The organism is Micromonospora sp. NPDC005298, assembly GCF_040607375.1.
In the GTDB taxonomy this organism is placed as follows: Bacteria; Actinomycetota; Actinomycetes; order Mycobacteriales; family Micromonosporaceae; genus Micromonospora.
In genome coordinates this window covers 1-42162 of record NZ_JBEXGP010000036.1, presented here as the reverse complement: position 1 = coordinate 42162, position 42162 = coordinate 1, and the positions used below count along the sequence as shown (strand labels likewise).

The following is a 42162-nucleotide window of genomic DNA, read 5'->3' as shown; positions in this document are numbered from 1 at the left end:
CCGGAAGCTAAGCCCTCCAGCGCCGATGGTACTGCACTCGTGAGGGTGTGGGAGAGTAGGACGCCGCCGGACAATCTTTCCAGAAAGGGTCACCCATCAGGGTGACCCTTTCTGCGTTTCCCGACCCATCAGGGGCCGGAAATGTGGTGCCGACCGATCCGCCCTCAGCCGCGGGCCTGCATGCCGTCCCGCAGGTCGCGCATGAGGGTGCCGGCGTCGGCGACCGAACGCCCGGGGAACATCGCCATGACCACGCTGCCGTGGTCGGCCCAGCCACACACGGCGAAGTCACCGCCCTCCCCACTTGTGTTGCCGCACTTGAGCACACCGCCCAGGTCACCCGCGGGCATGTCGCGCAGGCCAGTCACCGCGCCGGTCTCGTCCGACATCAGGCCGAACAGGCTGTCCAGGTCCCGCTCCGGCTGCCACAGCAGGGTCGTGCCCCCGAAGATCAGGACGGACCGCTTCTCGTCGGCGGGGTCGCGGTAGACCGTGCCGAAGCTGCGGTCCAGCTCGATGTCGGCCGCCAGGCCGCTGCGCAGGTAGTCGGCCGTGCTCTTCGCCCGTTCGCTGTCGTCCCGGGTGAGGCCCGCCACCCGGTCCGGCGAGGTCATCTCGGTGTCCTTCTGCTGCGCCACCCGCCACCCGGCGACGCCCAGCACACCGGCGCCGACCAGACCGACCGCCAGGGCCGCCGACCACACGATCTTGCGACGCCGGGACCAGCCCCCGGGCTGGTCGTCGGGATCGCCCCCGTTGTCGCGGGTGCTCAGTCGGATCGGCTCGTCGGTCAACTCGAGCGGCTCGCGGTCGCCGTCGAGCGACCGTTCGGTGAGATGTGCGTCGGACATAGCCGACACCGTACGCGAATGGCAGGTGGCGCACGCCAGGTCCGCCGAAGCCCTCCGTAGACTTTCACGAGTGACCGACAGACTCGATGCCCAACGCCCCGATGCCCCCACCCTGGCCGGCCAGTACCAGCCCGGCGAGGTAGAGCAGCGACGGTACGAGCAGTGGGTAGCCGCCGGACACTTCCGGGCCTCCGCCGACAGCGACAAGCCGCCCTTCGCCATCGTCATCCCGCCGCCGAACGTCACCGGCTCCCTGCACATGGGCCACGCGTTCGAGCACACGCTGATGGACGCCCTGACCCGGCGCAAGCGGATGCAGGGCTTCGAGGCGCTGTGGCTGCCCGGCATGGACCACGCCGGCATCGCCACCCAGAACCTGGTGGAGCGGCAGCTCGCCACCGAGGGGCTGTCCCGGCACGATCTCGGTCGGGAGAAGTTCGTCGAGCGGGTCTGGCAGTGGAAGGCCGAGTCCGGTGGCGCCATCCTCGGCCAGATGCGACGCCTCGGCGACTCGGTCGACTGGGACCGTGAGCGCTTCACCATGGACGAGGGGCTGAGCAGGGCCGTCCAGACGATCTTCAAGAAGCTCTTCGACGAGGGTCTGATCTACCGGGCCAACCGGATCATCAACTGGTGCCCGCGCTGCCTCACCGCGCTCTCCGACATCGAGGTCGAGCACACCGACGACGACGGTGAGCTGATCTCCATCCGTTACAGCGACGAGGTCGTGGTGGCCACCACCCGGGCCGAGACGATGCTCGGCGACACCGCCGTGGCCGTGCACCCGGACGACGAGCGCTACCAGCACCTGATTGGCACCGAGGTCGAGCTGCCGCTCACCGGCCGCCGGATCCCGATCGTCGCCGACGCGCACGTCGACCCGTCGTTCGGGACCGGCATGGTCAAGGTGACCCCGGCGCACGACCCGAACGACTTCGAGATCGGCCAGCGCCACGACCTGCCCGCGCTCACCGTGATGGACGAGCGTGGGGTGATCACCGTGCCCGGCCCGTTCGAGGGGCTCGACCGGTTCGAGGCGCGGCCCGCGATCGTTGCCGCACTGCGGGAGCAGGGCCGGATCGTGGCCGAGAAGCGGCCGTACGTGCACGCCGTCGGGCACTGCTCGCGGTGCAAGACGACGGTCGAGCCGCGGCTGTCGTTGCAGTGGTTCGTCAACACCGCCCCGCTGGCGCAGGCCGCCGGCGACGCGGTGCGCGACGGCCGGGTCCGCATCGAGCCCGCCGAGTTGGCCAAGCGCTACTTCGCCTGGGTCGACAACATGCACGACTGGTGCATCTCCCGCCAGCTCTGGTGGGGGCACCGCATCCCGGTCTGGTACGGCCCGCAGGGCGAGATCGTCTGCGTCGGCCCCGACGAGGCGCCGCCGACCGGCGACGGCTGGCACCAGGACGAGGACGTCCTGGACACCTGGTTCTCCAGCGCGCTCTGGCCGTTCTCCACCCTCGGCTGGCCGGAGCAGACCCCCGACCTGGCCAAGTTCTACCCGACGAGCGTCCTGGTCACCGGCTACGACATCCTCTTCTTCTGGGTCGCCCGGATGATGATGTTCGGCCTGTACGCGATGGACGGCAAGCAGCCGTTCGACGTGGTGGCCCTGCACGGCATGGTCCGCGACGAGCACGGCAAGAAGATGTCCAAGTCGTTCGGCAACGTCGTCGACCCGCTGGACTGGATCGACCGGTTCGGTGCCGACGCCACCCGGTTCACGCTGGCCCGGGGGGCCAACCCCGGCCAGGACGTCCCGGTCAGCGAGGAGTGGTGCCAGGGCTCGCGCAACTTCTGCAACAAGCTCTGGAACGCCACCCGCTTCGCCCTGATGAACGGCGCGCACACCACCGGTGACCTGCCGCCGGCCGACCAGCTCTCCACCGTCGACCGGTGGATCCTGTCCCGGCTGGCGCACGTCACCGCCGAGGTCGACGAGCAGTTCGAGGCGTACGAGTTCGCCAAGGTGTGCGACCTGCTGTACCACTTCGCCTGGGACGACGTCTGTGACTGGTACGTCGAGCTGAGCAAGCCGGTGCTCGCCGAGGGCGGCGAGCGGGCCGAGGCCAGCCGCCGGGTGCTCGGGCACGTGCTGGACCAGCTGCTGCGACTGCTGCACCCGGTCATCCCGTTCGTCACCGAGGAGCTGTGGGTGGCGCTGACCGGCGGCGAGACGGTGCAGACCGCCGCCTGGCCGGTGGCCGACCGTGCCTTGATCGACGACGCCGCCGAGACCGAGATGGTCGGTGTGCAGCGGGTGGTCACCGAGATCCGCCGGTTCCGCTCCGACCAGGGGCTGCGCCCGACGCAGCGGGTGGCCGCCCGCCTCGACGGGCTGTCCGGCGCGGGCATCGCTGCCCACGAGCCGCTGATCCGTTCGCTGGTCCGGTTGGACCCGGCCGGTGCCGACTTCCAGGCCAGCGCCACGCTCGCCATGCCCGGCGCGGTCGGTGTCGCGTTGGACACCCGGGGGTCGATCGACGTGGCCGCCGAGCGGGCCCGGCTGACCAAGGACCGCGCGGCAGCCGAGAAGGAGGTCGCGCAGGCCCGGGCGAAACTCGACAACCCGGCCTTCCTCGGCAAGGCCCCCGAGCCGGTGGTCGCGAAGATCCGCGACCGGCTCGCCACCGCCGAGGCCGACCTGGTCCGGATCGACGCTGCCCTGGAGACACTGCCCTCGTGACCGACCGTACCGATTTCGCCGCCGTCGAGGCCGAGCTGAACGCCCGCGGCTTCACCCGCATGGTCTTCGAGCTGGACCGGATCGAGTCGCTGCTCGACCTGCTCGGCAGCCCGCAGCGGGCGTACCCCTCGATCCACCTGACCGGCACCAACGGCAAGACCTCCACCGCGCGGATGATCGACTCGCTGCTGCGGTCGTTCGGGCTGCACACCGGCCGGTACACCAGCCCGCACCTGGAGACCGTCCGGGAACGGATCAGCCTGGACGGCGAGCCGGTCAGCGAGGATCGGTTCGCGGCGGTGTATCGGGAGATCAAGCCGCTGGCGGAACTCGTCGACGCGCGGTCCGACGAGCCGCTGACGTACTTCGACATGACCACCGCGCTGGCGTTCGCCACGTTCGCCGACGCGCCGGTCGACATCGCGGTGGTCGAGGTGGGTCTCGGCGGCGCCGAGGACGCCACGAACGTCATCCAGGCCGGGGTCTGCGTCATCACCCCGATCGGTCTGGACCACACCGAGTGGCTCGGCGACACCCTCCAGGACATCGCACTGGCCAAGGCCGGCATCATCCATCCGGGCGCCACCGTCATCGCGGCGGCGCAGGAGGAGGAGGCCGCGCGTCCGTTGCTCGAACGCTGCGCCGAGGTGGGGGCCACCATCGCCCGGGAGGGCGCCGAGTTCGGCGTACTGCGCCGGGCGGTCGCCGTCGGCGGGCAGGTGCTCACCCTCCAGGGCCTCGGCGGTGTCTACGAGGACGTGTTCGTCCCGTTGCACGGCGCGCACCAGGCGCAGAACGCGGCGGTCGCCCTGGCGGCGGTGGAGGCCTTCCTGGGCGCCGGCACGACGCGGCAGCTGGACGTCGAGGCGGTCCGCGAGGGCTTCGCCACGGCCAGCTCACCGGGCCGGCTGGAGCGGGTCCGCAACGCCCCGACCGTCCTGCTCGACGGCGCGCACAACCCGCACGGGATGGCGGCCACCGTCACCGCCCTGCAGGAGGAGTTCGCGTTCAGCAAGCTCGTCGCCGTGGTCGGTGTGCTCGCCGACAAGGACGCGGCCGGCCTGCTGGAGCTGCTGGAGCCGGTCGTCGACGTGGTGGTGGTGACCCGCAACAGTTCGCCGCGGGCCATGCCGACGGCGGAACTCGCCGCGCTGGCCGGGGAGATCTTCGGCGAGGAGCGGGTGGAGTCGGCCGACGAGATGCCCGACGCGATCGAGTTGGCGGTGGCGCTGGCCGAGGAGGACGTCCCCGGTGAGCTGAGCGGCGTCGGGGTGCTGGTCACCGGATCGGTGGTGACGGTGGCCGACGCCCGTCGGCTGCTGAAGCGATGACCGGCCCGGAGCAGCCACGCCGGTCCGGTCTGCGCGACCCGCAGCGGGCGGTACGCGGGCTGGGCGCCGGGACGCTCGCCCTGGAGGCGCTGGTGCTGCTGCTGGCGATCCAGCCGATCCGGGTGGTCGGTGGCGACCTGAGTGGCGGCGCGATCGGTGCCGTGGTGGCCCTGGCGGTGGCCGCCATCCTGATCGCCGGCATGATGCGCCGCCCGTGGGCGTGGCACGCCGGCACAGTGCTGCAGGGACTGCTCCTGCTGTCCGGGCTGCTGCACTGGTCGCTGTTCGCGTTGGGGGTCATCTTCGCCCTGGTGTGGGCGTACGCGGTGCACGTCCGCCGGGTCATCCTCGGCTGACCCGCGTCAGGCGTCGGCCCGTTCGCGCCACTGGGTGAGGGCGATGCCGTGGCCGTCCGGGTCACGGAAGGCCGCCGCCCACACCTCCAGTTTGCTGCCCCGGTTGACCACGCGGGGGGCGTACGTGAAGCGGACGCCGGACCCGCGCAGCCGCCCGTACGCCGCCTCGATGTCGTCCACCTCGAGGTTGACGTGGACGAGCCGACGGCTGATCGGGGCCGCCCCGGTGACCTCGCGCAGCACCAGCCGGGTCGTGCCGGAGGCGAGCACGGCGTTGCCCGTACCCTGGTCGACCTCGGTGAAGCCGAGCATGTCGCGGTAGAAGCCCATCGACCGGGACAGGTCGGTGACCAGCAGGGTCAGGCCCACCCCGCTGATCGGGCCGGCCGGGTCCGCCGTGGCGCCCCCGTCGAATCCGAAGATCGCCTCGTCGAGTTCCTCGGCGGTGACGGTCCCGGTGGTCGACGTGCTGGAAGCGGGATCGTCCAGGGGCAGGTCGAGCGGGTCCAGTGGATCGGACGCGGCGGCGCCGGACCGCTGGGTGGGGGCCGGGTCGAAGCGCTGCGTAGTGGGTGGGTCGAGGTGGGTCTCGGCCGGTGGTACGCGGTGTTCGGCCTCCGCCGGGTCGAAACGCTCCTCGGCGGGCGGACGCGGCGCCGGGGTGGCCCGCCGGGGCAGTCCGCTGCCGGACGGCTGGCCGGCGGCCGGTTGTTCCACGACGACGCCCTCCAGCACCACCGGCCCGCCGGGGCTCTGGTGCATCACCACGTGCTCGCGTTCCTCCGGGGCGACGCCCGGATCGTCGCGCAGAGGATCGGATCCGTGCGGGTCACGGAAGGGATCGGGGCTGTGCGGGTCACGGAAGGGATCGGAGCCGTGCGGGTCACCGAAGGGATCGGGGCTGTGCTGGTCAGGGAAGTCGTCGTCGGGCGCGCGGTCGGCCCACGGCGGGGCATCCTGCTGGATCAGCATCTCGTCCAGGGGCTCGGCGTCGGCGAACTCCGGGGGCAGGTCGGCGACGGCCGCGGCGGTCTCGGCGTGGGTCGGCACCTCTTCCCAGAGGACCTTGACGTGCCGTTGGTCGTCCAGGGCGACCCGGATCGGCAGGGTCTGGCCCAGCGACGGCCACTTGGAGACCGGCACCCTCGGCTCGATGATCTTCTTCGAGCGGGGTGGCAGGCCGGGGGCGTCGATCACCAGTTGCAGCTCGCAGCGGCCGAACGCGTACTGGGTGGGCGGCTCGGAGGCACTGTGCACGTGCCCCACGCCGACCACCCAGGTGCGCCCACCGCCGCGTACGGTGGCCAGCGCGATCGCCAGCACCAGCAGGGCGACCCCGATCGCCACGATCGGCCAGCTCGTCATGCCGAGGCCGAAGAGGACCACGAAGGTGGCCACGGTGCCGAGCACCGTGCCGATCAACTTGCGTACCGGCGCGATGGGTCGGTTTCCGCCATTCGCCACAGTGGACCTCCCGGGGGTCAGGGCCAGGCTAGGCCGGAACGGCCACCGGGGGAAAGACCGGCCGCCGCGCCGGCGCCGGGACCGGGTCGCTAGGCTGACCGTACCGATCCCAGGCGTTCAGCGCGTACAGGAGGAACCCAGCGTGTCCAGCAACAGCCCGGATGAGCGCAGCCTCGTTCTGATCAAGCCCGACGCGGTCCGCCGCGGCCTGGTCGGCGAGGTCCTCTCCCGCTTCGAGCGCAAGGGGCTGCGGATCGACGCGATGACGCACCGGACGATGGACGCCGCGCTCGCCGACCAGCACTACGCGGAGCACGTCGACAAGGCGTTCTACCCGCCGCTGAAGGACTTCATGACCAGCGGCCCACTGGTCGCCCTGGTGCTCTCCGGCGACCAGGTCATCGACGTCGTCCGCGGGCTGGTCGGCGCGACCGACGGCCGCAGGGCCGCCGCCGGCACCATCCGGGGTGACCTGTCGCTGTCCAACCGGGAGAACCTGGTGCACGCCTCCGACTCGACGGACAGCGCGAAGCGCGAGATCGCGCTCTGGTTCCCCGAGCTGGGCTGACCCGGCCGGGTCAACTGACCGGGGGCACCTTCGTCGGATTGCCGACCACGTAGACCCCGGTGATCCGACCGTCCGCCGCGGCGATGGTGAGGGTGTACCGGCTGCCGTCCTGACTCGTCATCAGGGCGGCCGGTTCGCCGTTCAGCTCCACCCGGCGCATCGTCCAGCGGCGGTTCGGCCCGTAGATCCCGGCGAAGAAGCGGGCGACCCGGTCCCCACCGAAGACCGGGTTGCGGGCCGCGCGTACCCGACCACCACCGTCGTTCCAGGCGGTGGCGTCCGAGGCGACCAGACCGGTGAGCGTCGCCAGGTCACCGTCGCGGGCAGCGGCGAGGAACGCGTCGAGCAGCCGCTCCCGTTCCGAGCGGCTGGCGGTGAACCTCCGCTGCTCCTGTCGGACCCGGGTCACCGCGCGGTGGTGCAGCTGCCGGCAGTCCTGCGGGGTCCGGTCCAGGATCTCCGCGATCTCCGCGTACGGCAGCTCGAAGGCGGTGTGCAGGACGTACACGGCACGCTCCGGCGGGGTGAGCCGCTCCAGGACGTGCAGCAGCGCGGTGGAGAGCGAGTCGCGCAGCTCGACGCGGTCCAGCGGCCCGAACGGCGACGGCTCGGTCGGCACCGGCTCGGGCAGCCACGTGCCGACGTACGTCTCGCGGGCCGCCTGTCGTGCCCGCAGCCGGTCCAGGGCCAGCCGGGTGACCACCCGGGACAGGTACCGGCGTGGCTCGTCGACAGTCGAGCGGTCCACCCGTAGCCAGCGCAGGTACGCCTCCTGGAGCACGTCCTCGGCGTCGTGGCGGCTGCCCAGCAGGCGGTAGGCGAGCCCGAGCAGCATCGGCCGGTGCGCTTCGAGCGCACCGGCCGCCTCTGCCGCCTCGGTCGTCACGCCTGTGCCGGAGGCTCCAGGCGCATGGTCACCCCGATCCGGTTCCACACGTTGATTGTGGCAATGGCGATGACCAGGTCGGCCAGTTCCTTCTCCGACCAGACCTTCGCGGCGTTGTCCCACACCTCGTCGGGCACCCCGTGCTCGCCGAGCCGGGTGACCGCGTCGGTGAGCGCGAGCGCGGCACGCTCCCGCTCGTCGAAGAACGGCGCCTCCTCCCAGGCGGCGACCGCGAACAGCCGGCGGCTCGACTCGCCGTTGGCGAGCGCGTCGCGGCTGTGCATGTCCACGCAGAACGCACACCCGTTGATCATCGACGCCCGCAGCTTGACCAGTTCCAGCACGGTGTGGTCGACGTTCGCCCGGACGTACTTCTCCATCCCCATGACTGCCTGGTACGCCTGCGGCACCACCTGGGCCGGGTTCATCCTCTGCACGACTACCTCCCTGATCGGTCCGACACCGGTACGACGGACCGGCCGGGACAGGGTGTGACAGTCCGGGCTGTGACCCCGGTCATGTCGATCGGACAACGGGCGCCCCGTGTCACCCGGCCGCGGCGTCGCGCCGCCCTTCCGGCCCCACCCTCGGCTGACCATGAGGTTGTCGCCACGACACGGCGACAACCTCATGGTCAACGGGGTCGGAGCGGCGGACGGGCGGTCGGGAGGGGCAGCGGCTCGGCAGGTGGTGGTCGTGGTCGGTCAGCGCCGTTCGGCAGGCGGGCCGGCCAGCTCCCCGTTGTCAACCGCCAGGTTGACGCCGCGGACCGCCTGGACCTCCCGACGCTGGGGGCCGTGACCATTCCCGCGGCTGCGGTACGCCGCTCACCCCCGACCGCCTCGATCGCGTGTTCGCTCGCGACCCGCAGGCTAGGAGCGACCGGGACGGGTGGGAAACGAATTCGGATCGAGCCGAATGCTCAGGCCGACGCGCTCGCCGGCTCATCACCGATGAGCTGCACCAGTGCCAGACCGGCCGGTTCCAGGCCGTACAACACCCGCCGGCCCACCCGACGGCGGTGCACCACGCCGGCGGCCAGCAGCGCGGAGAGCTGCTCCGACACGGTGCTCGGCGCGAGCCCCAGGGTGGCGGCTAGGCCGGCGGTGGTGGCCGGCCTCGTCAGCGCCCGCAGCACCTGGGCACGGCCCCGGCCGACCAGCACCGCGAGCCGATCCGTGGCCGGTGCCGTCCGGGGCGCCGAGTCGGGCCCACCCTCGGCGAGCACCACCGCCCCGCGCGCCTGGTAGGAGACGGCGATGATCTCCGGATGGTCGGTGGCGCAGACGAGTGATCCCTCCGAGAAGATCAGGGGAATCAGCAGCAGTCGCTGGTCCACCGCGGTGATCTGCTGCTCCGTCGGCTTCACGAGCGTCAGCACCGGCTTCTCCCAGCGCACCCGCTCGTGCAGGTCGTCCAGCAGCGCGTCCGGGCCGTACGCGGCGAGGGCCCGCGCCCGGTGCAGCACCTCCTCGTCGAGGGCCGCCCGCATCGCCGGCCACCACGGCGCGATCGCCGCGTCCCAGTACGCCTCGATGCCGTCGGCGAGCCGGTCCAGGGCCGCCTGGCGGTCCGTGACGAACGGGACGATCCACGCCGGCACGTCGTCCGGGTCGTAGTAGTGGGGGATCTGCTCGGCGATCACCTCGGCCGGCGTCGCCCGTATCTCGGCGAGTTGCTCGGCCAGGGTCGGCGCGGCCGACGTGGGGATCGGACTGAGGAAGTCCGGTGCGGGCAGGCCGGCGACCAGCAGCCGGGCCGGGGCGGCCGCCGGCACCTCGTCGAGCACCCGCTGCGCGTGCCGCGCCCAGGCGGTGTACGGCCAGGGCGCCTCTTTCGGATGGCGCTTCAGCACGAACAGACTGGTCAGAACCTCCCAGAGCGGGCTGGTGGCGATCCGGGTGCGGGCCAGCGTCGGCTCGTCCAACTCGATCCGGATCACCCCGTCAGCCTAGGGTGCCGGCGCGCGTTTACTCGGCGGCGGGGCGGCGGGTGGGTCGAGTATCGTTGACTGTCGTAAGGCGATGACCCGGCCATCACCGGTGAGCCTCCGGAAGAACAGCCGGGCAACCGGCCCAGTAGAACCGGACGGGTCCGGCCCGTCACAGCCGGCAATGAGCGGGCGGTCGATCCTGACCGTCAAGCGGGGTGGTACCGCGGACCACCCGGGAGCGCCGTTCCAGGCGTACCCCGGACTGGTTCGTCCTCGCAGACCCACGTTGAGTGAGCTGCATGAGGAGAGCGACCCCCGATGGCCTATCCGTTGCACGACCCGACCACCGCCGGTGTCCCGGCGAGCCCGGACCTGCCCGCGGTCGAGCGCCGGGTGCTTGAGCACTGGACGGCCGACAAGACCTTCGAGGCCAGCGTCGAGGCGAGGCCGACCGGCGATAACGGCAAGAACGAGTACGTCTTCTACGACGGCCCGCCGTTCGCCAACGGTCTGCCGCACTACGGCCACCTGTTCACCGGGTACGTCAAGGACGTGGTGCCGCGCTACCAGACCATGCGCGGGCGGCACGTCGAGCGGCGTTTCGGCTGGGACTGCCACGGCCTGCCCGCCGAGGTGGTGGCCGAGAAGCAGCTCGGCATCACCAGCAAGGCGGAGATCCTCGACCTGGGCGTGGCCCGCTTCAACGAGGCGTGCCGCACGTCGGTGCTGGAGTTCACCCAGGACTGGGAGCGGTACATCAACCGGCAGGCCCGCTGGGTCGACTTCGCCAACGACTACAAGACCCTCGACCTGGACTACATGGAAAGCGTCATGTGGGCCTTCAAGACCCTGCACGACAAGGGTCTGATCTACGAGGGCTTCCGGGTGCTGGCGTACTGCTGGCGCTGCGAGACGCCGCTGTCGAACACCGAGACCCGGATGGACGACGTCTACCGGGACCGGCACGACCCGACGCTGACGGTGTGGTTCGGGCTGAGCGGCGACGAGTCCGCGCCGGAGCTGGTGCGCGGGCCCGTCAAGCTCGGCGTCTGGACGACCACGCCGTGGACCCTGCCGTCGAACCTGGCGCTCGCCGTCGGCCCCGACATCGAGTACGCGGTGCTGGAGCGCGACGGTGAGCGGTACGTCGTCGGCGCCGCGCGGCTCGGCGCGTACGCCAAGGAGCTGGAGGGGTACGAGCAGGTCGGCACGGTGTACGGCCGGGACCTGGTCGGACGCCGCTACACGCCGCTGTTCGACTTCCTCGTCGAGCAGGCCGGCGAGAACGCCTACCAGGTGCTCGGCGCGGAGTTCGTCACCACCGAGGACGGCACCGGGATCGTGCACCTCGCCCCGGCCTTCGGTGAGGACGACCAGAACGTCTGCAATGCCGCCGGCATCCCCACCATCGTCACCGTGGACGACCACACCCGGTTCACCGCGCTGGTCCCGCCGTACCAGGGTGAGCAGGTCTTCGACGTCAACAAGCCGGTGATCCGGGAGCTGAAGAAGCGGGGGGTGGTGCTCCGGCAGGACAACCACACCCACTCGTACCCGCACTGCTGGCGCTGCGACACCCCGCTCGTCTACAAGGCGGTGTCGTCGTGGTTCGTCGCCGTGACGACGTTCCGGGACCGGATGGTCGAGCTGAACCAGGAGATCAACTGGACGCCCGGCCACATCAAGGACGGCTCGTTCGGCAAGTGGCTGGCCAACGCCCGGGACTGGTCGATCAGCCGGAACCGGTTCTGGGGCTCGCCCATCCCGGTGTGGAAGTCCGACGACCCGAACTACCCGCGCCTGGACGTGTACGGCTCGCTCGCCGACATCGAACGGGACTTCGGCGTACGCCTGACCGACCTGCACCGGCCGGCGGTGGACGACCTGGTCCGCCCCAACCCGGACGACCCCACCGGACAGTCGATGATGCGCCGGGTGCCGGAGGTGCTGGACTGCTGGTTCGAGTCCGGGTCGATGCCGTTCGCCCAGGTGCACTACCCGTTCGAGAACGCGGACTGGTTCGAGCACCACTACCCGGGTGACTTCATCGTCGAGTACATCGGGCAGACCCGCGGCTGGTTCTACACCATGCACGTGCTGGCCACCGCGCTGTTCGACAGGCCGGCGTTCCGCAACTGCCTGAGCCACGGCATCCTGCTCGGCTCCGACGGGCGCAAGATGTCCAAGAGCCTGCGCAACTATCCGGACGTCTACCACGTGTTCGACTCGTACGGGTCGGACGCGATGCGCTGGATGCTGATGTCCTCGCCGGTGCTGCGCGGCGGCGACATGGCGGTCACCGAGACGCTCATCCGGGACTCCGTCCGGCAGGTGCTGCTGCCGCTGTGGAACGTCTGGTACTTCTTCACGCTCTACGCCAACGCTGACGGCTACCAGGCGCGGCGCCGGACCGACTCGACGCACCTGCTCGACAGGTACATCCTGGCCAAGACCAACGAGCTGGTGTCGACTGTCGGCGCGCAGATGGACGCGTACGACATCTCCGGCGCGTGCGCCACCGTCCGGTCCTACCTGGACGCGCTGACCAACTGGTACGTGCGCCGCTCCCGGGACCGGTTCTGGTCCGGTGACGCCGACGCGTTCGACACCCTGTCGACCGTGCTGGAGACGCTCTGCCGGGTGGTGGCGCCCCTCGCGCCGCTGACCGCCGAGGAGATCTGGCGCGGACTGACCGGGGAGCGGTCGGTGCACCTGACGGACTGGCCGTCGGCGCAGGAGTTCCCGGCCGACCACGACCTCGTGGCGGCGATGGACAACGTACGGGCGGTCGCCTCGGCGGCGCTGTCACTGCGCAAGGCCAAGGGGCTGCGGGTGCGGCTGCCGCTGTCGAAGCTCACCGTGGCCTCGCCGGTGGCGGAGCAGTTGCGCCCGTTCGCCGACCTGGTCGCCGACGAGGTCAACGTGAAGGCCGTCGAGTTCAGCGCGGAGCTGTCCGCCTACTGCCGGCAGGTGCTGACCGTGGTGCCCCGGGCGCTCGGCCCGCGGGTCGGCAAGCAGGTGCAGCAGGTGATCAAGGCGGTCAAGGCGGGCGACTGGGAACTGGTCGACGGCGCCCCGGTGGCCGCCGGCGTCACCCTCGCCGAGGGCGAGTACGAGCTGCGCCTGGTCGCCGCCGACGCCGAGCACTCCGCGCCGCTGCCCGGCGGCGAGGGCGTGGTCGTGCTGGACACCGAGGTCACCCCGGAACTGGCCGCCGAGGGGCTGGCCCGCGACGTGGTGCGGGTCGTGCAGCAGGCCCGCCGCGACGCCGACCTGGACGTGTCGGACCGGATCGTGGTGTCGGTGTCGGCGTCCGAGGAGGTGCGCGCGGCAGTGGCGGCGTACGTCGACTTCGTCTCTCGCGAGGTGCTGGCCGACTCCGTGGACTTCGCCGAGGGCATCGACGGCTTCGCCGGCGAGGTGGGCGAGGGTGAGCGGGTGACGGTAACCGTCCGCCGGGCGTAAGGAAGGGCACCTTTCTAACGCCTGGTGTATAGGAAGGTGCCCTTCCTTACGGGAAAATCGTCTGGGCGCGGACGCCTCCACCTCCGTCGGCGGAGTGTGGAGGCGTCCGCTACGGTGACACCGCCTGCTCGCACCTCACTCGCCGGAGGACCAGTGCCCCTGCTCTACACCATCGGCAAGCTCACCGTGGCGCCCACGCTGCGGTTGGCGTTCCGCCCGACCGTGGAGGGTCTGGAACACGTGCCGGAGACCGGCGGCGCGATCTTCGCCGGCAATCATCTCTCGGTGGCCGACGAACTGTTCCTCGGCACGGTGGTGCCCCGGCACCTGGCGTTCTGGGCGAAGTCGGAGTACTTCAAGGGCTCCGGCGTGAAGGGCGCGATCTCCAAGTTCGTCCTCACCGGCCTGGGCGCGATCCCGGTCGAGCGGGCGGGCGGGCGGGCGGCGCTGTCGGCGTTCGACGCGGCCATCCCGGCGCTCAAGGGCGGTGACCTGGTGGTCGTCTACCCGGAGGGCACCCGATCCCCGGACGGCAAGCTCTACCGGGGGCGCACCGGAGCGGCCCGGCTGGCGATCGCGGCCGGTGTGCCGATCATCCCGGTGGGCATGATCGGTACGGACAAGGCGCAACCGATCGGCGCCCGGGTGCCCCGCCCCGGCACCGCCAAGATCACCGTCCGGTTCGGCAAACCGCTGGACTTCAGCGGCCGGCCGGACGACCGGGCCTCGCTGCGGCAAATGACCGACGAGCTGATGAGCGAGATCCAGAAGCTCACCGGCCAGGAGTACGTGCCCCGCTACGCCCCGCCGCGCGCCCACCCGGACCCCACCCGCGACGCCTGACCCCCAGCCGCTCAGCCCCGCTCGGGCCTGACGATCTGGGCGCGCAGGGTGTCCAGCAGGTCGGCGCTGTCGGAGACGGACAGCCGGGTGAACACGCCGGTGGCGATGCTGCCGTGGTCGACCGACGTGCAGACCACCACGTCGCTGCCGTCCGCGCGGCCGACCGCGCACCGCTCGTGCCTGCCCCGCACACCCGTGTCCACGGTTTCGGGGGCGTCCAGCGCGTACCGCTCGGTGAGGCGGCTGATCTCCGCCTCCGCGTCCGACTCCGGGCTGAACCGGAAGCCGGTGCCGCCGAAGACGGTCACCCGCTTGCCGCCCGTCGTGGAGTAGACGCCGGCGAACGTGTCCTCGGCCAGCCAGTGCTCGCTGCGTACCTCGCTCTCCAACTGCCGGGCGGTCGCCGCGCTGCGGTCGTCCTGCCGCAGGCTGAGGTCCTCCACCTGGTCGGGCAGGGCCGCGCGGGCCGGGTACTGGTTGGAGATCGGGAACCCGTAGTAGGCGGGGCAGCCGCAGCAGCAGGCGAGCGTGAGCAGCAGCAGCCACGGCCAGCGGCGTCGACGCCGGACCGGGACCGGCACGTACCCCTTGGGGGCCTGCCAGCCGGGCGGCGCCGGTGGTGGCGGCGGCGTGCGCCGGCCTCGACGCTGCTTCGGCACGGGGGCCGGCGCGGGCGGTGACATCGGTCGTGGCGGCGCGGGTGACATCGGCCGGGTCTGCGGGACGGGCTGCGCGGCGTGCGGTGGCGCGACCGGCGGTGACACCGGGTGCGGACCGACCGGGGGAGCCGGCGGACCGGACCACTGCCGGGTCGCCGGCGGCGTGGGGTACGGCAGCGTCGGAGGCAGCGGAGGTAGCTCGGCGGACGGGAGGTCCCAGCCGCCGGTGTCCACGCCGGCCCACGGGTCGACAGGGGTGCGGTGCTCCGGTGGCTCGTGGGGCACCGGCGGTGGCGGGGTCGGCTCGGTCGACGCGCCCCAGCCCTGCCGACGCGGCAGCGGGGGAGGCACGGGCGCCGACCCGCTCCACCGGGGCGCGGGCGCCTCGGCGGTGGCGGCCGTACCCGGCTCGGCGGCGGGCGCCTCGGCGCCCTTGTCGGCGGGGGGGTCCGCGGCGGCGGCCGGCGAATCCGCCGGGTCGGGCTGGTCCGAGGGTCGAGGCTGGTCCGAGGGGTCCGGCTGGTCCGGGGGTACGGGTGGGGAGGTCGACTCGTCGGCGACCGCCGTGTCCCGTTCCGGTTCCGCGCCCGGGGTGCTCCCGTCGGCCGACCGTGCTCCCGGCTGGGGCTCCGGCATCGCGGCAATCTCCTCTCGCGCCGGTCCGAGGTTAGTACCGCGCCGCCACCACCGCGATCGGGCGTGCGCGCGGTCACCGCCGGACGGGCGCGTACCCTTGGGCATCATGAGTGCCCCGTCCACGACGCCGCGCCCGGCAGCGACCAATTCGGTCTGGCCCCGGCTGGAGCCGCTGCTCCCTCAGGTTTCCAAGCCCATCCAGTACGTCGGTGGCGAGTTGGGCGCGGTGGTCAAGGACTGGGACGCCGCGACCGTGCGCTGGGCGCTGATGTATCCCGACGCGTACGAGGTGGGCCTGCCCAACCAGGGCGTGCAGATCCTGTACGAGGTGCTCAACGAGCTGCCCGACACCCTCGCCGAGCGGACGTACGCGGTCTGGCCGGACCTGGAGAGCCTGATGCGCACGCACGGCGTGCCGCAGTTCACCGTCGACGCGCACCGGTCGGTCCGCGAGTTCGACGTGTTCGGCATCTCGTTCTCCACCGAGCTGGGTTACACGAACATGCTGACCGCGATCGACCTGGCCGGCATCCCGATGCTTGCCGCCGACCGCACCGACGCCGACCCGGTGATCGTGGCCGGTGGGCACGCCGCGTTCAACCCGGAGCCGATCGCCGACTTCGTCGACGCCGCCGTGCTCGGTGACGGCGAGGAGGCGGTCCTGGAGATCACCGCGATCGTCCGGGACTGGAAGGCCGAGGGCTGCCCGGGTGGCCGCGACGAGCTGCTGCTGCGCCTGGCCCGTACCGAGAGCGTGTACGTGCCGCGCTTCTACGACGTCGACTACCTGCCCGACGGGCGCATCCAGCGGGTCGTGCCGAACCGGGCGGACGTGCCGTTCCGGGTGCACAAGCGCACGACGATGGACCTGGACGCCTGGCCGTACCCGAAGAAGCCCCTCGTGCCGCTGGCCGAGACGGTGCACGAGCGGTACGCGGTGGAGATCTTCCGGGGCTGCACCCGGGGGTGCCGGTTCTGCCAGGCCGGCATGATCACCCGGCCGGTGCGGGAGCGGTCGATCACCACGGTCGGGCAGATGGTGCGCGAGGGCCTGGAGTTCTCCGGGTTCAACGAGGTTGGCCTGCTGTCGCTCTCCTCGGCGGACCACTCCGAGATCGGCGACATGTGCTCGGGCCTGGCCCAGCAGTACGAGGGCACGAACGTCTCGCTGTCGCTGCCGTCGACCCGGGTGGACGCCTTCAACATCGACCTCGCCCAGGAGCTGTCCCGCAACGGGCGGCGTACCGGCCTGACGTTCGCCCCGGAGGGCGGGTCGGAGCGGATCCGCAAGGTCATCAACAAGATGGTGTCGAAGGAAGACCTCATCCGCACCGTGGTCACCGCGTACAGCAACGGCTGGCGGCAGGTGAAGCTGTACTTCATGTGCGGCCTGCCCACCGAGACCGACGAGGACGTCCTCGAGATCGCCGACATGGCCCACGAGGTGATCAAGGCGGGTCGGGCCGCGACCGGTTCCAAGGACATCCGCTGCACCGTGTCCATCGGCGGGTTCGTGCCGAAGCCGCACACCCCGTTCCAGTGGGCGCCGATGGAGCGCCCGGAGGTCATCGACCACCGGCTCAAGATCCTCAAGCAGGCGATCAACTCGGACCGCTCGCTGGGCCGCGCCATCGGTTACCGCTACCACGACGGCGAGCCGTCGCTGATCGAGGGACTGCTCTCCCGGGGTGACCGCCGGGTCGGCTCGGTGATCCGCAAGGTGTGGGAGAACGGCGGCCGGTTCGACGGCTGGAGCGAGCACTTCTCGTACCAGCGCTGGGTCGACGCGGCGGCCGAGACGCTGCCCGCGTACGGGGTGGACCTCGACTGGTACACCACCCGCCGGCGTGACGAGCTGGAGGTCCTGCCCTGGGACCACCTCGACTCGGGCCTCGACAAGGACTGGCTCTGGCAGGACTGGCAGGACTCGCTCAGCGAGTTCGAGCAGGACGACTGCCGGTGGACGCCGTGCTTCGACTGCGGCGTCTGCCCCTCGATGGACACCGAGATCCAGATCGGCCCGACCGGCCGCAAGCTGCTCCCGCTCACCCCGCTGGGCGGCAGCGGCATGAAGGTGCCGGCGGCCGGCAACCCCGCCTGACCGCCGTCACAGGGCAGCGCCGGGTGCGCTGAGCCGCTAGCCTCCATACCCGACACGTCACCCACCGGGTCCCGACCCGGTGGGTGACCGGCGTTGACGGAGGGAGGCGTGGTGTCCGGAGTTTCCATGAACACCGGCAAGCTCGGCGAACTCGCCTCGGAGATGTCGGGGACGGCGGAGTCGCTGCGCTCCGGTGTGCTCCCCAAGATCGAATACCTGCGGCTGCCCTCCGGGGCCGCGCCGGCGTTCGACGCCGGCTTCTCCGCCGCGTACGACGAGATGCACGAGACGACGACCCAGGCTGTGTCGGCGCTCGCCGCCGCGCTCGGCGAGGTCGCGCAGGGGCTCGGCCGGGTCGTCCAGCACTACCAGACGATGGAGCAGCGGCACGGCCAGTCGTTCGACACCGCTCTGGACTGACCACAGGCGCGGTTCTTTCTACTTTCGACGGCACACGGGGGTGAGCTGTGGCGGACAACGTGGTGTCCGGCGCTGACACGGCAGGCACGATCGGCCTGGAGGCGGTCATCATCGGCTTGGGCGGGACGCTCGCCGTGGCCGCCGAGCCGTCCGGCGCGGGGGCCCTGGCGATGGCCTTCGTCAGCCCGGTCGCCGTCATGAACATCCGCAGCTGGGCCCCGTTCCAGGAGGCCGACGACAAGTGGACGGGCCTCGCCGAGGAGTTCTCCGCCCTGGCCGGCCGGCTGTCCCGACTCCACGGCGAGGTCGACGGGCTGTGGAAGGGCGGCGGCGCCGAGGTCTTCAAGAACTTCCTGACCACCAAGGTCGTCGAGCCGCTGGACGCACTGAAGGAACTGGCCATCACGACCTCGTCGGGCTGCAACACCGTCGCCGACGGGCTCGAGACGCTCTTCTGGGCCTGGTCGGTGGGCACCGGCCTCGCGATCGTCGGCTGCATCGCCGCCAACACCGCAGGCCCGGCCGGCCCCGCCTTCAAGTGGGCGGTCATCGGCAGTTGGGCCGCGTTCGTGACCGCCATCATCACCGCCATCGTCGGGCTCATGCAGGCCATGCGCGGCGCGAACAGCGCGATCGGCACGGCCGTGGCCCAGCTCAAGCGGGGGTTCGAGCTGACCGGGGACAAGGTCGACGCCGAGAGCGCCCGGATCGGGGACCGCTACCGGGAGATCGTCAGCGACCCGGAGAGCTGGAACAAGGAGATCGTGGTACCGGGCACCTGAGTCCGACGAACGGAGCAGTGATGAGTGATGCCTACCGCAGGGCCGTCGACTCCGTCCGGGAGGTGACCCGCACCGAGGCGTACGAGCCCGCTCTGCGTCGCGCCGAGGAGGCCACCCGGGACCTCGTGGCGATGGTCGCCGAGACCCGCGACCGGACGTACGAGGGGACCGATGAGACAGGGACGATAGTCGCGGTCGTCGACGGGGCGGGCGAGGTGACCGACGTACGGATCAGCGCGCGGGCGGTGCGGGACCTGCCCGCCAACCTCCTGGGCCCGCACTGCCGCCAGGCGGTGACCGCCGCCCGGCTCGCCATGGCGCAGACCATCCGGGCCGGTCTCGACGACGTCGTGCCGGACCCGGTCGACTGGGAAGCCGGCGCGCGGGATCCGCTTACCGTGTGGCGCGACGCGACGAGGGGGCTCCGATGAGGAGGGTCGACATCGCACAGTTGGTCACGGAGGTGGCCGCGCTGCTGGAGACGGCCACCAGTGAGACCGGGCAACTGGCCCGGGAGGAGTTCGTCGGCACCGCCGCGGACGGCATGGTCACCGCCACCGTGTCCGGTGCGAAGGAGCTGCTGGACGTCTCCGTCGCCGCGCGGGCTCCCCGTACGGTGGACAACATCACGCTCGGCGAGGCGGTGGTGGAGGCCGTCCGCGCCGCCGAGGCGCTCGCCGACGAGCGTCGGTCGGAGATCATGTCCGGCCTGCGGCTGGGAGGTGTCGACGTCGACACATTCCTCGCCGATCCGATGTCGCTGGTGCCCCGTGGGAGGGACGGACGATGAGCCCTGACAAGGCCCGTGTGCTGGTGGTGATGCTCTCGGTGATCGCCGTGATCCTCGTGGGTCTGGTGGTCCTGATGGTCGTCCAGGTGATGCGGGACGAGGCCGCCTGGAGTGGCGTGGCCGTCCTGCTGGCTCCGTTGGCCCTGGTGGGGCTCGCTATCGCACTGCTGGTCCCGCAACTGCGTCGCTGAGATAGACAGCGGTGGTTACGATTAGCGATGGCTGGGGCTGCCTCGACGTGGCCGCACTCGATACGCTGCGTCTGACATGGACCGACCGGGTGGGTCGGCAACGGGGAGGAATCGCATGGGGGACATTCCGCCGCCGAACACCGGCGATCTGCACGTCAGCGTCGAGGACCTGGACGCGGCGGCCACGTACATCGAGCGCCTGAAGCAGTACGTCGACGACACCATCAAGTACGAGATGGAGCGCGTCAAGGAGCGGATGAAGGGCGACAGCAGCAGCGCCCAGACCGTTCCGAACGGCACCCCCTTCGGTGCCTTCGAGGATGCCCGCATGCAGTGGCAGGCGCTGACGAAGTCCACCGCCAACATGGAGGCGCACCTGACGACGCTGTCGCAGAAGCTCGAGGCGCTGAAGAAGGGCACCGAGGACATCGCCAAGGCGTTCCGCGACACGGAGGCCCGCAACGCCGCCAACGGCAAGGAGATCGAACGCCTCCTGGACTCCGCGGCGCCGCCGCCCACGGCCAGCGGCGCACCCACCTACCCGTACACGGCCTGAGGGGGACGACATGGCTGGAGGAACCTGGGAGCGGTGCGTCCGCGAGGTGACGCTCTCCTCCGACCCGGACACGGTCGGTTCGGTCGGGGTGGGCTGGAACAACCTCTCCACCGGTCTGGGCTACCTGCGCGACGCGCTTGTCGGCCGGTCGTTCGTCGGCCCGATCGCGACCGGTCAGGAGCGCCCGCACGTCGGCGGGCTGCCCGCCATGCTCGCCGGTTGGAAGGGCAGCGGCGGTGACGCGTACCGCGAGCACCTGGGCGAGATCGGCAAGCAGCTCGAGGAGCTGATCACCGACGCGAGCAACGTCAGTGGGGCGTTGACGCGGATCGAGGGGGACATCCGCAAGGCGGTCTCCACGATCCCGATCCCGCTGATGGACGACTTCGGCTGGAACGAGTGGAGCCTGCCCAACGGCACCGAGCTCGACGGCGCCCGCGACGGCGAGAGCACGACGGGGTTCCTGGCAGCACTCCGGCAGGACTACCAGAGCAACCCGGCGTCGTACGCCGACGGCGCGTTCCGCGACAAGGCCGACGACCTGGAAGCGACGATGAAGGTCGACGGCCAGGCCGGTGACCAGAAGCGCGGCGGCTGGTGGGACACCAAGTCCCACCTGGACAACTGGTACCGGGACAACCAGCAGGCCGCGAACACGGCGATGTCCCCGCTGCCCAAGGCGGTGTACACGGAGCGCCCCAAGCTGGTCGTGCAGGATCCGACGGGTAAGCAGGACACCTACCGACCCGACGACCGGGTGCCGCCGACGGGCCGCCCCGACACCGGCAACCCCGACATCGGCAGTCCCGACATCGGCAATCGTCCGGACATCGGCAGCAGGCCGCCCGGCATCGGCGACACCGGCGGCCCCAAGTCCGGCGTGGGTCCGTTCTCCCCGCCCACGACCGGCGGTCCCGGCGAGGGCCCCCCGTCGACCGGGGCGGGCCCGTTCGACCCGCCGTCCACCGGCTCGGGCTACCCGGGAGGCGACGAGGACTACACAAGTGGCCTGGCCGGTGCCGGGCCCGGTGGGGTCGGCAGCGGCTTCGGCGGCGGCCTGGGCGGCTCCGGCGTCGGCAGCGCCGGGCTGGGTGGCGCTGGCGGTGGCTTCGGAGGCGGTGGTGTCGGTTCGGCCGGCGGGATCGGGGCCGGTGGTGGTGGCCTGGGCGCGGCCGGCGGGATCGGTGTGGGCGGAATCCCCGGCATGGTCGGCGGTGGCAACGGCAAGGTGCCGCCGATGACGAGCGCGGCGAACGCGCTGCGTACCGCGGCGGGCGGCGCCGGCGCGGCGGGCGGCGCGCGTGGCGGTGCCGGGATGATGGGCGGCGGCATGATGGGCGGCGCCGGAGGCGCCGGACACGGCGCCGGTGGTACGGGCTCCGAGCACTCGTCGTGGTTGACTGAGGACGACGATCCGTGGGGCCCCGGTGACGGTGCGTCCCCGGGTGTCCTGCGATGAGGATGGACGGATGAGGGTGGACGTCGGAGCACTCAGGCCGGTCGCGGCTGGCCTGCTGGCGGGGCTCCTGGTGCTGGGGGCCGCTCAACCGGCGGCCGCGGCGCCCCGGCGAGCCGAACAGTGGTATCTGGACGAGCTCCGGATCGAGCAGGCACAGAAGCTCTCGACCGGGCGTGGCGTGGTCGTGGCCGTGATCGACAGCGGCGTCGACGCCGGCCACCCGGACCTGAAGGGTCGGGTCCTCGCCGGTGGCCGCAGCTACGGCGCCGGCGGCGACGGGCGGGCCGACGAGGACGGGCACGGCACCCACCTGTCCGGCATCATCGCGGCGACGAACGCCGGCAGCGACGGTGTCGACGGCATCGCCCCCGACGCGCGGATCCTGCCCATCAAGCTGTACCCGGGCAAGGACAAGCCGTATGACGACAGCGCGGTCTCCCGCGGCATCCGGATGGCCGTGGACGGCGGCGCCAAAGTGATCAACCTGTCCCAGGGCAAGCCCTCGGCGGTCACTCCGGGGGAGGAGAGCGCCATCAGGTACGCCCTGGACCGGGACGTCGTCGTGGTGGTCTCCGCCGGCAACCTCGCCGCGGGCCTCGTGCAGGTGGCCGCTCCCGCCACCGTTCCCGGCGTGCTCGCCGTCACCGGCACCACCCGGGGTGGCGCCTTCTGGTCCGGGTCGGCCAACGGGCCGGAGGCGGTGATCGCCGCGCCCGGCGACGACGTCTACAACGTGGGGCCCGGCAGGGGCTACGGGTGGGGTGACGGCACCTCCGACTCGGCCGCGATCGTGTCGGGTGTGGCCGCGTTGATCAGGGCGAAGTATCCGAACCTCGACGCCGCCAACGTGATCAACCGGATCATCCGGACCGCCCGGGACGCCGGTCCGGCCGGACGGGACCCGCAGTACGGCTTCGGCCTGATCGACCCGGTGACCGCGTTGAGCGCGAACGTGCCGCAGGTCGCCGCCAACCCACTGCTGGATCCGTCCGCCGTGACCAACCCGACGCCGCCCCGCGCGGACGCCTCGGAGGAGGAGTTCGACGTCACCCAGCACGGCGACCGCGGCGGCCCCACCGACCAGCAGGTCATGGTGATCGGCATCGGAATCGCCGTGGTGCTGGTGCTGCTGGTGGCGTTGGTGGTCTTCCTGATCTGGAACCGCCGTCGGTACCGCCGCGAGGCGGCCCTGCCGGCCGACCTCCCGGAGGATCTGCTCGACCCCGCGCCTCCCGCCGGGTACGCCCCACCGGAGGGCTACGCCCCGCCACCCGGGTACGCGCCGCCGTCGGGTTACGCCCCGCCTGGTGGGACGCCGCCCGCGCCGCCGAGGGAGCGCTGACCCGTTCTGTTCGTCGACGGGCCGGCCGGTGACCTGCGGGTCGTCGGCCGGCTCTCGGCGTCGCGGGGCGTGCCGATTCGACCCCGTTGACCGGTTTGCGCCGGTGAACCGGGACGATCCGGCCGCCCCCGGTTGCGTACGGTCACGAGCCCTGCGCCAGGATGGGCGGACACGCAGGTACACCCGAGGAGCCCACGATCGCCAGAAAGCCTCAACCCGAGGGCGGCCAGGCGCCGGTCGTCCAGCGCGTCCGCATCCGGTACGCCAAGCGCGGCCCTCTGCGGTTCACCTCGCACCGGGACTTCGCCCGGGCCTTCGAGCGCGCGCTGCGTCGGGCCGCCGTGCCGATCGCCTTCTCCCAGGGGTTCACTCCGCACCCGAAGATCTCGTACGCCAGCGCCGCGCCCACCGGCGTGGCGAGTGAGGCCGAGTACCTGGAGATCGGCCTCCAGGCGCCGGTCGACCCGGAGGCGCTGCGGGCGGCGCTTGACGCCGCGCTCTCGCCCGGGCTGGACGTGCTGGACGCCGTGATCGCCGACGGGGGCAGCCTGCCGGACCGGATCGAGGCCTCGCACTGGCACATCGAGTTGCCCGAGGTCGACACGGCTGTGCTGCGCGCCGCCGTGGACGCGTTCACCGCCGCCGACGAGGTGCTGGTCGAGCGGATGACCAAGCAGGGCCGACGGACGTTCGACGCCCGCTCGGCGGTGATGTCGATCGATGTCCTCGCCCCGACGCCGACGCCTTCCGGGGCACCGGCCGTCCCGTGTGCGATACTCGAACTGGTCGTGCGGCAGGTCACCCCGTCCGTACGGCCCGATGACGTCCTTTCCGGCCTCCGCGTGGTGGCCGACCTGGAGCCGCCGGTCTCGCCGAGGGTGACCCGGCTGGCTCAGGGCACGCTGACCGCGCAGGGTGCGATCGTGGATCCGTTGGATGCGGACCGCGACGGGGCAGCCATCGTTGGGCACTGACCGACGGTCAGTGCTCTGGCAGGCAGACTTCGGCGGTCGCGCACCACGCGCGCCCGGCGGAAACACTTTTGCGGCGACCCTGCGTGGCAGCGCTCACCCGCGCCCGGGCTAGCCAGAACTGGAGAACGTCCATGCTCGAGAACGAGCCCGAGGGCGGCGAACGGACCGGTTCACAGCCGGCCGGTGACACCGCCGACCAGAGCGCCACCACCGGCGGTGGCACCGTCGCGACCCCCGGCGCCCAGCCGTCCGGGGCGGAGAACGGCGAGTCCGCCCCGAACGCCGAGCCCGCCCCGCCGGCACGGCGTGCCCGGGCGACCCGGCGTCGGGCCGCCCCGCTCAACCAGCCGGAGCAGGCCGAGGCGCCCGTCGAGGCGTCCACCGCTGGCGCCGGCGCTGTCGAGTCGCCGCAGGCCGAGGTCTTCGCCCCGGTCTCCGGTGACCTGGACGTCGCCCCGAAGACCCCCCGGCGCCGCCGCAAGGCGACCCCCGTCGAGACGACCGCCGACGAGCCGCTGGTCGCGGCCGGTGCGGAGGTGGCCCCGACCGACGTCGTCCCCCCGGTCAAGGTGACCCGCACCCGGCGCAAGAAGGCAACGACCGCCGCCGTCGAGGAGCCTCCCGCCGCCGTCGAGGAGCCGCCGGCCGTCGACGAGGTGCCCGCCGTCGAGGACGAGGACGCCCAGGCGGCGGAGTCCGACCTGCGCGAGGCCGAGGCCGAGCTGAACGAGGCCACCCCGGGCATCGGGGCCGAGGCGACCCGGACCAGCGGCGCGCAGGAGCGCTCCGGTGAGGTGCCGCCGGGCGTGGCCGTGCCCGCCGTACCCGACGAGCCGGCCGAGGTGGTCGAGCCGGAGCAGCCGCGTACCCGCCGTCGCCGGGCCGCGCTCACCGCGCCCACCGTGCTGTTCATGGCGCCGCAGCCGGACGCCGTACCGGTGACCCGGCCGGCGGAGCCCGCCCCGGTCGCCGAGGAGCCGGCCGTCGAGGCCGAGCCGTCCCGCCGTCGCCGGCGTGGCCGCCGCGACGTCGAGCCGGTGGAGCCGGTCGAGGCGATCGAGGCCGAGGAGGAGCCCACCGAGGAGGCCGAGGAGGCCACCGAGGCGGATGAGGACGACGAGGACAGCGCCGCCGCGCGCCGCCGCCGCCGGCGTGGTCGCCGTGGCCGGGGCCGGGGCAAGGGCGGCGCCGACGACGCAGAGGACGACGACTCCGAGGAGGCCGCACAGGCCGAGGAGGAGGAGACCGCCGAGGTTGAGGGCGACGAGGACGAGGAGTCCGAGGGCGCCGACGGGATGACCCGCCGCCGTCGCCGTCGCCGCCGTCGCGGCGCGGGCGACACGGAGGGTGCCGCCGCCGACGACGGTGTACCGACCGTGGTCAAGATCCGCGAGCCGCGCAAGACCGTCGACGAGGTGCAGGGCGTGTCCGGCTCGACCCGGCTGGAGGCCAAGCGCCAGCGCCGCCGGGACGGCCGGGAGCAGCGGCGTACGCGCCCGCCGATCCTCAGCGAGTCGGAGTTCCTGGCGCGCCGGGAGGCGGTCGACCGGGTGATGGCGGTCCGCCAGCGGGGTGACCGCACCCAGATCGCCGTCCTGGAGGACGGGGTGCTGGTCGAGCACTACGTCACCCGCAACTCCTCCGGCACCATGGCCGGCAACGTGTACCTGGGCAAGGTCCAGAACGTGCTGCCGAGCATGGAGGCGGCGTTCGTCGACGTCGGCCGGGGCCGCAACGCGGTGCTGTACGCCGGCGAGGTCAACTGGGACACCTCCGGCCTGGAGGGGCGCGCCCGCTCGATCGAGCAGGCGCTGCGCTCCGGCGACTCGGTGCTGGTCCAGGTCACCAAGGACCCGATCGGGCACAAGGGCGCCCGGCTGACCAGCCACATCGCGCTGTCCGGCCGGCACCTGGTGTACGTGCCCAACGGCAACGCGTCCGGGATCAGCCGCAAGCTGCCGGACAACGAGCGCAAGCGGCTGCGTGACGCGCTCAAGAAGCTGGTCCCGGACGGCGCGGGCGTGATCGTCCGTACGGCCGCCGAGGGCGCCAGCGAGGACGAGCTGGCCCGGGACGTCAAGCGGCTCCAGGCGCAGTGGGAGGACATCCAGGCCAAGGCCGCCGAGGGTGGCGCCCCGGCGCTGCTCTACGGGGAGCCGGACCTGGTCATCCGCGTGGTCCGTGACCTGTTCAACGAGGACTTCCGCGAGCTGGTGATCGAGGGCGAGCAGTCGTACGACATGGTCGAGTCGTACCTGTCGCACGTCTCCCCGGACCTGGTGGACCGGGTGCGCCGGCATGTCGGCACGAGCGACGTCTTCGCCGAGTACCGGATCGACGAGCAGATCATCAAGGGTCTGGACCGCAAGGTCTTCCTGCCCTCCGGTGGCTCGCTGGTGATCGACAAGACCGAGGCCATGACTGTGGTCGACGTCAACACCGGCAAGTACACGGGCTCCGGGGGCAACCTGGAGGAGACGGTCACCCGCAACAACCTGGAGGCGGCCGAGGAGATCGTCCGTCAGCTCCGGCTGCGGGACATCGGTGGCATCGTGGTGATCGACTTCATCGACATGGTGCTGGAGTCGAACCGTGAGCTGGTGCTGCGCCGGCTGACCGAGTGCCTGGGCCGGGACCGGACCAAGCACCAGGTCACCGAGATCACCTCGCTCGGTCTGGTGCAGATGACCCGTAAGCGGATCGGCGCGGGCCTGCTGGAGGCGTTCAGCGAGACCTGCGAGTGCTGCAAGGGCCGGGGCGTCATCATGCACACCGAGCCGGTGCCGGAGAAGCCGCGCCCCGCCGGTGCGGGGGAGAAGGTCAAGGCGGTCGCCTCGTCGGTCGCCGCCGCCCCGCCCGCCGAGCAGGGCACCGCGTCGTCCCGGCGCCGGGCGCGCAAGAGCGCGTCGGCCGAGAAGGCGGTGGTCGAGGTCACCGAGACCGACAACGCCGCCGAACCGGACGTCGACTACGTCGACACCATGGGCTACGACCTGTCCCGCTACGAGTCGGACACCGCCGCCGCGCCGGCCGTGTCGGACAGCCAGCAGGGCGAGTCGGCCCGGCTGGCCGCCGCGGACGACCCGGATGCGCTCGCCGACGGTGACTCCGACGAGGAGAGCACCGAGGGCGGCGCCGGCCGTCGCCGTTCCCGTCGGGGTGGCGCCCGCCGGCGGACCCGCCCCTGACTCGCCTGACCGGCCCGATGTTTGACGAGGTCCCTTCCCCGGCATAGTGACGGGGGAGGGACCTCGCCGGTCCGGCCACTTCCGGTCAGGAGAAGAAGATGCGCCGTCTGCTCGCCGTCACCGTGCTGGTCGCCGCGCTCTCCGCCGGGGGCGGCTGCGCCACCGACGGGAGCCCGTCTGGGTCGCCCACCGGGGGCGTCCCCGCCGCTCCGGCGAGCACGGCCGCCGGTGGCGGTGCGGCGGCCGGTGACGCCGCCCAGGTCTGCGCCGCCGCACGGCAGGTCGGCACCAGCGCCGTCCAGACGTACGTGGCGGAGTTGGGTCGGATGATGGCGGCACTGGGTGAGGGGGACGGCGCCACCGCCGAGGCCGCCCGTGAACGGGCCGAGGCGGCGCTGACGGGCTGGCGGACGGCGTTGCGGGAACAGTCCGCGCGGACGGCCGATCCGCAGCTCAAGACGCTGCTCACCGACATCGGGACCGAGGTCGCCGCGCTCGGTGTCGACGTCGAGTCGATCGACGAGACCGAACTCGACAGGCTCCAGCAGCGTCTCGACCAGCTCTGCCCCCGCTGAGCAGGGCGGGCCGGTTTGGGGTCCGGGCCGGCGATGGCGTACTCTTGCCTGCGGCGCACTTTTGGTGTGCCGTGTTCCCGTGTGCCCGCGCCGCCGTGCACTGCTACCCGGCGAGCCGCCACGGGGACGACCGCCAGCAGCCTCAACGACAGGGAGTCCGCCTCCGATGTACGCGATCGTCAAGACCGGCGGCAAGCAGTACAAGGTCGCCGAGGGCGACGTGATCGAGGTCGAGAAGCTCACCGGTGCTCCCGGTGACGCGGTGAAGCTCACCGCGGTGCTCCTCGTCGACGGTGACGACCTGGTGACCGACGCGGCGAAGCTTGCCGAGGTCGCGGTGTCCGGCGAAATCGCCGCGCACACCAAGGGCCCGAAGATCCGGATCCACAAGTTCAAGAACAAGACCGGCTACCACAAGCGCCAGGGTCACCGCCAGCCGTTGACCCAGGTCAAGGTGACCGGCATCTCCAGCGGGAAGTAGGTCGTCCTCCAATGGCTCACAAAAAGGGTGCGTCCAGCTCGCGTAACGGTCGTGACTCCGCGGCCCAGCGACTCGGCGTGAAGCGCTTCGGTGGTCAGGTCGTCAGCGCCGGTGAGATCCTCATCCGGCAGCGTGGCACCAAGTTCCACCCCGGTGACCTGGTCGGCCGTGGCGGCGACGACACGCTGTTCGCGCTGTCGGCCGGTGCGGTCCTGTTCGGCACCAAGCGCGGTCGCAAGACCGTCAGCATCGTTCCGCAGCAGTAGCTCTCAGGCTGAGCGGGCCGCGGACCTCCGGGTCCCGGCCCGCTTCGCTTTTTCGAAGTGCGGGGTCGACCCTCGCTGGAAGGATTGACGCCGTGGCGACGTTCGTTGACCGGGTCGTTCTGCATCTGCAGGCCGGTGATGGCGGGCACGGTTGTGTCTCGATCCACCGCGAGAAGTTCAAGCCCTTCGGCGGGCCGGACGGCGGGAACGGCGGGCACGGCGGCAGCGTGTCGCTGGTGGTCGACCCGCAGGTGACCACGCTGCTCGACTTCCACTTCCACCCGCACGTCAAGGCCGACAACGGCAAGGGTGGCGCCGGGTCGAACCGGGACGGCGCCAACGGCCACAACCTGGTGCTCAAGGTCCCCAACGGCACCGTGGTGCAGTCCACCGACGGCACAGTGCTGGCCGACATGGTCGGCGCTGGCACCACCTTCGAGGTGGCCCGCGGTGGGCGGGGCGGGCGGGGCAACGCCTCGCTTGCAAACGCCAAGCGCAAGGCTCCGGGCTTCGCCGAGCTGGGGGAGCCCGGCGACCAGTTGGACATCGTCCTGGAGCTCAAGAGCGTCGCCGACGTGGGCCTGGTGGGCTTCCCGTCGGCCGGCAAGTCGTCGCTGATCTCGGTGATCTCCGCCGCGAAGCCGAAGATCGCCGACTACCCGTTCACCACCCTCGTGCCCAACCTGGGTGTGGTCCGGATGGACAACCACACGTTCACCGTCGCCGACGTGCCGGGGCTGATCCCGGGCGCGGCCAACGGCAAGGGCCTGGGCCTGGAGTTCCTGCGACACATCGAGCGGTGCGCCGTGCTGGTGCACGTCATCGACTCGGCGACGCTGGAGCCCGGCCGTGACCCGGTCGCCGACATCGACGCCATCGAGGCCGAGCTGAGCCAGTACGGCGGCCTGACCGAGCGCCCGCGGCTGGTGGCCGTGAACAAGGTCGACGTACCGGACGGCCGGGATCTCGCCGAGATCGTCCGACCGGACCTGGAGGAGCGCGGTTACCGGGTGTTCGAGGTCTCCGCGGCCACCCGGGAGGGGCTCAAGGAGCTGACGTACGCGATGGCCGAGCTGGTCGAGGCGGAGCGCAAGGCGGCGCCTCCGGCCGAGCCGACCCGGATCGTGATCCGTCCGCTGGCCGTGGACGACGCTGGCTTCACCATCACGGCCGAGTCGGACGGCTCCTTCACCGTGCGTGGTGTCCGGCCGGAGCGGTGGGTCAAGCAGACGAACTTCGACAACGACGAGGCGGTCGGGTACCTGGCGGACCGGCTGGCCCGGCTGGGTGTCGAGGACAAGCTGGCCAAGGCCGGCGCGCAGCCCGGCGACCTGGTCCGTATCGGTGAGCGCGAGTTCGACTGGCAGCCGACGCTCTTCGCCGGTGTGGAGTTCGTGCCCGGCAACCGGGGCACCGACATCCGGCTGGAGGAGAAGTCGAACCGGGCGTCGGCGGCCGAGCGGCTCGCCGCGCGCAAGGCCCGCCGGGTGCGTTCGGCCGACGAGGTCGGCGCGGACTCGTCCGACGACGACGTCATCGACGACGAGGACGACGCCGAGTAGCCGGTTGCGCTCCGTGGTCGGGTCGACTGCCGGAAACCTGCCCGAAATCCACCGCGCCTAACGTCGGGTGATGTTGATCGAAGCGCGGCCCGCCACCGATCCGGAGATCGCCGCACTGGTCGTCGCCCAGCAGCGTGAGCTGCGCGACGCCGACGGCGGCCTGGACGGGCAGGTCACCCTCACCCACGACGACATCCGCTACCTGGCGGCGGTGGTGAACGGGCGGGCGGTCGCCTGCGGTGGTCTCCAGTCGCTCGACGCCGCGACCGCCGAGCTCAAGCGGATGTACGTCCGGCCGGCGTACCGGGGGCGGGGTGTCGCCCGCCAGCTGCTCGCCGCGTTGGAGGAGTGCGCGTTCCGGCAGGGCCACACGGTGGTCTGTCTGGAGACCGGCACGTACCTCCCGGCCGCCATCGGGTTGTACACCTCGTGCGGTTACGAACCGATCCCGGTCTACGGCGAGTACGTCGGCAACCCGTACAGCGTCTGTTTCGCCAAGCGGCTCCCGGTCGCGGCCTGACGCCGGCTAGGCGCCGGTGGTGGCGTGGGCGACGGTGACCGGCTTCGACTCCGGCGAGGCGTGCTGACGCAGGACGATGCTCAGCAGGATCAGGGCGCCGACTGCGAGGAACTCGCTCTGCCAGTTCTGCATGGACTGGAACCAGAAGTCGCTGGTGCGCAGGAAGTCCCACGCCCCGATCGGTGGTGCGCCGCTCTGCAACGCCTGCTCCTGGTTGTAGGCGGCGGTGCCGCCGAGCAGGTGTCCGACGAACGAGCCGGCGAAGATCAGCAGCAGTGCGATGGAGAGGCTGTTGCGGTAGACCACGAGCGGTAGGCCACCGGCGCGGACCGGCCAGGGTGAGCGGGCGGTGGCGTGGTCCTCGCCGTCCTCCGGCCGGTCGGTCTGGTCCACCGGCTTCGACTCGGCCGACCCGCGCTGCACCAGGTACGCGGTGAGCAGCACGTACCCGCCCATCTGGAGGAACTCCGACTCCCAGTTCTCGAAGACGGCCTCGGCGAAGTGACCGGTGGTCAGGTACGCCGGCCAGCTCAGCGGTGCGGCACCGAACTCGGTCAGCTCCTCGTTGTGGCTCTGCCAGCCGAAGACGCTCTGCAGCACCAGGAAGACCAGGAACGCACCCAGCATGGCGATGGTCAGCGCGTTGTCGCGTAACCAACGGGGCATCTCGTCACCTCCTTCGCGGATCGCCCCGGGATACTCACACCTCGATGGCCGCGAAACCGCCCCAGCGGCAGGTCAGGTCCCCTCGACGGGGGTGTCCAGGCGCCCGCCGGTGCCCACCTGGTTCGACAGCAGCAGCCCGAGGGCGAGCATGCCGAAGCCGAGTGCGAGGTGCAGCCAGTTGTCGGCGCCGTTGACCGGCAGGATGTTCGCGCCACCCTCCGCGTCGACCGCCTCGATGGCCAGCCCGTAGAGCCAGAGGGCGAGGTAGATCGCGCCGCCGGCGGCCAGGAACAGCCGGGCGCCGGCGATGGTGCGGGCCAGCACGAGACCGGCCAGCCCGAACAGCAGGTGCACCGCGTTGTGCAGGATCGACACCTGGAAGAGCCCGAGCAGCTTCGCCTCGGAGTGGTGCCCGGCGAAGGCCAGCTCACGGTAGTCGGTGGTGATGCCGGGGATGAAGCCGAGGACGCCGATCAGCAGGAAGACCCCGGCCACGACGAGCGCGGCCACCTGTACCCGGGGTCGCGAGCCGGACGGCCGGCCACCTCGCGCGTCTCGTGCCATCGCTGCCCCCTTTCGTGGATATGCCGGCCCCGCGAATCTCACCGTCCGTGGTGGCGGCATCACGATCCTCCATTTTGAGCGGACCCGACCGCTGCCGCAGAGAAATGCACGAAGAGGTATGGAAGAGAAAACGCAGGGTAGGTCAAGGGGTGGAGGCCGCGGCGACGCGGTCGACATCCCCCAGCACAACCGCGACGACTTTCCGAGCGGAAGGGACATCATGACCTACGATCTGTCACCTACGACTTCCACCTATGGGCAGCAGTCGACCAACGGCGGTGGCGTCCGCGAGCAGGCCCGCCAGGTCGGCTCGGAGGCCGCCAACGCTGGTGGAGCGGTCGCGCAGACCGCCAAGGAGCAGGGCACCGAGGTGGGCCGCGAGGCCGCCCGGCAGGCCCGCAACCTGTACGGCGAGGCGCGTACCCAGCTCACCAGCCAGGCCGGCGACCAGCAGCGACGCGCCGCCACCGGACTGCGGTCGATCGCCGACGAGATGCGGTCGATGGCCGAGCAGGGTGGCCAGGCCGGGCCGGTGAGCGAGCTGGCCCGCCAGGCCGCCGACCGGGTGCACGGTGTCGCCGGCTGGCTGGACGAGCGCCAGCCGGGCGACCTGATCACCGAGGTACGCGACTACGCGCGACGCAACCCGGGCACCTTCCTGGTCGGCGCGGCCGTGCTCGGTGTGCTGGCCGGACGGCTGACCCGCAGCATCTCCGCCGCCGGTGACGACTCCGGCAGCGTCTCCCCGAGCTACCGGGGCGCGGGCGCGTACGACCCGGAGCAGACCGCGGTGATCCCGACCCAGCCGGCGCAGGACACCGTTCCGCCGGGTGGCTACCTCGACCCGACGCCCGGCACGTACACCGAGCCGACGTCCGGTGGCTACACCGAGCCGACGTCCGGTGGCTACACCGAGCCGACCCCCGGTGGTTACACCGACCCGGTCCGGGGCGAGCAGCCGGAGCACACGGGCACCGGCCAGCCGCTGCCCCCGGTGAACCAGACCGACCCGCTGCCGGGCGTGCCGTCAAGCGGCACCAACCGCCCGTGAGCCGCCGAGCCATCCGAAGGGAGCCGACGGCATGACCATGCCGACGCAGGGGTCCGGACTGGACTCCGGATACCACCCCGACGCGGGTGCCCCGCACACCGCGGCGGAGGTGAAGGGCAGCTCGCTCGGTGACCTGATGCGTCAGGTCACCACCGACCTGTCGACGCTGATGCGCCAGGAGGTCGAGCTGGCCAAGGCGGAGATCCGCCAGGAGGGCAAGAAGGCGGGCAAGGCCGCCGGGCTCTTCGGCGGCGCCGGGTTCGGCGGCTACATGGTGGCGCTGTTCGTGTCCATCGCCGTGTGGCAGTTCCTGGACAACGTCATGGACTCCGGTCTGGCGGCGCTGATCGTGGCCGTCATCTGGGCCGCGGTCGCCGCTGTCCTCTACTCGATGGCCAAGAAGAACGCCCAGCACGTACGCGGCCTCAAGCAGACCAACGACAGCGTGCAGCGGATCCCCGACGCGCTCAAGCCACACCCGGAGGGAGTCACCCGATGAGCACCGATCCCGACCAGATCCGCCGCGAGATCGAAGCCACCCGCAACAGCCTCAGCTCCGATGTGGACGCGTTGGCGTACAAGGTCAGCCCCAGCCGCATCGTCGACGACCGCAAGCAGCGGGCCCGCTCCGCGCTGCAGAATGTGAGGGACAAGGTCATGGGAACCGCGTCTGACCTCGGCCACGGCACCGGCCACGCCGCCCACTCGGTGGGCGACCGCGCCTCGTCGGCGGCCTCCAGCGTCAACGACGCCGCGCACTCGGCGGCCTCCACCGTCAGCGACGCCGCCCACAGCGCGCCGCGGGTGATCCGAGAGAAGTCCCAGGGCAACCCCCTCGCCGCAGGCCTCATCGCCTTCGGCGTGGGCTGGCTGGCCTCCTCGCTGATCCCGGCCTCCCGCCGGGAGCAGCAGGCCGCCGCCCAGGTCAAGGAGAAGGTCGGCGAGCACAGCGGAGCCGTGAAGGAGAAGCTGGGCGAGGTGGCCAACGAGCTCAAGGACGAGCTGCGTGAGCCGGCCCAGCACGCCGCCCAGTCGGTGCGCTCGACCGCGCAGGACGCCGTGCACGCCGTCCGGGACGACTCGAAGTCCGCCGCGCACGACGTGAAAGACACAGTCCAGCAGTCGCGCACCTGATCGACGCAACATCCGACAGCTCGCGGTCGCCCTCTTCGGCGCCCGCGAGCTGTCGCGTGTCACCCCGGGGGACCGTGCGGTCCCGGTCAGGCTCTCGTCGGCCCCGGCGGCTTTCGCCGCCGCCGGGAGCGCACGATCGCGGGGGTCCGGGGGCGGGCGGCTCGGCGGATGCGGGTGTCGCCGTAGCGGACGCCGCCGAACAGCAGCCGCTGACCGACCGCCAGCCAGCTGCACACGCCACGTTCCAGTAGCCACAGCGGGGCGGCGAGCGACGTGCTCGGCGCGAAGACGGTGGTACCGCCGGCGCGGCGACGGCCCACCTCGGCCAGGGCGACCACAGCGGTCGCCATGACGAGCAGCGGTCGACGGCGGCGGGTCGCGACCGCCGTCGCCAGCGCCGGCAGGACCGCGAGCGCGGTCACCAGGCGGGCCGGCTGGGCCAGGTCGTCGTACGCCTGGCGGACCCGCTGGCCCCGGAAGTGCGCCGCGTCGGGCGGCAGCCGCCGTACGTACAGCCAGGCCGGCGTGGCCTCGACCCCGCCGTACGCGCGCACGGCACGGATCAGCTCCAGGTTCTCGAAGAGGACGTCCGGGTCGTACCCGCCCATGTCGAGGAAGGTGCTGCGGCGGACCGCGAGGGTGCCCGGGTAGTCGCCGCCGAGCGCCCGGTTGAGCAGCGTCCGGCCGGTGTCCCACCAGGCGTGCCAGGGCAGCGGGTCGAAGTAGTTCTGCGGCCGGACCAGGTCGGCCCGCTCCAGCAGCCGGTGCACCGCGCGCAGTCCGGCCTCGTCGTACCGGACGTCGTCGTCGGCGATCACGACGTGTTCGTGGCGTGCCGCCCGGACCCCGGTGAGCACTCCGACGACCTTGCCGTTGAGCCCTCGCCGGGCGGGGTCGGGCGGAAGGTGTCGGACCAGGCCGCGCCACGCTTCGGCGTGTCGGGCGAAGAGGTCCGGAGGCGAGCCGTCGACCACGAGCACCTCGACGCGGCCGGCCAGCCAGCGCAGGTGGTCGGTGAGCTCGGACAGGCCGGCGTCGCGGTGCCAGCGCAGCGGCAGCACGTACGACATCGGCAGGTCGACCGGCGGTGAGCCGGCGGCGACGGGTCCGGCTCCCCGGGCGTCACCGGTGGCCGGCACGGGCATCGGCGCCTCCTCGCCAGGGTGGTGTGCGGCCGGCGTGGGCCGCCCGCAGCAGGTGCCCGTCCTCCGGTCGTTGAAACCGGGATGTCGTTTCGAGTGCCCGACCAGGGGTAGCCGTGCCGGTACGGCTGTCAATCCCGAGGAGACGACATGGCCAACAACGGAACGAGGTGGGCGCTGCTCGGTGTCACCACGGTCACCGCGGCCGGTGTCGGGCGGGCGGTGGCCCGCCGCCGGCACCGGCGTCAGCCCGACCGGCAGGACGGCTGGTACGTGGTGCGCCGCGCGGTGACCGTGGACCGGCCCCGGGACGCCGTGCTGGCGTTCTGGACCGACCGGTCCGGTGGCGACGCCGGATGGCCGGGGGCGGTCACCGTCGACGGGCCGGGCGCGCTGAGCTGGCGGGGTGTGGACGGGTCGACGCCGCAGGAGGGCCGGATCGAGCTGGTCGACGCCCCGCAGGGCCGGGGCACCGAGATCCGGGCCGAGCTGCGCTACCGCTCCGGTCCGGTGCGCCGGGTGTTCGGGCTGGTCAAGGGCGACGAACCGGACCTCGCCCTGCGTGACGCGCTGCGGCGTGCGAAGTCGCTGATCGAGTGCGGTGAGGTGCTGGACACCCGGAACGACCCGTCCGGTCGCAGCCCTGCCCAGGAGAAGGCGACCGACAGGGCGAGGAAGAAGCTGATGACGGGAGGCCGTGCGTGAGGGCGTTGTGCTGGGAGGGTGTCGGCAAGCTGGCGGTGCGGGACGTGCCGGAGCCCCGGATCCGCGCGGACGGGGACATCATCGTCAGGGTGCGGGCCAGCAGCGTCTGCGGCTCCGACCTGCACCTGATCAACGGGTACCTGCCGGCGATGCGGGAGGGGGACATCCTCGGCCACGAGTTCATGGGCGAGGTGGTGGAGACCGGTCCGGGCGTACGGCGGCACCGCGTCGGGGACCGGGTGGTGGTCGGCTCGGTGGTCGCCTGCGGTGGCTGCTGGTACTGCCGGACCGAGCAGTACTCGCTCTGCGACAACTCCAACCCCCAGCCGGTGTTCACCGAGAAGCTGTGGGGCCACTCGCCGGCGGGCATCCTGGGTTACTCGCACGCGGCGGGCGGCTACGCCGGCTCGCACGCCGAGTACATCCGGGTGCCGTTCGGTGACGTCGGCGCGTTCGCGGTGCCCGACGGGGTGCCGGACGACTCGGTGGTGTTCGCCTCCGACGCGATGCCCACCGGGTGGATGGCGGCGGACTTCTGCGGGCTCACCGGTGGTGAGGTGGTCGCCGTGTGGGGTGCCGGCGGCGTCGGGCAGATGGCGGCCCGGTCGGCGCAACTCCTCGGCGCCGAGCGGGTCATCATGATCGACCGGTTCCCGGACCGGCTGGCCACGGCCGCCGACCGGATCGGCGTGGAGACCGTCAACTACGCGGAGACCGACGTGCTGGAGGCGCTGCGGGAGATGACCGGTGGACGCGGCCCGGACGCCTGCATCGAGGCCGTCGGCATGGAGTCGCACGACGTCGGGCCGACCTACGCGTACGACCGGGTGAAGCAGTCGGCGCGGTTGCAGACCGACCGTCCCACCTCGGTCCGTCAGGCGATCATGGCCTGCCGCAAGGGCGGCACGGTGAGCATCGTCGGCGTGTACGCCGGCCTGGTCGACAAGTTCCCCCTCGGCGCGGCGATGAACAAGGCCCTGGTGTTGCGGATGGGGCAGATGCACGCCCAGCGCTACATTCCGATGCTGCTCGACCGTCTCGCCGCCGGCGAGATGGATCCCGGCTACCTGGCCACCCATCCGGTCTCCCTGGAGCAGGGCGCCCACGGCTACGAGCTGTTCGAGAAGAAGCAGGACGGCTGTCTGCGCAGCGTCCTGCATCCGTGATCAGTTGACGAACACCCCGTCCCACCGCCACGCGTGGTGGGACGGGGTCAGGCGCGACGGACGTTGGCGAGGGTCAGGTCGACGGGCGGCAGCGCGGGCATCCGCCGCAGGTCCAGGGTCAGGTCCTGGCCGGGGACGTCGTAGCGCATGACGGTGGTGAGGTTGGTGACGGCCCGCTTCATCAGGTCGATGGTGATCCATTCGCCGGCGCAGCGGTGCCCCGCCCAGTGGTCGCCGCCACCCTGCGGGATCAGGTCGAACGGATCGCCGCGGCGGCCGGCGAACCGCTCCGGCCGGAACAGCTCCGGTTGTGGCCAGAGTGTCGGGTGGTGGTTGGTGCCGTACAGGTCGAGCAGCACCCGTCGCCCTCGGGGGAAGTGGTGCCCCTGCCAGTCGAAGGAGCGCCGGACCCGGGCGGCCGCTATCGGGAAGAAGGGGTAGTAGCGCCGTACCTCCTGCACGAAGTGCCCGGTCGCCTCGTCGTCGTCGCGGGCCCGCTGCCGCCAGGCGGGGTGGTCGTGCAGGGCGAGCGCGGCGAAGGCGATGTACTGGTCGACGGCGACCACCGGCCGCAGCACGTTCAGCAGTTCGACAGCCGCGATCCGGCGGGGGAGCAGCGTTCCCCGGGCGTCCCGGTGTTCGGCGATCACCGCCAGGGCGCTGCCGGCGGGCGCCGGGTGGAGGCCGAGGCGGGTCCGTTCGATGACGCTGCCGATCCACCGTTCGGCGCGGCGGCGGGCGAGCAGTCCCCGCCAGTGCCGGGGGCCGACCGCGGCCGGCGCCTCGATCATGGCGTGCAGTTCGACGGCGCGGCGGTCGACCTGGGACGCCGGCAGCGGCACCCCGGCCCAGGCGCACACCACCCGGGTCAGCAGGCGGCCCAGCTCGTCGTAGAGCGTCACCGGCCCGGCGGCCTCCCAGGCCGGGATCCGGGCCTGCCACTCTTCGTCGAAGAGCTGGCCGAGCTGGTGGATCGCGGCCGGCGTCATGATCGACATGAACATGGCCTTGCGGTCGGCGTGTTCCGACCCGTCCAGCCCCTGCACGCCGCCCCGGCCGGTGAGGGTCCGCTGCACCCGCAACGGCATCGCGCCCTGCCGCTGGAAGCGTTCGGTGTCGTAGAACAGCACCGCCGCCGGCCGGCCACGGAGGCAGATGGTCGGCGCGAGCAGGATCCGGGTCTGGAAGATGTCGCTGCCGTACCGGTCGCAGCGCTCGCCGATGAACCGGTAGCCGGCGCGGAGCAGCGCGAGGGTGCTGTCCGGGCTGCGGTCGGCCGGCATGGTCGCCATCGGGCCTCCTCGGGTGCGGGTGGCGGCCGTCGCCGCCGCCCGGCCGCGTCTACCCGCGTGACAGCCGCTGAATCCCCGCGTCGACAGCGCGCCCCGCTGGCCCCTCCCAGGGGCGGCGGAACCTGGTTGGCTTGCTGGTGGAGCCGCCGTCGGCGGGATCGCCGGTCAGCCGGCGGGCCGACGGCCCACGACCACGGGGAGGGCGAGATGCGCGACAACAGGTCGCCGTACTGGCGGCAGCGGCGGGCAGTCGGTGCGCTGGGCGCGGGCCGGGACGCCAGGCCACTGATCGGACCGCCCGGCCGGCCCACCCGACCGCGCCGCTTCTTCACCGTGCACCTGGGCTTCACCGCGCCCGGCGCGGCCGACGCCCGCGAGCTGGCAGTGGGGTACGCGGAGGCGCTGAGCCTGCTCCGCCCGGAGGTGGCGCTCGGCGCGGCGGCCCTGTCACCGGCCGACGCGTGGCACCGGGCCGAGCGCCTGTTCTGCGGGGCGGTCGGCCCGGACGGGGAACGCTGCGTCGACGTGGCCGATCATCCGGGCTTCCACCACGCGCCCGGCCCGGGTGGCCTCGGCTGGGGCGACGGCGATGCCTGACCGGCGGTCGCGGGTGACGGCCGTCCCGGGCCACCCGCGACCGTGGGGCCGTCAGTCGAGGTCGAACTCGCCGTCCTGCGCGCCGGCGACGAACGCGTCCCACTCGGCCTGGGTGAAGACCAGCACCGGGCCCTCCGGCTCGGAGGAGTTGCGCATGCCGATCAGATCGTCGACGAAGGCGACCTCCACCGCGCTGTCGGAGGTGTCCCCCTCGGCCCGCTGCCAGACCGCCCGAGAGAGGTCGAAGTCGCCCTTGGGGTGCTGCGCCATGGTTCTTTCCTCCAGTGCCGAGGGTCGTGTGGTGACCGGGTGCCGATCCCCATCGGGCAGGATAAGCGGATGCCGAGCCTGACCCGTGTAGAGGCGACCGCGCGTGGCGCGGCGATTACCGTCGAGTCCTATCAGGTGGACCTCGACCTGACCGGCGACGGTGACGTGTTCCGTTCCCGCGTCGAGGTCCGGTTCCGGGCGACCCCCGGCACCGCGACCTTCGCCGAGGTCAGACCCGCCCGACTGCTGGCGGTACGCCTCAACGAACGCGACGTCGACCCCGGCACGTTGGCCGACAACCGGCTGCCGCTCGACGATCTCGAGGCGACCAACACGCTGTTCGTCGAGGCCGAGATGGCGTATTCGAACACCGGGGAGGGGATGCACCGCTTCGTCGACCCGGCCGACGGCGAGACCTACCTGTACGCCGTGACGTTCCTCGACAACGTGCAACGCATCTTCGCCGCGTTCGATCAGCCAGACCTCAAGGCGTCGTTCACCCTCGCGGTCACCGCCCCGCCGAGCTGGACGGTCTCCGGCAACGCCGAGCTGGCCGCCAACCCGGCCCCCGGCCGTTGGGAGTTCGCCCCGACCCTCCCGCTGTCGACATACCTCTTCTCGCTGATCGCCGGCCCGTACCACGTGCGGCGTGCCGAGCACGACGGCGTGCCGCTGGCCCTCTACTGCCGACGGTCGCTCGCCGGGCACCTGGACGCCGACGCGGAGGAGATCCTCACCATCACCCGGCAGTGCCTGGACCGGTTCCACGAGCTCTTCGCGGAGCGTTACCCGTTCGGCAAGTACGAGCAGGCGTTCGTGCCCGAGTTCAACCTCGGCGCCATGGAGCATCCGGGCATCGTGGGGTTCCGCGACGACTTCGTGTTCCGCTCGGCCGTCACCGACACGCAGCGGGAGATGCGCGCCATCACGATCGCCCACGAGATGGCGCACATGTGGTTCGGCAACCTGGTCACGATGCGCTGGTGGGACGATCTGTGGCTCAACGAGTCCTTCGCGGAGTACCTGGGCGTCCGGGTCGCGGCCGAGGCGACCCGCTTCGAGGGGACGTGGACGACGTTCGCCATGCGCCGCAAGGCCTGGGGGTACGCGGCCGACCAGCGCCCGTCCACCCACCCGGTCGCGCCGACGGAGGTGGCCGACGCCGCCGAGGGTCTGCTCAACGTCGACGGCATCTCGTACGCCAAGGGGGCCAGTGTCCTGCGGCAGTTGGTCGCGTGGCTCGGCGACGAGGCCTTCCTCGCCGGGCTGAACGCGCACTTCGCCGCGCACCGCTTCGGCAACGCCACCCTCGCCGACCTGCTGACCAGCCTCTCCGCCGGTGGTCGGGACCTGTCCGGTTGGGCCGAGCTGTGGTTGCGCCGGTCGCAGGTCAACACGCTGCGGGCCGAGGTCACCGTCGACGCCGAGGGCCGCTACACCGAGGTGGCAGTGGTGCAGACCGCCCCCGAGTCGTACCCGGTGCTGCGCCCGCACCGGATCGGCGTGGGCCGGTACGAGGCGGACGGCACCGTACGGCGGCACGAGGTCGATCTGGATCCGGCCGTCGACGGTGGTCGTACCGTGCTCGCCGAGCTGGTCGGTGAGCCGGCGGCTCGGCTGCTGCTGCTCAACGACGGTGACCTCACCTTCGCCAAGGTGCGCCTCGACCCGGCGTCGGCGGACGCCGTCCCGCTGGTGCTGCCCGGCCTGGCCGACTCGCTCACCCGGGCGGTGCTCTGGAGTGAGGCGTTGGACGCGGCGACCGACGGGGAGCGGCCGGTCACCGGCCTGGTCGACCTGATGGTCGCGGCGCTGCCGGCCGAGACGGAGGTGATCATCGCGGAGGACGTGCTGAGTCTCAGCCGGTCGCTCGTCGACCGCTACCTCGACCCGCTGACCCGGTCGACGGCGCTCGCCCGGATCGCCGAGGCGTGCCGGCGTCTGCTCGACGGCGCGCCGGCGGGGGAGTCGTTGCAGCTCGCCGCCGCGCGGGGCTGGATTGCCGCGACCACCGACACGGATCTGCTCGTCGGCTGGCTCGCCGGTCGGGACGTGCCGGCCGGGCTGAAGGTCGACGCGGAGCTGCGCTGGGCGGTGCTGCGTCGACTGGTGGTGCTGGGCGCCGCCGGTGCGGCGGAGATCGACGCCGAGGCCGCGGCCGACGTCAGCTCCACGGGCGCGGAACGGGCCGCCAGGTGCCGGGCCGCCCTGCCCGACCCGGCCGCGAAGCAGGCGGCGTGGGACGTCATCGTGCGCGACACCGAGTTGTCCAACCGGCTGTTGGAGGCGACCGCCGAGGGGTTCTGGCAGCCCGAGCAGGTCGAGCTGACCGCCGGGTACGTCGAGCGGTACTTCGCCGACATGCCGGCGGCCGCGGGTCGGCGTACCGCGTGGACGGCCGACCGGGTGGCGATGCTGGCGTTTCCCCGCTACGCCGTGGCGCAGCCGACCCGGGAGGCGGCCGCGGCGCTGCTGGCCCGCGACGACCTGACCCCGGGCCTGCGCCGGGTGGTCCTCGACGCCGACGACGACCTGCGGCGCGCGCTCGTCGCCCGGACGGCGGTGGCCGCCACGGCGGCCTGACACGTCGGGCGGGGGCGGGGGGGGGGGACCCCCCCCCCCCCCCCCCCCCCCCCCCCCCCCCCGCGCCCCCCCGCACCGGGCGGCCCCCGCCAGGTACAACCACG

40 protein-coding genes are annotated in these 42162 nt (G+C 72.2%); 29 read left to right on the top strand and 11 right to left on the bottom strand.

Going from position 1 to position 42162, the window contains the following annotated elements; translation table 11 throughout:
* Positions 1–164: 164 nt before the first annotated feature.
* Positions 165–851: a hypothetical protein gene (locus ABZS77_RS28970; protein ID WP_354829355.1), complete on the bottom strand. Its 687-nt coding sequence runs from the start codon at positions 849–851 to the stop codon at positions 165–167.
* 70 nt (positions 852–921) lie between these two features.
* Here ABZS77_RS28970 and ABZS77_RS28965 point away from each other — a divergent pair, with 70 nt between their 5' ends.
* Genes ABZS77_RS28965 through ABZS77_RS28955 form a run of 3 tightly spaced genes read left to right on the top strand, consistent with a single transcriptional unit; the run spans position 922 to position 5227 of the window.
* Positions 922–3540: a valine--tRNA ligase gene (locus tag ABZS77_RS28965; protein WP_354829352.1), complete on the top strand. Its 2619-nt coding sequence runs from the start codon at positions 922–924 to the stop codon at positions 3538–3540.
* On the top strand, positions 3537–4871 hold the full coding sequence (locus tag ABZS77_RS28960) for a folylpolyglutamate synthase/dihydrofolate synthase family protein (RefSeq protein ID WP_354829349.1): 1335 nt from the start codon (positions 3537–3539) through the stop codon (positions 4869–4871). Before ABZS77_RS28965 ends, ABZS77_RS28960 begins: the two co-directional genes overlap by 4 nt.
* Positions 4868–5227 (top strand): DUF4233 domain-containing protein, encoded by a 360-nt coding sequence (locus ABZS77_RS28955; RefSeq protein WP_354829347.1) that lies wholly within the window; start codon positions 4868–4870, stop codon positions 5225–5227. The genes ABZS77_RS28960 and ABZS77_RS28955 overlap by 4 nt, the downstream gene beginning before the upstream one ends.
* 6 nt (positions 5228–5233) lie before the next feature.
* Here ABZS77_RS28955 and ABZS77_RS28950 read toward each other — a convergent pair whose 3' ends face one another.
* Positions 5234–6691, bottom strand: a complete 1458-nt coding sequence (locus ABZS77_RS28950; protein WP_354829344.1) for a VOC family protein — start codon at positions 6689–6691, stop codon at positions 5234–5236.
* Positions 6692–6833: 142 nt separating this feature from the next.
* On the opposite strand from ABZS77_RS28950, the gene ndk reads away from it, so the two are divergent.
* The gene (gene ndk / locus ABZS77_RS28945) at positions 6834–7259 is read left to right on the top strand and encodes a nucleoside-diphosphate kinase (RefSeq protein WP_354829341.1); all 426 of its coding nucleotides are present in this window, start codon (positions 6834–6836) and stop codon (positions 7257–7259) included.
* A 10-nt stretch (positions 7260–7269) separates the two neighbouring features.
* Here ndk and sigJ read toward each other — a convergent pair whose 3' ends face one another.
* The 3 genes from sigJ to ABZS77_RS28930 all read right to left on the bottom strand — a co-directional run bounded on the left by sigJ (position 7270) and on the right by ABZS77_RS28930 (position 10087).
* Entirely contained in the window at positions 7270–8145 is an 876-nt protein-coding gene (sigJ, locus tag ABZS77_RS28940) for an RNA polymerase sigma factor SigJ (RefSeq protein WP_354829339.1), read from the bottom strand.
* Positions 8142–8582 (bottom strand): carboxymuconolactone decarboxylase family protein, encoded by a 441-nt coding sequence (locus ABZS77_RS28935; protein ID WP_354829336.1) that lies wholly within the window; start codon positions 8580–8582, stop codon positions 8142–8144. The genes sigJ and ABZS77_RS28935 overlap by 4 nt, the downstream gene beginning before the upstream one ends.
* Before the next feature lie 485 nt (positions 8583–9067).
* Positions 9068–10087, bottom strand: a complete 1020-nt coding sequence (locus ABZS77_RS28930) for an ArsR family transcriptional regulator (RefSeq protein WP_354829333.1) — start codon at positions 10085–10087, stop codon at positions 9068–9070.
* Positions 10088–10396: 309 nt separating this feature from the next.
* On the opposite strand from ABZS77_RS28930, the gene ileS reads away from it, so the two are divergent.
* Together ileS and ABZS77_RS28920 are read left to right on the top strand one after the other, a co-directional pair.
* Positions 10397–13543, top strand: a complete 3147-nt coding sequence (gene ileS / locus ABZS77_RS28925) for an isoleucine--tRNA ligase (RefSeq protein ID WP_354829330.1) — start codon at positions 10397–10399, stop codon at positions 13541–13543.
* Positions 13544–13696: 153 nt separating this feature from the next.
* Complete coding sequence (locus tag ABZS77_RS28920) at positions 13697–14386, top strand: lysophospholipid acyltransferase family protein (RefSeq protein WP_354829328.1); 690 nt, start codon at positions 13697–13699, stop codon at positions 14384–14386.
* An 11-nt stretch (positions 14387–14397) separates the two neighbouring features.
* Here the strand turns inward: ABZS77_RS28920 and ABZS77_RS28915 are convergent, their stop codons facing one another.
* The gene (locus ABZS77_RS28915; protein ID WP_354829326.1) at positions 14398–15681 is read right to left on the bottom strand and encodes a hypothetical protein; all 1284 of its coding nucleotides are present in this window, start codon (positions 15679–15681) and stop codon (positions 14398–14400) included.
* A 106-nt stretch (positions 15682–15787) separates the two neighbouring features.
* On the opposite strand from ABZS77_RS28915, the gene ABZS77_RS28910 reads away from it, so the two are divergent.
* The 16 genes from ABZS77_RS28910 to ABZS77_RS28835 all read left to right on the top strand — a co-directional run bounded on the left by ABZS77_RS28910 (position 15788) and on the right by ABZS77_RS28835 (position 30888).
* The gene (locus ABZS77_RS28910) at positions 15788–17782 is read left to right on the top strand and encodes a TIGR03960 family B12-binding radical SAM protein (protein WP_354829323.1); all 1995 of its coding nucleotides are present in this window, start codon (positions 15788–15790) and stop codon (positions 17780–17782) included.
* A gap of 111 nt (positions 17783–17893) precedes the next feature.
* A complete protein-coding gene (locus tag ABZS77_RS28905) occupies positions 17894–18202 on the top strand; it encodes a hypothetical protein (RefSeq protein ID WP_354829321.1) in 309 nt (102 codons plus the stop codon).
* A gap of 47 nt (positions 18203–18249) precedes the next feature.
* A complete protein-coding gene (locus tag ABZS77_RS28900; RefSeq protein ID WP_354829319.1) occupies positions 18250–18984 on the top strand; it encodes a hypothetical protein in 735 nt (244 codons plus the stop codon).
* 20 nt (positions 18985–19004) lie between these two features.
* Positions 19005–19415, top strand: coding sequence for a YbaB/EbfC family nucleoid-associated protein (locus tag ABZS77_RS28895; RefSeq protein WP_354829317.1), 411 nt, complete (start codon positions 19005–19007; stop codon positions 19413–19415).
* Positions 19412–19774 (top strand): YbaB/EbfC family nucleoid-associated protein, encoded by a 363-nt coding sequence (locus ABZS77_RS28890; RefSeq protein WP_354829315.1) that lies wholly within the window; start codon positions 19412–19414, stop codon positions 19772–19774. Before ABZS77_RS28895 ends, ABZS77_RS28890 begins: the two co-directional genes overlap by 4 nt.
* On the top strand, positions 19771–19965 hold the full coding sequence (locus tag ABZS77_RS28885; protein ID WP_354829313.1) for a hypothetical protein: 195 nt from the start codon (positions 19771–19773) through the stop codon (positions 19963–19965). Before ABZS77_RS28890 ends, ABZS77_RS28885 begins: the two co-directional genes overlap by 4 nt.
* Before the next feature lie 115 nt (positions 19966–20080).
* Positions 20081–20521, top strand: a complete 441-nt coding sequence (locus ABZS77_RS28880) for a hypothetical protein (RefSeq protein ID WP_354829311.1) — start codon at positions 20081–20083, stop codon at positions 20519–20521.
* Between the two features lie 10 nt (positions 20522–20531).
* Complete coding sequence (locus tag ABZS77_RS28875; protein WP_354829309.1) at positions 20532–21980, top strand: hypothetical protein; 1449 nt, start codon at positions 20532–20534, stop codon at positions 21978–21980.
* Positions 21981–21990: 10 nt separating this feature from the next.
* Entirely contained in the window at positions 21991–23322 is a 1332-nt protein-coding gene (gene mycP, locus ABZS77_RS28870) for a type VII secretion-associated serine protease mycosin (protein ID WP_354829306.1), read from the top strand.
* A gap of 161 nt (positions 23323–23483) precedes the next feature.
* Positions 23484–24296 carry a TIGR03936 family radical SAM-associated protein gene (locus ABZS77_RS28865; protein ID WP_354829303.1) on the top strand — a complete coding sequence of 271 codons (813 nt, stop codon included), beginning with the start codon at positions 23484–23486 and terminating at the stop codon, positions 24294–24296.
* Positions 24297–24427: 131 nt separating this feature from the next.
* The gene (locus ABZS77_RS28860) at positions 24428–27484 is read left to right on the top strand and encodes an Rne/Rng family ribonuclease (RefSeq protein ID WP_354829301.1); all 3057 of its coding nucleotides are present in this window, start codon (positions 24428–24430) and stop codon (positions 27482–27484) included.
* Positions 27485–27582: 98 nt separating this feature from the next.
* Positions 27583–28059, top strand: a complete 477-nt coding sequence (locus tag ABZS77_RS28855; RefSeq protein ID WP_354829299.1) for a hypothetical protein — start codon at positions 27583–27585, stop codon at positions 28057–28059.
* 166 nt (positions 28060–28225) lie between these two features.
* A complete protein-coding gene (gene rplU / locus ABZS77_RS28850) occupies positions 28226–28540 on the top strand; it encodes a 50S ribosomal protein L21 (protein WP_007464063.1) in 315 nt (104 codons plus the stop codon).
* A gap of 11 nt (positions 28541–28551) precedes the next feature.
* The gene (gene rpmA, locus ABZS77_RS28845) at positions 28552–28806 is read left to right on the top strand and encodes a 50S ribosomal protein L27 (RefSeq protein ID WP_074313740.1); all 255 of its coding nucleotides are present in this window, start codon (positions 28552–28554) and stop codon (positions 28804–28806) included.
* Between the two features lie 92 nt (positions 28807–28898).
* Positions 28899–30368 carry a GTPase ObgE gene (obgE, locus tag ABZS77_RS28840; protein ID WP_354829296.1) on the top strand — a complete coding sequence of 490 codons (1470 nt, stop codon included), beginning with the start codon at positions 28899–28901 and terminating at the stop codon, positions 30366–30368.
* A 70-nt stretch (positions 30369–30438) separates the two neighbouring features.
* On the top strand, positions 30439–30888 hold the full coding sequence (locus ABZS77_RS28835) for a GNAT family N-acetyltransferase (RefSeq protein WP_354829294.1): 450 nt from the start codon (positions 30439–30441) through the stop codon (positions 30886–30888).
* Positions 30889–30894: 6 nt separating this feature from the next.
* On the opposite strand, the gene ABZS77_RS28830 is transcribed toward ABZS77_RS28835, so the two are convergent.
* Both ABZS77_RS28830 and ABZS77_RS28825 read right to left on the bottom strand, forming a co-directional pair.
* On the bottom strand, positions 30895–31554 hold the full coding sequence (locus ABZS77_RS28830; RefSeq protein WP_354829291.1) for a DUF6766 family protein: 660 nt from the start codon (positions 31552–31554) through the stop codon (positions 30895–30897).
* A 72-nt stretch (positions 31555–31626) separates the two neighbouring features.
* Positions 31627–32118 carry a DUF4383 domain-containing protein gene (locus ABZS77_RS28825; protein WP_354829289.1) on the bottom strand — a complete coding sequence of 164 codons (492 nt, stop codon included), beginning with the start codon at positions 32116–32118 and terminating at the stop codon, positions 31627–31629.
* A 220-nt stretch (positions 32119–32338) separates the two neighbouring features.
* On the opposite strand from ABZS77_RS28825, the gene ABZS77_RS28820 reads away from it, so the two are divergent.
* From ABZS77_RS28820 to ABZS77_RS28810, 3 genes are read left to right on the top strand one after another with little or no spacing between them, the layout of a single operon-like run.
* On the top strand, positions 32339–33169 hold the full coding sequence (locus ABZS77_RS28820; RefSeq protein ID WP_354829288.1) for a hypothetical protein: 831 nt from the start codon (positions 32339–32341) through the stop codon (positions 33167–33169).
* 31 nt (positions 33170–33200) lie between these two features.
* Positions 33201–33668: a phage holin family protein gene (locus tag ABZS77_RS28815; protein WP_354829285.1), complete on the top strand. Its 468-nt coding sequence runs from the start codon at positions 33201–33203 to the stop codon at positions 33666–33668.
* Entirely contained in the window at positions 33665–34303 is a 639-nt protein-coding gene (locus ABZS77_RS28810; protein ID WP_354829283.1) for a DUF3618 domain-containing protein, read from the top strand. The genes ABZS77_RS28815 and ABZS77_RS28810 overlap by 4 nt, the downstream gene beginning before the upstream one ends.
* A gap of 86 nt (positions 34304–34389) precedes the next feature.
* On the opposite strand, the gene ABZS77_RS28805 is transcribed toward ABZS77_RS28810, so the two are convergent.
* Positions 34390–35448: a glycosyltransferase gene (locus ABZS77_RS28805; RefSeq protein ID WP_354829281.1), complete on the bottom strand. Its 1059-nt coding sequence runs from the start codon at positions 35446–35448 to the stop codon at positions 34390–34392.
* A gap of 147 nt (positions 35449–35595) precedes the next feature.
* On the opposite strand from ABZS77_RS28805, the gene ABZS77_RS28800 reads away from it, so the two are divergent.
* Together ABZS77_RS28800 and ABZS77_RS28795 are read left to right on the top strand one after the other, a co-directional pair.
* Positions 35596–36150, top strand: a complete 555-nt coding sequence (locus ABZS77_RS28800) for a cyclase (protein WP_354829279.1) — start codon at positions 35596–35598, stop codon at positions 36148–36150.
* Entirely contained in the window at positions 36147–37316 is a 1170-nt protein-coding gene (locus ABZS77_RS28795) for a zinc-dependent alcohol dehydrogenase (protein ID WP_354829277.1), read from the top strand. The genes ABZS77_RS28800 and ABZS77_RS28795 overlap by 4 nt, the downstream gene beginning before the upstream one ends.
* Before the next feature lie 47 nt (positions 37317–37363).
* Here the strand turns inward: ABZS77_RS28795 and ABZS77_RS28790 are convergent, their stop codons facing one another.
* Positions 37364–38608 carry a cytochrome P450 gene (locus ABZS77_RS28790; RefSeq protein WP_354829275.1) on the bottom strand — a complete coding sequence of 415 codons (1245 nt, stop codon included), beginning with the start codon at positions 38606–38608 and terminating at the stop codon, positions 37364–37366.
* Positions 38609–38815: 207 nt separating this feature from the next.
* On the opposite strand from ABZS77_RS28790, the gene ABZS77_RS28785 reads away from it, so the two are divergent.
* Positions 38816–39205, top strand: a complete 390-nt coding sequence (locus tag ABZS77_RS28785) for a hypothetical protein (RefSeq protein ID WP_354829273.1) — start codon at positions 38816–38818, stop codon at positions 39203–39205.
* Positions 39206–39256: 51 nt separating this feature from the next.
* On the opposite strand, the gene ABZS77_RS28780 is transcribed toward ABZS77_RS28785, so the two are convergent.
* A complete protein-coding gene (locus ABZS77_RS28780; protein ID WP_151488717.1) occupies positions 39257–39475 on the bottom strand; it encodes a DUF397 domain-containing protein in 219 nt (72 codons plus the stop codon).
* A gap of 69 nt (positions 39476–39544) precedes the next feature.
* On the opposite strand from ABZS77_RS28780, the gene pepN reads away from it, so the two are divergent.
* The gene (gene pepN / locus ABZS77_RS28775) at positions 39545–42058 is read left to right on the top strand and encodes an aminopeptidase N (protein WP_354829271.1); all 2514 of its coding nucleotides are present in this window, start codon (positions 39545–39547) and stop codon (positions 42056–42058) included.
* The last annotated feature ends 104 nt before the right edge of the window (positions 42059–42162 follow it).

Excerpts from the sequence above, each read along its gene's own strand:
- ABZS77_RS28970 (WP_354829355.1), bottom strand. The coding sequence starts at position 851 with ATGTCCGACGCACATCTCACCGAACGGTCGCTCGACGGCGACCGCGAG.
- ABZS77_RS28955 (WP_354829347.1), top strand. The coding sequence starts at position 4,868 with ATGACCGGCCCGGAGCAGCCACGCCGGTCCGGTCTGCGCGACCCGCAG.
- ileS (WP_354829330.1), top strand. The coding sequence starts at position 10,397 with ATGGCCTATCCGTTGCACGACCCGACCACCGCCGGTGTCCCGGCGAGC.
- ABZS77_RS28915 (WP_354829326.1), bottom strand. The coding sequence starts at position 15,681 with ATGCCGGAGCCCCAGCCGGGAGCACGGTCGGCCGACGGGAGCACCCCG.
- ABZS77_RS28910 (WP_354829323.1), top strand. The coding sequence starts at position 15,788 with ATGAGTGCCCCGTCCACGACGCCGCGCCCGGCAGCGACCAATTCGGTC.
- ABZS77_RS28895 (WP_354829317.1), top strand. The coding sequence starts at position 19,005 with ATGAGTGATGCCTACCGCAGGGCCGTCGACTCCGTCCGGGAGGTGACC.
- ABZS77_RS28890 (WP_354829315.1), top strand. The coding sequence starts at position 19,412 with ATGAGGAGGGTCGACATCGCACAGTTGGTCACGGAGGTGGCCGCGCTG.
- ABZS77_RS28885 (WP_354829313.1), top strand. The coding sequence starts at position 19,771 with ATGAGCCCTGACAAGGCCCGTGTGCTGGTGGTGATGCTCTCGGTGATC.
- ABZS77_RS28880 (WP_354829311.1), top strand. The coding sequence starts at position 20,081 with ATGGGGGACATTCCGCCGCCGAACACCGGCGATCTGCACGTCAGCGTC.
- ABZS77_RS28875 (WP_354829309.1), top strand. The coding sequence starts at position 20,532 with ATGGCTGGAGGAACCTGGGAGCGGTGCGTCCGCGAGGTGACGCTCTCC.
- mycP (WP_354829306.1), top strand. The coding sequence starts at position 21,991 with ATGAGGGTGGACGTCGGAGCACTCAGGCCGGTCGCGGCTGGCCTGCTG.
- ABZS77_RS28865 (WP_354829303.1), top strand. The coding sequence starts at position 23,484 with ATGGGCGGACACGCAGGTACACCCGAGGAGCCCACGATCGCCAGAAAG.
- ABZS77_RS28860 (WP_354829301.1), top strand. The coding sequence starts at position 24,428 with ATGCTCGAGAACGAGCCCGAGGGCGGCGAACGGACCGGTTCACAGCCG.
- ABZS77_RS28855 (WP_354829299.1), top strand. The coding sequence starts at position 27,583 with ATGCGCCGTCTGCTCGCCGTCACCGTGCTGGTCGCCGCGCTCTCCGCC.
- rplU (WP_007464063.1), top strand. The coding sequence starts at position 28,226 with ATGTACGCGATCGTCAAGACCGGCGGCAAGCAGTACAAGGTCGCCGAG.
- rpmA (WP_074313740.1), top strand. The coding sequence starts at position 28,552 with ATGGCTCACAAAAAGGGTGCGTCCAGCTCGCGTAACGGTCGTGACTCC.
- ABZS77_RS28835 (WP_354829294.1), top strand. The coding sequence starts at position 30,439 with ATGTTGATCGAAGCGCGGCCCGCCACCGATCCGGAGATCGCCGCACTG.
- ABZS77_RS28830 (WP_354829291.1), bottom strand. The coding sequence starts at position 31,554 with ATGCCCCGTTGGTTACGCGACAACGCGCTGACCATCGCCATGCTGGGT.
- ABZS77_RS28825 (WP_354829289.1), bottom strand. The coding sequence starts at position 32,118 with ATGGCACGAGACGCGCGAGGTGGCCGGCCGTCCGGCTCGCGACCCCGG.
- ABZS77_RS28820 (WP_354829288.1), top strand. The coding sequence starts at position 32,339 with ATGACCTACGATCTGTCACCTACGACTTCCACCTATGGGCAGCAGTCG.
- ABZS77_RS28815 (WP_354829285.1), top strand. The coding sequence starts at position 33,201 with ATGACCATGCCGACGCAGGGGTCCGGACTGGACTCCGGATACCACCCC.
- ABZS77_RS28810 (WP_354829283.1), top strand. The coding sequence starts at position 33,665 with ATGAGCACCGATCCCGACCAGATCCGCCGCGAGATCGAAGCCACCCGC.
- ABZS77_RS28805 (WP_354829281.1), bottom strand. The coding sequence starts at position 35,448 with ATGCCCGTGCCGGCCACCGGTGACGCCCGGGGAGCCGGACCCGTCGCC.
- ABZS77_RS28800 (WP_354829279.1), top strand. The coding sequence starts at position 35,596 with ATGGCCAACAACGGAACGAGGTGGGCGCTGCTCGGTGTCACCACGGTC.
- ABZS77_RS28790 (WP_354829275.1), bottom strand. The coding sequence starts at position 38,608 with ATGGCGACCATGCCGGCCGACCGCAGCCCGGACAGCACCCTCGCGCTG.
- ABZS77_RS28785 (WP_354829273.1), top strand. The coding sequence starts at position 38,816 with ATGCGCGACAACAGGTCGCCGTACTGGCGGCAGCGGCGGGCAGTCGGT.
- ABZS77_RS28780 (WP_151488717.1), bottom strand. The coding sequence starts at position 39,475 with ATGGCGCAGCACCCCAAGGGCGACTTCGACCTCTCTCGGGCGGTCTGG.
- pepN (WP_354829271.1), top strand. The coding sequence starts at position 39,545 with ATGCCGAGCCTGACCCGTGTAGAGGCGACCGCGCGTGGCGCGGCGATT.